Here is a 57671-nt window from a genome sequence, read left to right on the forward strand (position 1 = left end):
CGTAATAGCTCACTAGTCGAGTGACTCTGCGCCGAAAATGTACCGGGGCTAAATACACCACCGAAGCTGCGAATTGATACCAATGGTATCAGTGGTAGGGGAGCGTTCTAAGTGCAGTGAAGTCAGACCGGAAGGACTGGTGGAGCGCTTAGAAGTGAGAATGCCGGTATGAGTAGCGAAAGACGGGTGAGAATCCCGTCCACCGAATGCCTAAGGTTTCCTGAGGAAGGCTCGTCCGCTCAGGGTTAGTCAGGACCTAAGCCGAGGCCGACAGGCGTAGGCGATGGACAACAGGTTGATATTCCTGTACCACCTCTTTATCGTTTGAGCAATGGAGGGACGCAGAAGGATAGAAGAAGCGTGCGATTGGTTGTGCACGTCCAAGCAGTTAGGCTGATAAGTAGGCAAATCCGCTTATCGTGAAGGCTGAGCTGTGATGGGGAAGCTCCTTATGGAGCGAAGTCTTTGATTCCCCGCTGCCAAGAAAAGCTTCTAGCGAGATAAAAGGTGCCTGTACCGCAAACCGACACAGGTAGGCGAGGAGAGAATCCTAAGGTGTGCGAGAGAACTCTGGTTAAGGAACTCGGCAAAATGACCCCGTAACTTCGGGAGAAGGGGTGCTTTCTTAACGGAAAGCCGCAGTGAATAGGCCCAAGCGACTGTTTAGCAAAAACACAGGTCTCTGCGAAGCCGTAAGGCGAAGTATAGGGGCTGACACCTGCCCGGTGCTGGAAGGTTAAGGAGAGGGGTTAGCGTAAGCGAAGCTCTGAACTGAAGCCCCAGTAAACGGCGGCCGTAACTATAACGGTCCTAAGGTAGCGAAATTCCTTGTCGGGTAAGTTCCGACCCGCACGAAAGGTGTAACGATTTGGGCACTGTCTCAACCAGAGACTCGGTGAAATTATAGTACCTGTGAAGATGCAGGTTACCCGCGACAGGACGGAAAGACCCCGTGGAGCTTTACTGTAGCCTGATATTGAATTTTGGTACAGTTTGTACAGGATAGGCGGGAGCCATTGAAACCGGAGCGCTAGCTTCGGTGGAGGCGCTGGTGGGATACCGCCCTGACTGTATTGAAATTCTAACCTACGGGTCTTATCGACCCGGGAGACAGTGTCAGGTGGGCAGTTTGACTGGGGCGGTCGCCTCCTAAAGTGTAACGGAGGCGCCCAAAGGTTCCCTCAGAATGGTTGGAAATCATTCGTAGAGTGCAAAGGCATAAGGGAGCTTGACTGCGAGACCTACAAGTCGAGCAGGGACGAAAGTCGGGCTTAGTGATCCGGTGGTTCCGCATGGAAGGGCCATCGCTCAACGGATAAAAGCTACCCCGGGGATAACAGGCTTATCTCCCCCAAGAGTCCACATCGACGGGGAGGTTTGGCACCTCGATGTCGGCTCATCGCATCCTGGGGCTGTAGTCGGTCCCAAGGGTTGGGCTGTTCGCCCATTAAAGCGGTACGCGAGCTGGGTTCAGAACGTCGTGAGACAGTTCGGTCCCTATCCGTCGTGGGCGCAGGAAATTTGAGAGGAGCTGTCCTTAGTACGAGAGGACCGGGATGGACGCACCGCTGGTGTACCAGTTGTTCTGCCAAGGGCATAGCTGGGTAGCTATGTGCGGAAGGGATAAGTGCTGAAAGCATCTAAGCATGAAGCCCCCCTCAAGATGAGATTTCCCATAGCGTAAGCTAGTAAGATCCCTGAAAGATGATCAGGTTGATAGGTTCGAGGTGGAAGCATGGTGACATGTGGAGCTGACGAATACTAATAGATCGAGGACTTAACCATATAATATGAAGCAAATGTTATCTAGTTTTGAAGGAATATACCTTCAATAGTTTGGTGATGATGGCAGAGAGGTCACACCCGTTCCCATACCGAACACGGAAGTTAAGCTCTCTAGCGCCGATGGTAGTTGGGACCTTGTCCCTGTGAGAGTAGGACGTCGCCAAGCAAAAACCTAAGTCGTTTCGACTTAGGTTTTTTGTGTTTATTTTTATTTACCAAATGTTAAAATCCATAAATTTAATAACGCTAAAGAAGAAAAAAGAATGAAATAGAGGCTGTTTAAAATAATGGCAATGATTTTTTGTACTCCTGATTTTCCGAATGCTCCTAAAATAATCCCTAAGATAGGAAAGATTATTTCTATCATAAGTGTATATTTTAAATAATGAGAGTAGAAAAAATGGGATGATATAAATAAGTATTCAATAATTACAGCAATTACTGCGATGGAGAAAAATAAATAGGGTAATAACACAGTTATTTTTTTCACGGTTATTCCTCCTTAGAAATTAAATCGTTATAATATAAGTTCTATTGATGTATAGAATACAAGAGTGTATATATTTTAATTAAAACATACTGAAGTACCATATAAACAGTTATACGTAAAATAGATCTCTAGAAATATATATTCTAATTTCCCTTCCTTCTTGTATATAGTTGCAATTCTTCTTTTGAATATAACTAAAACACGAACGTTATCGATGACTAATAAAAAAACATTCGATTATTTATTGACATTGTTTATGAAATATTGTTAATATAGCCATAGAAACAATAATATATAAGACCTCATATAATCGCGGGGATATGGCCTGCAAGTCTCTACCTAACGACCGTTATTCGTTAGACTATGAGGGAAAGTCACTCGGTATTTTTCTATTCACAAGGGATACGTATGCCTGAGTAGAGCGCTTTCTCTCATAGTAAAAGAGAAACTGTTCTATTTCAGGCTTTTTTTATTTGAATCGGGGGGATTCTAATATGAAATCACTAGTTGGAGTCATAATGGGAAGCACGTCAGACTGGGAAACAATGAAATATGCTTGTGACATTTTAGATGAATTAAATATACCGTATGAGAAAAAAGTTGTATCCGCTCATCGGACTCCGGATTATATGTTTGAATATGCAGAAACAGCTCGTGAACGTGGATTAAAAGTTATTATTGCTGGAGCTGGTGGAGCAGCACATTTACCAGGAATGGTTGCAGCGAAGACAAATCTTCCTGTAATCGGTGTCCCAGTTCAATCAAAAGCGTTAAACGGCCTAGATTCGTTATTATCCATTGTCCAAATGCCAGGAGGGGTTCCAGTTGCAACTGTTGCAATTGGTAAGGCTGGTTCAACAAATGCTGGATTGCTTGCTGCACAAATACTTGGATCATTTCATGATGACATACATGATGCATTAGAGTTGAGACGAGAGGCTATTGAGAAAACTGTGCGTGAAGGTAGTGAGCTAGTATGACGAGAATCATCTTACCTGGAAAAACAATCGGCATTATTGGAGGCGGCCAGCTTGGAAGAATGATGGCGATGGCAGCTAAGGAGATGGGTTATAAAATTGCTGTTTTAGATCCTACAAAGCATTCACCATGTGCACAAGTTGCTGATATTGAGATTGTTGCATCTTATGACGATCTAAAAGCAATTCAGCATTTAGCAGAGATAAGCGACGTTGTCACATATGAATTTGAGAATATTGATTATAGATGTTTACAATGGCTTGAGAAACATGCGTATTTACCACAAGGTAGTCAATTATTAAATAAAACGCAAAATCGTTTTACTGAAAAGAATGCAATTGAAAAAGCGGGGTTACCGGTAGCATCGTATAGATTGGTTCAAAATCAAGATCAACTTACAGAAGCAATTAAAGAGTTATCTTTCCCTTCTGTCTTAAAAACAACGACAGGTGGATACGATGGTAAAGGGCAAGTGGTTTTAAAGAGTGAAGCTGATGTTGTGAGAGCAAAAGAGCTTACTAATAAAGCAGAATGCATTCTTGAAAAATGGGTACCTTTTGAAAAAGAAATATCAGTTATTGTAACTCGTAGTGTAAGTGGTGAAACGAAAGTATTTCCCGTAGCAGAAAATATTCATGTGAATAACATTTTACATGAATCTATCGTTCCAGCTCGCATTACAGAAGAACTTTCTCAAAAAGCAATTACTTATGCAAAAGTACTTGCGGATGAATTAAAACTTGTGGGAACACTAGCGGTAGAGATGTTTGCTACAGCTGACGGTGAGATTTACATTAATGAATTAGCACCAAGACCTCACAACTCAGGGCATTATACGCTTGATGCATGTGAAACGAGTCAATTTGGTCAACATATTCGAGCAATCTGTAATTTACCTCTTGGAGAAACAAATTTGTTAAAACCAGTTGTCATGATTAACATTTTAGGCGAACATATAGAAGGGGTCCTAGGACAAGTGAATAGATTAACCGGGTGCTATTTACACTTGTATGGAAAAGAAGAAGCAAAAGCGCAGCGAAAAATGGGGCATGTTAATATTTTAAATGATAATATTGAAGTCGCTCTAGAAAAAGCGAAGAGTTTGCATATTTGGGACCATCAAGAACAACTGTTGGAGGGAAAAAGATGATTAATCGTTATACACGCCCTGAAATGGGTGCGATTTGGACGGAAGAGAACAAATTTAAAGCGTGGTTAGAAGTTGAGATTTTAGCGTGTGAAGCATGGGCTGAGCTTGGCGATATTCCAAAAGAAGATGTGAAAAAAATTCGTGAACATGCATCATTTGATATTGATCGTATTTATGAAATTGAAAAAGAAACACGTCATGACGTAGTTGCTTTCACTCGTGCTGTATCAGAAACACCAACATTAGGTGAAGAACGTAAATGGGTTCATTACGGTTTAACATCTACAGACGTAGTAGATACAGCTTTATCTTATATCTTAAAACAAGCAAATGAAATCTTGTTAAAAGACTTAGAAAACTTTGTTAGCATTTTAGCTAATAAAGCGAAAGAGCATAAATACACGATTATGATGGGAAGAACACACGGTGTACATGCAGAGCCAACAACATTTGGTTTAAAACTTGGTCTTTGGTATGAAGAAATGAAACGTAACGTAGAGCGTTTCAAACAAGCTGCTGATACAGTTCGCGTTGGTAAATTATCTGGTGCGGTTGGTACATATGCAAATATTGATCCATTCGTAGAAAAGTATGTTTGTGAAAACTTAGGATTAGAAGCAGCACCAATTTCAACACAAACATTGCAACGTGATCGTCATGCACATTACATGTCAACACTTGCACTAATCGCAACATCTGTTGAAAAGATGGCAGTTGAGATTCGTGGTTTACAAAAGAGTGAAACACGTGAAGTTGAAGAGGCTTTCGCAAAAGGTCAAAAAGGTTCTTCTGCAATGCCGCATAAACGTAATCCAATTGGATCTGAAAATATGACTGGTTTAGCTCGTGTTATCCGCGGTTATATGATGACAGCTTACGAGAATGTTCCGTTATGGCATGAGCGTGATATCTCTCACTCTTCTGCAGAACGCGTAATTTTACCAGATGCTACAATCGCGTTAAATTACATGTTAAATCGCTTTGGTAATATCGTTAAAAACTTAACTGTATTCCCAGAGAATATGAAACGCAATATGACAAGAACATACGGCTTAATTTACTCTCAGCGCGTAATGCTTACACTAATTGACAAAGGTCTGGTACGTGAAGAAGCTTATGATATCGTACAGCCTAAAGCAATGGAAGCTTGGGAAACACAAGTACAATTTAAAGAGCTTGTAGAAGCTGACGAGCGTATTACAAGTAAGTTAACGCAAGAAGAAATTAACGAATGTTTCAATTATGAACATCATATGCAACACGTTGATACAATCTTTGAACGCCTTGGATTAAACGAAGCGTAAAATTTCATATGGCACAGAATAGAGTCATTCTGTGCCATTCTTTATAAAAATATTATTCACATTTTTCAAACTACAGGGGGCTTGCGAAATGCAAAAGCTAGAATTGCTGTATGAAGGTAAGGCAAAAAGAATTTATCGTACAGAAGCAGCAGATATGGTTTGGGTAGAGTACAAAGATAGTGCGACTGCTTTCAATGGGGAGAAAAAAGCGACAATTACAGGAAAAGGTCGTTTGAACAATGAGATTACAACTTTATTGTTCAGAAAGTTACAAGAAGTTGGAATTAAAACACATTTTGTAGAGAAGTTATCTGATACAGAACAACTTGTCAAAAAGGTGAGTATTATTCCATTAGAAGTTGTCACAAGAAACGTAATTGCAGGTAGTCTTTCAAAAAGACTAGGAATGGAAGAAGGAACTGCTCTTACAGCACCAATCGTAGAATTTTACTACAAAGATGATGATTTAGGAGATCCACTTGTAACGGAAGATCATATTCGTTTGTTAAATGTTGCAACACCAGAGCAAGTAAGCGTATTACGAGATGCAGCTCTACAAATCAATCAAGTGTTGATTGAGCATTTCGCAAGCTGTCGTGTAAGATTAGTAGATTTCAAATTAGAGTTTGGCGTAACAGAAGAAGGGGAAATCATATTAGCAGATGAAATTTCACCAGATACTTGCCGTTTATGGGATGAAACGAGCAATGAAAAATTTGATAAAGATGTATTCCGTCGTGATCTTGGGAATTTAACAGAAGCATATGAAGAAATTTTAAAACGTTTAGGGGGAGCTTCACATGTATAAAGTTAAGGTATATATAACGTTAAGAGAAAGTGTATTAGATCCACAAGGAACTGCGGTAAAGGGAGCACTTCATAGTCTTTCATTTACAGAAGTACAAGACGTTCGAATCGGAAAGTATATGGAATTAACAATTGATAAATCAGTATCTGATTTGGATAGCAAGGTAAAAGAAATGTGCGAAAAACTATTAGCAAACGTTGTAATGGAAGACTACCGTTATGAAGTTGAGGAGGTTGTCGCACAGTGAAATTTGCCGTAATAGTATTTCCAGGTTCGAACTGTGATGTTGATATGTTTCATGCAATTAAAGATGAGCTTGGCGAAGAAGTAGATTACGTTTGGCATGATACAGAGAACTTAGATGAGTATGATGCGATTCTCTTACCAGGTGGATTCTCTTACGGTGACTACTTACGCTGTGGTGCTATTTCTCGCTTTGCTAATGCAATGAAAGCAGTGCAAAAAGCTGCTGAGCAAGGAAAGCCGATTTTAGGTGTATGTAATGGATTCCAGATTCTTGTTGAATCAGGATTACTACCAGGAGCATTAATGAGAAACGAAAACTTAAAGTTTATGTGCCGTACTGTTCAGTTACGTGTTGAAAATAATGAAACGATGTTTACATCACAATATGAAAAAGATGAAGTAATTAACATTCCAATTGCACATGGCGAAGGAAATTACTATTGTGATGAAGCGACTCTTAAACAATTAGAAGAGAATAATCAAATCGCATTCCGTTACGTAGAAAATCCGAATGGAAGCGTTTCAGATATTGCAGGTATTGTAAATGAAAAAGGAAATGTTCTTGGTATGATGCCACACCCAGAGCGTGCTGTAGATGAATTACTTGGCGGTGCTGAAGGGTTAAAAGTCTTTCAATCTATCTTAAAACAGTGGAGGGAAACATATGTCGTTAATGCTTGAGCCAAATCCAACACAAATTAAAGAAGAGCGTATATATGCGGAAATGGGGCTAACAGACGAAGAGTTTGCCATGGTTGAAAAGATTTTAGGCCGTTTGCCGAATTATACAGAAACGGGACTATTCTCTGTTATGTGGTCTGAACATTGTAGTTATAAAAATTCAAAGCCAGTTCTTCGTAAGTTTCCAACGACAGGTGAGCGTGTCTTACAAGGACCTGGAGAAGGCGCTGGAATTGTAGATATCGGTGATAATCAAGCGGTTGTGTTTAAAATGGAAAGTCATAACCATCCTTCTGCAATTGAGCCATATCAAGGGGCGGCAACAGGTGTCGGCGGTATTATTCGCGATGTATTCTCTATGGGCGCACGTCCGGTAGCTCTATTAAACTCACTTCGTTTCGGTGAATTACAATCACCACGTGTGAAATATTTATTCGAAGAAGTAGTAGCAGGAATCGCAGGATACGGTAACTGCATCGGGATTCCTACTGTTGGTGGAGAAGTACAGTTTGATCCATGTTATGAAGGAAATCCACTTGTAAATGCAATGTGTGTAGGCTTAATTAATCATGAAGATATAAAAAAAGGGCAAGCGCATGGTGCTGGTAATACAGTAATGTACGTAGGAGCATCAACTGGTCGTGATGGTATTCACGGTGCAACATTCGCATCTGAAGAGCTATCTGAAAGCTCAGAAGCGAAGCGTCCGGCGGTTCAAGTAGGGGATCCATTTATGGAGAAACTTCTTATTGAAGCATGTTTAGAACTTATTCAGTCTGATGCACTTGTTGGAATTCAAGATATGGGAGCTGCTGGTTTAACATCATCTTCTGCAGAAATGGCAAGTAAAGCAGGTATGGGTATTGAAATGTACTTAGATGATGTACCGCAGCGTGAAACAGGAATGACTCCATATGAAATGATGTTATCTGAATCACAAGAGCGTATGTTAATCGTTGTGAAAAAAGGTAGAGAGCAAGAAATAGTAGATTTATTTGAGAAGTATGGTCTTGCAGCAGTTACGATGGGGAAAGTAACGGAAGATAAAATGCTTCGCTTATTCCATAAAGATGTAATGGTAGCTGAAGTACCGGCGGATGCTCTTGCAGAAGAAGCACCAATTTATTATAAACCGTCAAAAGAAGCAGCATACTTTGCTGAGTTCCAGCAGATGAAAATGGAAACACCGCAAGTAGAGGATTATAAAGAAACGTTATTATCTCTATTACAACAACCAACGATTGCAAGTAAAGAGTGGGTATATGATCAATATGATTATCAAGTGCGCACTAGCACAATCGTTACACCAGGTTCAGATGCAGCGGTTATACGTGTACGCGGTACAGAAAAAGGATTAGCAATGACGACAGATTGTAATTCTCGCTACATTTATCTAGATCCAGAAATGGGCGGGAAAATTGCAGTAGCAGAGGCGGCACGTAATATCGTATGTTCTGGCGGGGAGCCACTTGCAATTACAGATTGCTTAAACTTTGGTAATCCAGAAAAGCCAGAGATCTTCTGGCAAATTGAGAAATCAGTAGACGGTATGAGTGAAGCTTGTCGCAAGTTACAAACGCCAGTTATCGGTGGGAATGTATCAATGTATAACGAGCGTAGTGGTGAAGCTGTATATCCAACACCAACTGTTGGGATGGTTGGACTGGTACACGATTTAAAACACGTAACAACACAAGAATTTAAACAAGCTGGCGATTTAGTTTATGTAATTGGGGAGACGAAAGCTGAGTTTGGCGGAAGTGAATTACAGAAAATGATCTACGGAAAAATTTTCGGTCAATCACCAAGCATCGATCTAGATGTAGAATTAAAACGCCAAAAACAATTACTAGCAGCAATTCAAGCTGGACTTGTTCAATCTGCACATGATGTTGCAGAAGGTGGTTTAGCAGTTGCAATTACTGAAAGTGCAATTGGTGCTAACGGTTTAGGTGCTACTGTGAAATTAGATGGGGAAGCAACAGCAGTATTATTTGCAGAATCACAATCTCGCTTTGTTATAACTGTAAAACGTGAAAATAAAGAAGCATTTGAGAAAGCGGTTGAAGCAATTCAAGTTGGAGAAGTTACAAATACAAATGAAGTAACAATTCATAATGAAGAAAATGAAGTATTACTTACAGCAAATGTAGATGCAATGAGAAAGGCTTGGAAAGGGGCAATCCCATGCTTACTGAAATAAAGGGGTTAAATGAAGAATGTGGCGTTTTCGGAATTTGGGGGCATGAAAATGCAGCACAAGTTGCGTATTACGGGTTGCACAGTTTGCAGCACCGTGGACAAGAAGGCGCAGGCATTGTTGTAAATAATGGTGAGAAAATCGTTGGGCATAAGGGGCTTGGTTTAATATCAGAAGTGTTTTCAAGAGGTGAGCTAGAAGGATTAAATGGAAAATCGGCAATCGGACATGTACGATATGCGACAGCGGGTGGAAATGAAGTTGCTAACGTTCAACCATTATTATTCCGTTTTTCCGATCATAGCATGGCGTTAGCTCATAACGGAAATTTAATTAACGCAAAAATGCTTCGCCGTGAATTAGAGGCAGAGGGAAGTATTTTTCAAACAAGTTCAGATACAGAAGTACTTTTACACCTCATTAAACGTAGTACAAAAGATTCTTTAATTGATAGTGTAAAAGAGGCTCTAAATAAAGTGAAAGGTGCGTTTGCATATCTTTTACTAACTGGAAATGAAATGATCGTTGCGCTAGATCCAAATGGATTCCGTCCTCTTTCAATTGGAAAGATGGGGGATGCTTACGTTGTAGCATCGGAAACATGTGCTTTCGATGTGGTTGGTGCAACATACATTCGTGATGTAGAACCTGGTGAATTGCTTATTATCAATGATGAAGGAATTCACGTAGATCGTTTTACAAATGAAGTAGACCATGCGATTTGCAGTATGGAATACATTTACTTTGCACGTCCAGATTCTAATATCGCTGGTATTAATGTTCATGCAGCACGCAAAAACATGGGGAAACGTTTAGCGGCGGAAGCTCCTATTGAAGCTGATGTTGTTACTGGTGTACCAGACTCTAGTATTTCAGCAGCAATTGGTTATGCGGAGGCGACAGGAATTCCGTATGAGTTAGGATTAATTAAAAATCGTTACGTTGGACGTACGTTTATTCAACCTTCTCAAGAACTGCGTGAGCAAGGGGTTAAGATGAAGCTCTCAGCAGTAAGAGGTGTAGTTGAAGGAAAACGAGTTGTTATGATTGACGATTCTATCGTAAGAGGAACGACAAGTAAACGAATTGTTCGCATGCTTCGCGAGGCTGGAGCGACAGAAGTCCATGTAAGAATTGCTTCACCACCTCTTAAGTATCCATGCTTCTATGGCATTGATATTCAAACGAGAAAAGAATTAATCGCGGCAAATAATTCAATAGAAGAAATCCGTCAAATCATCGGAGCAGATTCTTTAACATTTTTAAGTGAAGATGGATTAGTAGATGCAATTGGACGCCCATATGAAGGGAAATACGGTGGTCTATGTATGGCTTACTTCAATGGAGACTATCCAACAGCTCTTTATGATTATGAGCAAGAGCTTTTAGAAAGTATGAAATAAGAAGAAAAAAGCTTCTACTTCTTTTGATGTAGAAGCTAGCTTCTTTCTTAAAACGGCCGCCCTGGATGGGGAGAAATTAAAAGACGAGGTGTAAAAAACGATGGCGAATGCATATAAGCAAGCAGGAGTAGATATTGAAGCTGGATATGAAGCGGTATCTCGCATGAAAAAACACGTACAAACAACAATGAGAAAAGAAGTGCTAGGCGGTTTAGGCGGTTTTGGAGGTATGTTTGATCTATCAAAATTTGCATTAGAAGAACCTGTATTAGTATCTGGAACAGATGGCGTGGGAACGAAATTGATGCTCGCTTTTATGGCAGATAAACATGACACAATTGGTATTGATGCAGTAGCAATGTGTGTAAATGATATTGTTGTCCAAGGAGCAGAGCCGCTTTTCTTCCTTGATTATATTGCTTGTGGTAAAGCTGAACCTAGTAAAATTGAAAACATCGTCAAAGGTATATCAGAGGGCTGTCGCCAAGCTGGTTGTGCATTAATTGGTGGAGAAACAGCTGAAATGCCAGGAATGTATTCTACGGAAGAATACGATTTAGCTGGTTTTACAGTTGGAATTGTTGATAAAAAGAAAATTGTAACAGGTGAAAAAATTGAAGCTGGTCACGTATTAATTGGCTTAGCATCTAGCGGCATTCATAGTAACGGTTATTCTTTAGTAAGAAAAGTACTACTAGAAGATGGAGAACTATCTTTAGATCGTATTTACGGACGCTTAGAACTACCTCTTGGTGAAGAATTATTAAAACCAACGAAAATTTATGTCAAACCTATTTTAGAACTATTGAAAAAACATGAAGTATACGGTATGGCACATATTACAGGTGGTGGATTCATTGAAAATATTCCACGTATGTTGCCAGAAGGAATCGGTGCGGAAATTGAATTAGGATCTTGGCAAGTTCAACCGATTTTTAGTTTACTTCAAGAGGTTGGAAAACTAGAAGAGAAAGAAATGTTCAATATTTTTAACATGGGTATTGGTATGGTAGTAGCAGTAAAGGAAGAAGAGGCAAAAGATATTGTTCGTCTTCTTGAGGAACAAGGCGAGAAAGCTCATATTATTGGACACACTGTACAAGGATCTGGTGTTACCTTTATTGAGGGAACAGAAGTATGAGTAGATTAGCAGTTTTTGCTTCTGGGAGCGGCTCTAACTTTCAATCTCTTATTAATGCGGTAGAAGAAAAAAGATTGGATGCAGATATTAGTTTATTAGTATGTGATAAACCAGAGGCACGCGCTATTGGACGGGCACATTATCACCATATTCCGTGTTTCACCTTTTTAGCGAAAGCATATGAGTCAAAAGAAGCATTTGAAAGAGAGATATTAAAGAAGCTAGAAGAGTATGAAATTGATTATGTTATTTTAGCTGGATATATGCGTTTAATTGGACCGACTTTACTAGCAGCATACGGCGGGAAAATTATTAATATTCATCCATCACTATTACCGAGCTTTCCAGGTAAAGATGCTGTTGGTCAAGCGTTAGAAGCAGGTGTGAAAGTAACTGGAGTAACGATTCATTATGTAGATGCAGGTATGGATACAGGTCCAATTATTGCGCAAGAAGCAGTAGTTGTTTCTGAAGGGGATACGAGAGAAAGCTTACAAAAGAAAATTCAACAAGTTGAACATAAATTATACGTAAATACAGTGAATCAAATTGTTCAGTCTGTGAAAAAACCAACTGTTAACTAACATACAACCAGGGGTGAAGGATAAATGAAAAAGCGTGCATTAGTAAGTGTTTCAGATAAAACAGGAGTAGTAGAATTTGTTAAAGGTTTACTTGAACAAGGGATTGAAGTTATTTCAACAGGTGGTACGAAAAAATTATTAGAAGAAAACGGCTTGCAAGTAATTGGTATTTCTGAAGTAACTGGTTTCCCAGAAATTATGGATGGCCGTGTAAAAACATTACATCCAAATATTCATGGTGGTCTATTAGCAGTTCGTGATAATGAAACGCATGTAGCGCAAATGAATGAATTAGGTATTCAACCAATTGACTTTGTTGTTGTTAACTTATACCCATTTAAAGAAACAATCGCTAAGCCTGATGTAACATTTGCTGATGCAATTGAAAATATTGATATCGGTGGCCCAACAATGATTCGCTCTGCTGCGAAAAATCATAAATTTGTATCTGTAATTGTAGATCCGGTCGATTATGATGTTGTATTAGCAGAACTGAAAGAGAACGGTGAAGTAACAGAGGAAACGAAACGTAAATTAGCAGCGAAAGTATTCCGTCATACAGCAGCATATGATGCGTTAATTTCTAACTATTTAACAGAGCAAATGGGCGAAGAAAGCCCTGAAACAGTAACGATGACATTTGAGAAAAAACAAGATTTACGCTATGGCGAAAATCCACATCAAAAAGCGACATTCTATAAAGCGCCATTCGCAGCAACTTCTTCTGTTGCATACGCAGAACAATTACACGGTAAAGAATTATCTTATAACAATATCAACGATGCGGATGCAGCACTTAGCATCGTGAAAGAATTTACAGAACCAGCAGTAGTAGCGGTAAAACATATGAATCCATGTGGTGTTGGGGTAGGAACTGATATTCATGAAGCATACACACGTGCTTATGAAGCGGATCCAGTATCAATCTTCGGCGGTATTATTGCAGCAAATCGTGAAATTGATAAAGCTACAGCAGAAAAGTTACACGAAATTTTCTTAGAAATTGTTATCGCTCCTTCGTTCTCGCAAGAAGCTTTAGAAGTGTTGCAAAGCAAGAAGAACTTACGCTTACTAACTGTAAATATTGAAAAAGCGACAAGTGCAAGTAAAAAACTAACTTCTGTACAAGGTGGTCTTCTTGTTCAAGAGGAAGATACGTTATCATTAGATGAGGACGCAATTTCAATTCCAACGAAACGTGAACCATCAGAGCAAGAATGGAAAGATTTAAAACTAGCTTGGAAAGTTGTAAAGCATGTGAAATCAAATGCAATTGTTTTAGCGAAAGATGATATGACAATTGGTGTTGGTGCTGGACAAATGAATCGTGTAGGTTCTGCGAAGATTGCAATCACACAAGCTGGCGAAAAAGCACAAGGTAGCGCACTTGCATCTGATGCTTTCTTCCCAATGCCAGATACAGTAGAAGAAGCAGCAAAAGCTGGAATTACAGCGATCATTCAACCAGGCGGATCGATTCGTGATGAAGATTCTATTAAAATGGCAGACGCGTATGGGATTACGATGGTGTTCACTGGCGTACGTCATTTTAAACATTAATAGAGTAATTTTAGAAATAACAAACTAGGAGCATAGCTTCTAGTTTGTACTTATTTAATTATTGGGGGATGAAATATGAATGTTTTAGTAATCGGCCGCGGTGGACGTGAGCATGCTTTAGCTTGGAAGTTTGCACAATCTGAAAAGGTAGAAAAAGTATATGTAGCGCCAGGTAATGAAGGTATGCGAGATGTTGCAACACCAGTTGATATTGATGAGAATGATTTTGATGCACTAGTCTTATTTGCAAAAGAGAATAATGTAGGCTTAACTTTCGTTGGACCAGAAATTCCACTTATGAATGGAATCGTTGATCGTTTTAAGGAAGAGGGACTTCGTGTATTTGGGCCTAATAAAGCGGCTGCTGTTATTGAAGGTAGTAAAGCTTTTACAAAAGAATTGATGAAAAAGTATGATATTCCAACTGCGGCATATGAAACTTTTACAGACTATGAAGAGGCAGTAAAGTACATTCAAAAAGTTGGTACACCGATCGTAATTAAGGCAGATGGGTTAGCTGCTGGTAAAGGTGTAACGGTAGCAATGACGCTTGAAGAGGCATTGCAAGCTGTGAAAGAAATGCTACAAGATGTGAAATTCGGCGCAGCAAGCAAGAAGGTCGTTATTGAAGAGTTTTTAGATGGACAAGAATTTTCATTAATGGCATTTGTAAATGGAACAATTGTACATCCGATGGTAATTGCTCAAGATCATAAACGAGCTTTTGACGGCGATAAAGGTCCTAATACAGGCGGAATGGGCGCATATTCTCCAGTACCACAAATTCCGGAGTCAGCGGTTCAAGAAGCGATTCAAACAGTATTACATCCAACTGTTAAAGCGATGATCGAAGAAAATCGTTCGTTTACAGGAATTTTATATGCGGGGCTTATTTTAACGAATGATGGTCCAAAGGTAATTGAGTTCAATGCACGCTTTGGTGATCCTGAAACGGAAGTTGTATTACCACGCTTAGAAAATGATTTAGTTGATGTATGTAACGCTGTATTAGATGAAAGTGAATTAACGTTACAATGGTCAAAGGAAGCAGTTATTGGTGTCGTACTTGCTTCGAAAGGATATCCAGAAGCATATAAAAAAGGTGAAATTATTAACGGATTAGATGCACTGCAAGATGTGATTGTTTTCCATGCGGGTACAGCGATGAAACATGGTGACTTTGTAACAAACGGTGGCCGTGTATTATTTGTTGCTTGTAAGGCGAATAGTTTACAAGAAGCGAAAGATAAGGTCTATAAAGAAATCGGTAAAATTGAGAGTGATGGTTTATTTTACCGAAGTGATATAGGATATCGTGCAATTGGTCATGAGATGACGAGAATCTAATGTATAAAAAATCCCGCTGATTTCTCAGCGGGATTTTTATGCATCTTTATCTTTTTTTAATTTCCCTTTTTGCTTTGCCATTTCTCGAAGTAAATACTCGATGTGTGCATTGACGCTACGAAACTCATCATTCGCCCATTTTTCGATGACTGCGTGTAATTCAGGATCAATACGTAATGGAAAGCTTTTCTTTTTGGCCATAATCACTTACAACCTTTAGTATAGGCTTCCGGTATTAATAACTGGTTGCGCACCTTTATCTGAAACGATGGCAACTAATAAATTGTTCACCATATTTGCTTTACGCTCGTCATCGAGTTCCAGTACGCCTTCTTCATCTAACATATGGATTGAATCTTTTGCCATCTTCACAGCACCTTCAACAATCTCTTTTCTAGCAGCTAAAACTGCTTTTGCTTGTTGACGTTGGAGCATTGCATGGGCAATTTCTGTTGCGTAAGCTAAATGTGTTAAACGAGTTTCTAATACTTCTACGCCAGCGATTTCAAGGCGTGCTTCTAACTCACGCTTTAATTCTTCAGAGATTTCTTCAGTATTTCCTCGTAACGTGATACAAGTTTCATCTTGGAAATTATCATAAGGATATTTTGTAGCAACGTGGCGAATTGCTGTTTCACTTTGAATTTCTACGAATCGATCGTAATGCTCAACACCAAACATTGCTTTTGCAGAATCAACAACTTTATATACGATAACAGCTGCAATTTCAATTGGATTGCCCTCAACATCGTTTACTTTTAATTTCTTACTGTTAAAGTTTTCAACACGTAAAGATACAGTTTGACGAAACGCGAATGGAATTGTTAAAAATAAACCATTTTGACGAATTGTTCCTAAATAACTACCGAAGAACGTAATAACTTTCGCTTGATTCGGTTGAACGATACCGATACCTGTAGCTAAAACAGATGCTAATATGAGAGCTAAAATAGCTATTACAAACATTTCTTGTACCAGGCAAAATACACCGATAGCGGCTAAAACTAAAATTCCAATAACGCCGAGAAATCCATTAACATAAAATACTTGTTTTTCTTTCATATGATCGCCTCCTGATATAAAAATGATATCACTTTTATATCATTACATGCAAGGTTTTTATACCTAATTTTCTGAATCTTATTGATTGATTTATGTACGTTTTAGGGATAAAACTCCAAAAAGATAAGAATATACGTTCTGTTTTGTGATAAAATAAAGAAGACTTAGCCGCCCACTGCAGCAGCTAAGTCTCTTTGAGAGCATCTTGCATCGTGACAAATGATTCAAAGCGGTTTTGCCAGGATTAATTCTTCAATCGCTGACTCAATCTCTTTGTCAGAAGTGTCATAACTTCCATTTGACTTTGGTTTGTCATGACTGGAAGCTTGCTTAACTTCCTCTTTATTATGGCCTTTTTCAGTAAAGTTCATGCTAGGCATTTTAAATGCGCTCATATTCATATATTTTCCAAACTTACAGGCTTCAACAATAGGGCAGAAACGAACGATTCCCTCCGCAATTTTCATGGCACCAATCCATAGCAAAACTTTAGACCAAGTGCACCAAGGTTTACGTACGAGTTTAGCTGTACTACAACCGAAGAGGATGAGTCCGAGTGTAATTCGAATTAGAGCACTAATTGTGCCGATGTTTTGCTTCATTAGAAAAACACTCCTTTTTGATGAACTTCGAAATAGAAATACTATTTCATTTGTTAGTATTCCGTATAAGCTTTTTGATATGTAATCCAACATTTGACGTTGAAAAAGATGTTGGATTGGGCGTGTGTGTAGGTAGCTTTTTTTGTTATAATGAAAGAATGCGTAAAAGGAAGTTCAAAAAGTCCGGTAAAGATAGCTGTCGCATTTCATCGTTGCATACGCCAGTCCGGTACTCATGTAGGAAAAACTACATTCCGTTCCTCTTGGCGAATGCGCCTCGACCTGCTCGGCTCTCTATATCCTCCTTTTTGAACAAATATAGTAAGGAAGTTCAAAAAAACTGGTAAAGATAGCTGTCGCATTTCATCGTTGCATACGCCAGTCCGGTACTCATGTAGGAAAAACTACATTCCGTTCCTCCTGGCGAATGCGCCTCGACCTGCTCGGCTCTCTATATCCTCCTTTTTGAACAAATATAGTAATGAATTTCAAAAAATCCGGTAAAGATAGCTGTCGCATTTTATCGTTGCATACGCCAGCCCGGTAAAGATATAGCAAGGAATTTAAAAACTCCTGATAAAAATTAACTGTTATTTTGAACTGAAATATAGATATAACTAGAGAAAAGAAAGGGTGTTTTCATGTACGATATTTCCAAATGGAAACATGTATTTAAGCTTGATCCAAATAAGGAGTTAAGTGACGAACATTTAGAAATGATTTGTGAATCTGGAACGGATGCTGTTATTGTAGGCGGAAGTGATGGAGTTACAATTGATAACGTATTACACATGCTAGTTAGCATTCGTAGATATGCAGTTCCTTGTGTGTTAGAGGTTTCTGATTTGGAAGCAATTACACCGGGATTTGATTTTTATTACATCCCAAGTGTTTTAAATAGCCGAAAAGTAGAATGGGTAACAGGTGTTCATCATGAGGCATTGAAAGAATTTGGGGATATTATGGACTGGGACGAAATTTTCATGGAAGGGTATTGTGTTTTAAATCCAGAAGCGAAAGTAGCCCAGCTTACAGATGCAAAATGTGATTTAACAGAAGATGATGTTATTGCATATGCACGTTTAGCAGACAAGCTATTACATTTACCGATATTCTATTTAGAATATAGCGGGACGTATGGAGATATTGAACTTGTTAAAAATGTAAAAGCAGAATTGAAGCAAGCTAAGCTATATTATGGCGGTGGTATTTCTAATGCAGAACAAGCGAAAGAAATGGCACAGTATGCTGATACAGTAGTTGTTGGAAATGTTATTTATGATGATATAAAAGCTGCATTAAAAACAGTTAAAGCAGTAAAAGGAGAGTAGGTGCAGGCGCATATGAGTACGACAGATAGGTTATTAAATGGTTTAAATCCGCAGCAACAAAAAGCAGTACAAACAACAAATGGAGCACTTCTATTAATGGCAGGCGCAGGTAGTGGGAAAACACGTGTGTTAACACATCGTATTGCGTATTTACTTGGTGAAAAAGGTGTGGCGCCATGGAATGTACTAGCAATTACCTTTACAAATAAAGCTGCTCGTGAAATGCGTGAGCGAATTGATAAACTTGTTGGACCAGAAGCAGAAGATATTTGGATTTCTACGTTCCACTCTATGTGCGTACGTATTTTACGACGTGATATTGACCGCATTGGGATTAATCGTAACTTTACGATTTTAGATGCAGGTGATCAGTTAACTGTAGTAAAGAAAATTATGAAGGAGCGCAATATTGACCCGAAGAAGTTTGAACCACGCTCTATTTTAGCGGGTATTAGTAATGCGAAAAATGAACTGTTATCTGCAGATAAATATGCAAAAAAAATTACAACCGCTGATCCATATGAAAAATTAACGAGCGATGTATATACAGAATATCAAAAACGCCTTCTAAAAAATAACTCATTAGACTTTGATGATTTAATTATGACGACGATTCAGCTATTTGAACGTGTTCCAGAAGTGCTAGAGTTCTATCAGCGTAAGTTCCAATATATTCACGTTGATGAGTATCAAGATACGAACAAAGCCCAGTACCTTCTTGTTAAACATTTGGCATCACGTTTTAAAAACCTTTGTGTTGTTGGTGATTCGGATCAGTCTATTTACCGCTGGCGCGGGGCTGACATTTCTAACATTTTGTCATTCGAAAAAGACTATGAGAATGCGCAAGTTATTCTGTTAGAACAAAACTATCGTTCATCACAAAATATTTTAAATGCAGCTAATGCTGTAATTGAAAAAAATTCAAACCGTAAACCGAAGAAATTATGGACAGACAATCAAATTGGGAGCAAAATCTCGTATTATCGTGCTGCAACCGAAAAGGACGAAGCGTATTTTATTGCGAAAAAAATTCGTGACGATATTCAAATGGGGAACCGAAAATATACTGATTTTGCAGTGTTATATCGTACGAATGCCCAGTCTCGTATGATTGAGGAGATTTTCCTGAAATCTAATATCCCTTACAAAATTGTCGGCGGTACGAAGTTCTACGACCGTAAAGAGATTAAAGATATTTTGGCGTACTTACGTTTAATTGGGAATCCAGATGATGAGATTAGTTTCGCGCGTATTATTAACATGCCAAAGCGCGGGATTGGTGCGACTTCTATCGATAAAATTATTAATTATGGTGTGCAAAACGGAATCTCATTAACTGCTGTATTTGATGAGATTGAGCATGTTGGTGTAAGTGCAAAAATAACAAAGGCAGTAAAAGAATTCGCAAGTTTATTACACAACTGGGTAAATATGCAAGAGTATTTATCTGTTACAGAATTAGTAGAAGAAGTTATTGAAAAGACAGGCTATCGCGATATGCTGAAAAATGAGCGTTCTTTAGAAGCAGAAGGTCGTTTAGAAAACTTAGACGAGTTTTTATCTGTTACACAAACATTTGAATCTCAAAGCGAAGATAAGAGCCTTGTTGCATTCTTAACAGACTTAGCTCTTGTTGCTGATATTGATCGTGTAGATGAAGATCCAACTGCTGGTGAAGAAGTTATTTTAATGACGATGCACTCAGCAAAAGGGTTAGAGTTCCCAGTTGTCTTTATTGTTGGCTTAGAGGAAGGGATATTCCCGCATACTCGTTCTCTTATGGAAGAGGATGAAATGCAAGAAGAGCGTCGTCTTGCCTATGTAGGTATTACTCGTGCAGAGGAAGAATTATATTTATCCAATGCGCAAATGCGTACTTTATTTGGTAGAACAAGTATGAATGCAGCATCCCGATTTATTACAGAAATCCCGGCAGAACTAGTAGAACCATTAAATGAAACAGCACCGAAGCGTGAAACTTCGTTTGGTGCAAAAGGAAGAACGACAAGCGCAACGACAACACGTTCTCGCTCAGCTTTCGTGCGTCCGGCTGTTAAGACGACAGGTGGCGAGCAAATTGGATGGGCAGTAGGCGATAAAGCTTCCCACCAAAAATGGGGAGTCGGTACAGTTGTAAGTGTGAAAGGTGAAGGTGATGCAAAGGAATTAGATATTGCGTTCCCAAGCCCAATTGGTGTTAAACGTTTATTAGCAAAATTTGCACCTGTGACGAAACAATAGGAAAGGACTGAGGATATGTCAAAAGAGATAACCAAAAAACGTATAGAAGAACTGCGTGATTTGTTAAATACATTTAACTATCAATATCACGTATTAGACAATCCTTCTGTTTCTGATGCGGAATATGACCGTGATATGCAGGAGCTTATGAAATTAGAAGCAGAGAACCCTGAATTTGTAACGGAAGACTCCCCCTCTATTCGAGTTGGGGGAGCTGTACTTGATATATTTGAAAAGGTAACGCATAAATCACCGATGTTAAGTTTAGGTAACGCATTTAATGAAGGAGATTTGCGTGATTTTGACCGAAGAGTACGTCAAGGAATTGATGATACGAATGTAAGATATATATGCGAATTAAAAATTGACGGACTTGCTGTTTCACTTCATTATGAAAAAGGACGCTTTATTCAAGGTGCAACACGTGGTGATGGTGTAACGGGTGAAGATATTACCCAGAACTTGAAAACGATTAAAGCAATTCCACTTCGATTAAATGAAGAAGTAACGTTAGAAGCGCGAGGCGAGGCTTATATGCCGAAGCGTTCATTCGTTAAATTAAATGAGGAAAAAGAGCAAAATGGTGAAGATGTATTTGCGAATCCGCGTAATGCGGCAGCAGGATCGATACGCCAACTTGATCCGAAAATTGCAGCGAAGCGTAACTTATCTATGTTTGTGTATGGTCTTGCTAATGTAGAAGAAAAAACAATTCCATCCCACAGTGAATCACTGGATTTCTTAGGTGAGCTTGGATTTAAGACGAATCCAAATCGTCGTACATGTGAAACAATTGAAGACGTAATAGCCTATGTAGAAGAGTGGCAGGAAAAACGCCCGCATCTTGATTATGAGATTGACGGAATCGTTATAAAAGTAGATGATGTTGCTATTCAAGAAAGCTTAGGAACTACAGCAAAGAGTCCAAGATGGGCAATAGCTTATAAATTCCCAGCTGAAGAAGTTGTGACGAGATTAACAGGGATTGAATTAAGTGTCGGCCGCACAGGGGTTGTAACACCAACTGCGGAGCTCGAGCCAGTTAGAGTGGCTGGTACTATCGTTCGTCGTGCTTCTTTACATAACGAAGATTTAATTCGTGAAAAGGATATTCGAATTGGTGACTACGTTGTTGTGAAAAAGGCTGGAGATATCATTCCTGAAGTTGTGAACGTTATTTTTGATAAGCGTACTGGTGAGGAAGAAGAATATCATATGCCAACGCATTGTCCAGCATGTGAGAGTGAACTTGTTCGTTTAGAAGAAGAAGTAGCACTTCGATGTATAAATCCGACTTGTCCAGCTCAAATTCGTGAAGGATTAATCCATTTCGTTTCAAGAAATGCAATGAATATTGATGGGCTTGGAGAACGTGTAATTACACAACTCTTTGATGCGGATTATATTCGTACGTTTGCTGATTTATATTCATTGACGAAAGAGCAATTATTACAACTAGAACGTTTCGGTGAAAAATCAGCGACAAATCTAGTACAAGCAATTGAGAATTCGAAGGAAAACTCATTAGAGCGATTATTATTCGGTCTTGGTATTCGCCACGTCGGTGCGAAAGCCGCACGTACATTTGCTGAGCATTTTGAAACGATGGATGGGCTTGTGAAAGCAACGGAAGAAGAGCTAAAAACAATTAACGAGATTGGTGAAAAAATGGCTCAATCCGTTGTAACGTATTTCGATAATGAAGACGTATTAGAGCTATTACAACAATTTAAAGAGTATGGCGTGAACATGGCATACAAAGGTATAAAAGTTGCTGATCTACAAAATGTTGAATCGTACTTTGCAGGAAAAACTGTCGTCTTAACAGGGAAATTAGAAGTTATGGGACGCAGTGAAGCAAAGAAGAAGATTGAGGCATTAGGTGGAAAAGTAACAGGAAGTGTTAGTAAAAGTACGGATTTAGTTGTTGCTGGTGAAGCTGCTGGTTCGAAATTAGCGCAAGCAGAGAAGCACAATGTTGAAGTTTGGAATGAAGAGAGGTTCTTACAAGAGCTGAATAAGTAAGAGGTGCAAACTTACGATGAAAAAAATAGCGTTAGCGGTATTAAGTCTTAGCCTACTTGTAAGTGGGTGTAGTATGGGTTCCAATAAAGATGAAAAAGCAGTTGAGAAATCAGGGAAAGCGAAAGAACAAGCAGTTGTCCCGAAATACTCCATTTCGGATGAATATTATAAGACAACGGTTCCATTTGATCCAGGTAAGGCACGTGGTTTAGTTGTACAAGGTTTAAATAGTCGTCTAGATATAGATGAATTTGAAACAGGACTAATGCGCATTGCCAAAGAATCATTTAGTACGAAAGATTATTTCTTTAGAGGCGGAAAGGTTCTAGATGCTCAAACTATACAAATGCTTGTAAAAAGAAAGCGTACAGATGCTGAACAAAAAGAGCTAGAGGATAAGTTGAAAAAAGATGCAGTTAAATTTCCGAATATCGGACTGAATCCAGCCTTAAGTGAAGGTTCGGAGTCACTAGAAGTGAAAAATAAAAAAAATCCAATGTATATCTCAAATATTTTAGAGCATGATTACTACGTACAAAAAGGTGCGAACGATGTTGAACCTGATGGCATTGTAATTGGATTAGCGATGAATTCTATTCAATATTATGAGGAAGAGCATGGGTATCCACGTGAAGCTGCAATCCCAGATGAAAAAATGTTAGCTGAAGGGAAAAGAATGGCACAAGAAATCTTGAAAGTCATGCATCAAAAAGACGCTGCGACAAAAAATGTTCCGATAACATTTGCAATTTATCGTCAAGGTCCAAAGTCTTCACTTGTGCCAGGGAATTTTGTTTCTTATGCTAAGGTAGAAAAAGGTAGTGAAACGGTTGAGGATTGGAAACCAATCAATGAGAAATATTATTTGTTCCCGTCTGAACAAGCAAAAGCGGATAATAAACGTGAAGACCTTGCAAGGGTGTCAAACTTTAAAGCGAAGTTAAGTGAGTATTTCCAAGGTGATTATACAGCTGTTATCGGTACTGGAATGTATAGAGATGATGAATTAAAAGAAATGAAGCTCGATATTCCTGTCCAATTCAATGGAAAAGCTGAAGTAATTGGATTTACACAATATGTAGCTGGACTTGTTATGGAATACTTCCCGAATTATATGAAAGTACAAGTAACGATTAAATCTGTAGAGCGGCCAGAAGCTATTATTATACGTGAAGCGAAGCAAGATGAACCGTTTGTGAAAATTTTAGATTAAAAGATGAGAGCTGTTCCGTAAAGGAACAGCTTTTTTTCTTGAAAAATTTTGTTATAATTTTAAAGGTTACAAATAAAGGGGTAAGGGGCAAAGTCATGGAAGAACTAAGCTTTCAAGTCATTATTTTATTAATTGCATTCGGGTTTTTAGCTGCTTTTATTGATTCGGTTGTTGGAGGGGGAGGGTTAATTTCGCTTCCTGCACTTATGTTTGTTGGTTTATCACCAGCTTCGGCAATCGCAACGAATAAATTGGCAGCAACGATGGGGACGCTTACGAGTACAATTTATTTTATTCGATCAGGCAAGGTTGATTTTCGGATTGTAGGAAAGTTAATCCCGTTAACTATTATTGGAGCAGTCGCAGGTGCTTTAGTAGTAAAGTTTATTCCGCCTGATATTTTGCGTCCACTAGTACTCGTAATGTTGGTTTTTATTGCTATTTTTATTATTGCAAAAAAAGATTGGGGAAGTGCATCTACCTATAAAAAGATGACAAAAGGAAAAACATTAATATTTTTCTTAGTTATTTTAATGATAGGGTTTTATGATGGTTTTTTTGGACCGGGGACAGGATCCTTTTTAATTTTTGCATTTTTATTAATTGGTTTGGATTTTATTCAAGCGGCAGCATCTGGAAAACTTTTGAACTTCGTTAGTAATATCGTATCTTTAATTACTTTTTTATTTTTAGATGTGATTCATTTTGAATACGGTATTATTATGGGGTTATCAATGATTTTAGGTGCTTATTTTGGATCGAAGTTTGCGGTTCAAAAAGGTGTTGGATATGTAAGGACTTTATTTTTATTAGTTACTATTTTATTAATCGGGAAAAATGTTTTGGAATATACTCATATTTTGTAGATTCATACGTATGTATGAATCTCTTTTTTTTTATTATATTTTAAAAATTTATTAATTTTTAAAATATAAGTCTAGGAATATTTGAATAAATCTAAATTATCGTGTAGAATAATGTTGTAAAATGTAAACGTTTTTCTAAGGGGAGGCTAAAAAGATGGTAGTAGCATACAAACATGAGCCATTTACAGATTTTTCAGTAGAGGCTAACAAATTAGCGTTTGAAGAGGGTTTAAAGAAAGTAGAATCTTATCTTGGACAAGACTATCCATTAATTATCGGGGGAGAAAAAATCACTACAGAAGACAAAATTGTTTCTGTAAACCCTGCAAATAAAGAGGAACTTGTTGGTCGCGTTTCAAAAGCAAGCCGTGAATTAGCTGAAAAAGCAATGCAAGTAGCGGATGCAACATTCCAAACTTGGAGAAAGTCAAAACCAGAAATGCGTGCAGACATTTTATTCCGTGCTGCAGCAATCGTTCGTCGTAGAAAACATGAGTTCTCTGCTATTCTTGTAAAAGAAGCAGGTAAACCATGGAATGAGGCAGATGCTGATACAGCAGAAGCAATCGACTTTATGGAATATTATGCTCGTCAAATGTTGAAATTAAAAGACGGTATGCCAGTAGAAAGCCGTCCAATTGAATATAATCGTTTCTCTTACATTCCATTAGGAGTAGGTGTTATCATTTCTCCTTGGAACTTCCCATTCGCAATTATGGCAGGTATGACAACAGCTGCTTTAGTTTCTGGTAACACAGTATTACTAAAACCAGCTAGTACAACTCCTGTAGTAGCAGCGAAATTTATGGAAGTATTAGAAGAAGCTGGTTTACCAGCTGGCGTAGTAAACTTCGTTCCAGGTAATGGTTCTGAAGTTGGTGACTACTTAGTAGATCACCCTCGTACACGTTTCGTTAGCTTCACTGGATCTCGCGATGTAGGTATTCGTATTTACGAACGTGCAGCAAAAGTAAATCCAGGACAAATTTGGTTAAAACGTGTTATCGCTGAAATGGGCGGTAAAGATACAATCGTTGTTGATAAAGAGGCAGATCTTGAATTAGCAGCTAAATCTATCGTTGCATCAGCATTCGGATTCTCAGGACAAAAATGTTCTGCATGTTCTCGTGCAGTAATCCATGAAGATGTATACGATCATGTATTAAATCGTGCTGTTGAATTAACAAAAGAATTAACAGTAGGTAACCCAGATGCAAAAGATATCAACATGGGACCTGTTAATGACCAAGCTGCATTCGATAAAGTAATGAGCTATGTTGCAATTGGTAAAGAAGAAGGTAAAATCGTATCAGGTGGCGAAGGAGACGATTCTAAAGGCTGGTTCATCCAACCAACAATCGTTGCTGACGTTGCAGAAGATGCTCGTTTAATGAAAGAAGAAATCTTCGGACCAGTAGTAGCATTCTGTAAAGCAAAAGACTTTGATCATGCACTTGCAATTGCAAACAATACAGAATACGGTTTAACAGGAGCAGTTGTTACTAACAACCGTGACCATATTGAAAAAGCACGCGAAGACTTCCACGTTGGTAACTTATACTTCAACCGTGGATGTACTGGTGCAATCGTAGGTTACCAACCATTCGGTGGCTTTAACATGTCTGGTACAGACTCTAAAGCTGGTGGCCCTGACTACTTAGCACTTCACATGCAAGCAAAAACTACTTCTGAAACTTTATAAGAAATAGTAGAAGAGATCTTCACATACTGTGAAGATCTCTTCTTTTTGAGAAAATCTTTATAATAGAAGCTAGTTAATTTGAATCGAGAAATAATTACTAAATATTACTATTTATTCTTTGGAACTAGCTAAACCCTATTAATATCGGGATAAACATGAAAATAGAAACAAAACAACGAGAAAAATTGACTTATTAGTCATATTTTTTAGTATTCATTTTGAGGATTTCCTGTATAATACAATTTGAAAGAAAATCTATGGTTTGACAAGAGAACACTCCTTTCGGTTTTGCTCACTGAAAGGAGTGTTTTTTTTTAGGTCGCTAAAAACTCTTCTGTACTCATTATATTAGCGTATACTCCATTTAAACTCGCCAAAATTGTATTATGAATATAAACAGCTGGTATAGTAGCATTCTTAAATGAAAGATCTTTTGTAGCACAAGCATCGTGTATTACGGTACAGTGAAGGCCAAAATCAAAAGCAGCCCTTACCGTAGCATCAATACACATATGGGTCATCATCCCGCAGATTACGACGTGCTCAATTCCTGAACGTTGTAATCGTTCTAGAAGATCAGTTTCTCGGAAGCTATTTGGATAATGTTTAAGGATAACGGATTCCTCTCTAAGTGGACGGACATTTTCGTGAATATGGACACCTTCTGTATTGGGTAGGAAAAAAGTAGCGCTATCTTTTATAGCTACATGTTGGATATGAAAAATAGGTTCGTTTCTAATTCTAAAATGTTGTAGTAGCTGATCAGCATATTCACTTGCTTCTACTGGATTACGTAATTCCATCTTGCCATTTGGAAAATAATCATTTTGAATATCGACGAGCAAAAGAGCTGTTTTCATATATTTATCTTCCTCCGAATTCATATTGAAATACTGTTATTCAATTAGTAGAGAAGATTCTCCTCTTTAAAAGTATGAGTGAGGAGGATTTTACATAACTATAAAAATTACTATTGTATTGTGATTTTTTATTTGAAAATTTTAATAGAGGAATAATTAATTTTTTTCTGAAAAATGTATTGACTCTTATTATTCTGAGTTCTATAATGAGAATTAATTAAATGACAATTAAATCGATACACTCTTATCCAGAGAGGTGGAGGGACTGGCCCTACGATACCTCAGCAACGGGTTTTTTAATACCGTGCTAATTCCAGCAAGCTTAAAGTAGGCTTGGAAGATGAGAAGATGTGAACGAGTACATAAAAGTGCTCTCCTTCTTATCTTTTACAAGTGATAAGAAGGAGAGCACTTTTTATTTTACCTCGCAAGCTCTACTTCAAGTTTTACAGCATATAGGAGGGAAGAAAATGATTTCTTTTAATAATGTAAGTAAAGTATATGAATCAGGTGGACAATCTGTTCATGCGGTTGAGGATGTAACGCTGTCATTTGAAAAGGGCGAAATTTTTGGCATTATCGGATTTAGTGGTGCTGGAAAGAGTACGTTATTACGCTTAGTAAATATGTTAGAAAGACCAACTGCAGGAACAATTTCAATAGATGATAAAGAAATTACATCATTATCGGCGAAAGAATTACGGAAACTAAGACAAAGGATTGGAATGATTTTCCAAAGTTTCAATCTATTTAATTCAAGAACAGTGTTTGGGAACATTGCTTATCCATTAAGGTTAGCGAAATTGCCGAAGAATGAGATAAAAGAAAGAGTGAATGAACTACTAAAATTTGTTGGTTTAGAAGATAAAGCGAACTATTATCCAGAACAGTTATCAGGTGGGCAAAAGCAACGTGTTGGGATTGCAAGAGCGCTTGCGACATCACCAGATATTCTCATATGTGATGAGGCAACATCGGCTTTAGATCCGGAAACAACAACAGAAATTTTAAATTTATTAAAGAAAGTAAATAGAGAGTACAATTTAACGATTCTACTTATTACACATGAAATGCACGTTGTGAAAGAAATTTGTCACCGTGTAGCTGTTATGGAAAAAGGAAAAGTAATTGAAGAAGGAAAACTGTTTGATGTTTTCACACAACCAAAAACAAAGACAACTCAAAATTTTGTACGCTCTGTTATTAATGATCACTTACCAGAAAGTGTTCTAGCGAAAATTCAAAACGGAGGTCAGATTTATCGCCTGACTTTTACTGGGGAAGAGACAGGGCAGCCTGTACTATCATATATTGCGAAAAACTATAACGTCGATGTAAATGTTCTTTACGGAAATATTATTGAACTCCAAAATGTGCTATTTGGAAATCTTCTTGTAGAGCTACAAGGTGAACAGAAGGAAATTCAAAAAGCATTACAACATCTAAGACTGCAAGTGCAGCTGAAGGAGGTAGAAGCTCATGCGAGTTGATTGGAGTATATTTTGGCCTCGCATATTAGATGCGACAGGGGATACCCTCTTAATGGTAATTGTAACCCTTATATTCGCTACAATTCTCGGTATACCTCTAGGTTTACTTTTATACGTAACGAGAAAAGGAAACTTTTTAGAAAATAAATGGGTCTTTTCTATTCTTAATATCGTAATTAATACAATTCGTCCAGTTCCATTCATTATCTTTTTAGTAGCTTTAAGTCCGATAACAAGAAGTGTTATCGGAACGACGATTGGAACGGCAGCAGCAATCTTCCCAATGACGTTAGTTGCATCAATTGGTATTGCTAGAATGGTTGAAACAAATCTTGTTTCTGTTCCGAAAGGGGTAATTGAAGCAGCACAAGCAATGGGCGCTTCGCCACTTAGAATTGTTTTTGAAATCCTCGTGCCAGAAGCTTTAGCACCATTAATCTTAGGTGTCACGTTTATGACAGTTGGTTTAATTGAATTTTCTGCAGTTGCTGGACTTGTCGGTGGTGGCGGTCTTGGTGACTTAGCAATGACATATGGTTATCAACGCTTTGATACGTCAGTTATGTTCGTAACGGTCGTTTTACTTATTATTCTTGTACAGGTAGCTCAAAATCTAGGAAACTACTTTGCGAAAGTCTTTTTACGCAGATCATAAAAAAGAAGAGGGGAAAAGAAAATGAAGAAAATTTTAGCATTTGCATTATCAGCGATTGTAGGAATTACAGCCTTAAGCGGCTGCTCAGGTGGAGACACAGGTGCAGGAGCGAAAGAGAAAGTAGTTCGCGTAGGTGTAACTGGAACAGATGGAGACGCTTGGGAAATCTTAAAGAAAAAAGCTGAAAAAGAAGGGATCAAAATTAAACTGGTTGAGTTCTCTGATTACACAACGCCCAACAAAGCGTTAGCTGATGGAGATATTGAACTAAACTCATTCCAGCACATTGCTTTCTTAGAGCAATTTAAAAAGGAGCATAAGTTAGATATTACAGCTGTTGGTACAACGCAAATTGCACCGATGGGCTTATACTCTGAAAAATATAAGAAAGCAAATGAAATCCCAGATGGTTCAGAAATTGCTATTCCAAATGATCCAACGAACCAAGCGCGTGCATTAAAACTTCTTGATGCAGCTGGATTATTAAAGCTTAAGAAAGATTTCGGTCTATTTGGAGATCCAAGCGGCATTGCTGAAAATCCGAAGAAGCTAAAGATTACACCGGTTATCGCACAGCAAACACCTCGTGTGTTAAAAGATGTAGCGGCTTCAGTTATTAATAACGGTGTTGCTGGTCAAGCTGGATTAGATCCAGCAAAGGATCCAATTTTCTTAGAAGATCCAAAGAATGAAAATGCAAAGGCCTATATTAATATTTTCGCAGCTCGTACGAAAGACAAAGATGATCCAACACTGAAAAAAGTAATTGAATTATACCATTCAAAAGAAGTAGCAGATGCAGTTAAGAAAGAAACAAATGGTGGTTCCATTTCAGTAGATCTTTCACTAGATGAGCTTGCAAAAATCGTAAAATAATTATTGGGTTTAACGACTAACAGTAGGAACCCCTCCGCTGTTAGCTCGTTCAACATATAATCTACTTAACAAACAAAACCCTAATTCTGTACCTTCCAATTTTGTATAACATAGAATCCAATGTTTGTTAAGTAGAGTGATGGACCAGGAGTTTTCCTGGTCTTTTTTTATGATTATTCAATCATGATACTTTTTAAATTATCTTCGTGATGCTCTTGTTCTTTCGGATAAGCAGCTAGCTCCTCTTGTAAAATATTTAGTGCTTGCTTAGCTGATTGCTGAATCGGATTCGGTAACTCTTCTAATATAAGCATACCGAATTTTATTTTTGTACGAATTACCTTTCTTAGTAGTTCATCATGCATGTACTACACCTCCAAACCGAATATTTAGTACATCATCTTCAAACTTAGCTCCTTGAATAGAAAGGTGCGTTAATGTTTTTGGCAAGGTGATATTTCGCTTCGCAGAACCGGCTCGAATAATAAGTTCATCACCTTTTTGATTTAATGAAAGTTCACTTTTGTTTGAGAAGGGAATAGACAGAACGAAAATATACTCATCGCCATCTTTTTTTACATATTGTGTGCGACCGTTAAATTTCACTTCCGTAGGAGAAGAGTCAGATTTAAATAAAGCGTCTCCTACACGTTCTAACATAGACAAACCAACAACTTCTTGTTCAAACATCGGAGCTTCGTAAATAGGAAGTGGCTGAAAACTATCTTGAATTAATGTTTTATATTTCTTTTGTGTATCTTTCCATGCCTGAAAATAAGGATCGGTGACAGTGTTAGGGATGATGCGGTTAATCATAATGGCATCAACGTTATAATCGTATAAGTTTAAATACGTAAAGCTGCGCTGAGCTTCTTTAATGACCATTTTTTCAGGATTTACAACAACGCGAATGCTGGTTACCTCTCGGTTTGATAAAATATCTCTCATTTCTCCAAGCTGTTCAAGTGTATTTGTTAATTCGTCCATAATATCATCGGTTGGAAGGGGGACACCAAGGAGTGGTTGAGCTACAGGACGAACGACTTTTAAAATTTTTCTTTTAATAGGAAAGAGTTTTTCCATCCACCAGCCGAGCATGTCTGGAAAGCTGAGCATTGCTAAAGTTTCTCCAGTCGGTGCGCAATCAATAATGATGACGTCGTAAGTGTTGTGTTTATAGTAATCGAGTACTCGAAGTAAGCTAATTAAATCTTCCATACCAGGGAACATCGTTAATTCTTCTGTTGTAATATCATCGGCTGCTTTGGAAGTGAAGAGTAGTGTAATATATTTCTGCAATTTCCCCCAGCCTTTTTCCATTTCATAAATCGTATTAATCTCTTGTGCCCATAAGTTTTCGCGAATTTCTAATGGTTCAGAAGATAGCTTTATACCAAATGAATCTCCTAAACTATGAGCAGGATCTGTGCTCATTACTAATGTTTTTAATCCTTGTTTTGCACTTTGAAGTGCTGTTGCTGCTGAAATGCTAGTTTTTCCTACGCCGCCTTTACCTGTATACAAAATAATTCTCATCATTTTATCCCCTTTGTTTCGAATGTCGAATATTACGAGTATCGAAGTAAATGGTTGAATAAAAACCCAGTTAGGGCTTTATTCAATCGGAATGTTTTTCATTTTAGGTGTAGAAACCTTTTCTTCTGTTTTTTGCTGTGACGTAGCAATGTGATTCATGATCTTTTGGAAGATTTGTAGTAAGAATGCTTTTTCTTCTTCTGACAATGCTTCCGTCACTAGGCTAAAGTAATGGGCCGCATTTTGTTTTACTTCTTGAACGAGCATTACGCCGTTTTCTGTTAAACGAATTAATACAATACGTCGATCGCTTTCATCACGGTAGCGTTCAATATAGCCCTTTTTTACAAGGCGATTTACAACGCCTGTCGTTGTACTCATCGGTATATCAAGAAGATCAGCGATTTTTGTCATTGTAATATCTGTATTTCGCTCCATCCAAAGTAAACAAAATACTTCTGTCTTGGAAAGTGTTAAATCAAGGCTTACCCATTCTTCAGGATAGAAAAGTTTCTTGGCGTTATCTAGCAGTAAGTCTAAAAAATGTTCATATTGCAACAATTATTTCCACTCCCGTATATTTCGAGGTTCGTAATATTTGTTTTTATTTTATGTGGAATTGAAATAAATGTCAATGTTTTTGATTGTTTTTTCAGATTAGAAAGAAAATTACCTTCAAAATAGCAATTTTTTGTGATAGATTAATAAATAGAAAAAAGAAAATTTACATAAAAAACCATTGTGATAAATATATTTATCTATAATGGGTGTACAGCTAACGAGGGGGAGAACGATGAGAAGACGAAATACGCAAGCGTTCACGTTTTTAGCATGGACTTCATTTGTTTGTGCGCTGTCAGGAATGCTAATTGGGATTTACACATTAGATGAAACGCTTAGTGTAAAAGGGTACTATTTAATAGGAACATTATTTTTAACGATGTCTTGTTTCGTATTACAAAAAACAATTCGTGATAATGAGGAAGATAATGAAAGATTTCCGGAAAATAAATCGTTAGATAAAGAGTAAATTGTAAAGAAAGGCACTTGCCTTTCTTTTTTTATGTAAAAATGCCGTAAGTGCCGTGTGTTGACTTGCTTGAAGTACTGGAAATTTGGTATCATCAATAGTATTGTAGATTGAACGATATATTATGGAGGTGGCCTAGCCGTGTCAAGAATTTCCGTTGAGAATGTAAAGCACGTAGCACATTTAGCACGTCTTGCAATTACTGATCAAGAAGCAGAAAAATTTCAAAAACAACTAGATGCAATTGTTACATTTGCAGAACAGTTAAATGAATTAGATACAACTGATGTAAAACCAACAACTCATGTATTAACTATGAAAAATGTTATGCGTGAAGATGTGCCAGAAAAAGGTTTACCAGTAGAAGAAGTATTAAAAAATGCACCGGATCACAAAGATAATCAAATCCGTGTTCCAGCAGTATTAGAATAGAGGAGGGAATTTCGATGTCATTATTTGATCATTCTGTATCAGAGTTACATAAGAAGTTAAACAACAAAGAAATTTCCGTTACGGATTTAGTAGAAGAATCTTACAAACGTATTTCGGATGTTGAAGATAACGTAAAAGCTTTTCTTACATTAGATGAAGAAAATGCACGCGCGAAAGCGAAAGAATTAGATGCAAAGATTGGTGCTGAGGATAATGGTTTATTATTCGGTATGCCAATCGGTGTAAAAGATAACATTGTAACTAACGGTCTTCGTACAACTTGTGCGAGCAAAATGTTAGCAAACTTCGATCCAATTTACGATGCGACAGTTGTACAAAAGCTAAAAGCTGCTGACACAGTTACAATCGGTAAATTAAATATGGACGAGTTCGCAATGGGTTCTTCAAATGAAAACTCAGGCTTCTACGCTACAAAAAATCCATGGAACTTAGATTACGTTCCAGGCGGATCTAGTGGTGGTTCTGCAGCAGCAGTAGCAGCAGGAGAAGTATTATTCTCTCTAGGTTCTGATACGGGTGGTTCTATCCGTCAGCCAGCTGCATATTGCGGCGTTGTAGGTTTAAAACCAACTTACGGACGCGTATCTCGTTACGGATTAGTAGCATTCGCATCTTCACTTGACCAAATCGGACCGATTACACGTACAGTAGAAGACAATGCATACTTATTACAAGCTATTTCAGGTATTGACCGTATGGATGCAACTTCTGCAAATGTTGAAGTAGGAAACTACTTAGCTGGTTTAACAGGCGATGTTAAAGGTTTACGTATTGCTGTACCGAAAGAATACTTAGGCGAAGGTGTTGGCGAAGAAGCTCGTGAGTCAGTACTAGCTGCTTTAAAAGTGTTAGAAGGTATGGGCGCAACTTGGGAGGAAGTATCTCTTCCGCACTCTAAATACGCTCTAGCAACGTATTACTTATTATCTTCTTCTGAAGCATCTGCTAACCTTTCACGCTTTGATGGCGTACGTTACGGTGTTCGTTCTGATAATGTAAATAATTTATTAGATCTTTACAAAAACACACGTAGCGAAGGTTTCGGTGATGAAGTAAAACGTCGTATTATGCTTGGTACATTTGCTCTTAGCTCTGGTTACTATGATGCATATTACAAAAAAGCACAACAAGTACGTACATTAATTAAAAATGACTTTGAAAATGTATTTGCTAACTACGATGTTATTATTGGACCAACAACGCCAACTCCAGCATTTAAAGTGGGCGAAAAAGTGGACGATCCAATGACAATGTATGCAAATGACATTTTAACAATTCCAGTAAACTTAGCGGGTGTTCCAGCGATTTCTGTTCCATGTGGATTCGGTGCTAACAACATGCCACTTGGTTTACAAATCATTGGTAAACACTTCGATGAAGCGACAATTTACCGCGTTGCACATGCGTTTGAGCAAGCAACAGACTATCATACAAAAAAAGCAAGTCTGTAAGGAGGCGAGCATAGATGAATTTAGAAACAATTATTGGTTTAGAGGTTCACGTTGAGTTAAAAACAAATTCGAAAATTTTCTCTGCGAGTCCAACAGAATTCGGAGCGGAGCCAAATACACAAACAAGTGTAATTGACTTAGGATACCCAGGGGTACTTCCTACTTTAAATAAGGAAGCAGTTAACTTTGCAATGAAAGCTGCAATGGCATTAAACTGTGAAATCGCAACGGAAACGAAGTTCGACCGTAAAAACTATTTCTACCCAGATAATCCGAAAGCTTACCAAATCTCTCAATTTGATAAGCCAATTGGTGAAAATGGTTGGATTGAAATCGAAGTAGACGGCAAAAAGAAACGTATCGGTATTACACGTCTTCATTTAGAAGAAGATGCTGGTAAATCAACGCATACAGCTGAAGGTTCATTAGTAGACTACAACCGTCAAGGTATGCCTTTAATCGAAATCGTATCTGAGCCAGATATGCGTACTCCAGAAGAAGCATATGCGTACTTAGAGAAGTTAAAATCAATCATTCAATATACAGGTGTATCTGATTGTAAGATGGAAGAAGGTTCTCTTCGTTGTGATGCGAATATTTCACTTCGTCCAGTTGGACAAGAGAAGTTCGGTACAAAAGCAGAACTGAAAAACTTAAACTCTTTCACTTACGTGCAAAAAGGTCTTGAGCATGAGCAAGTGCGCCAAGAGAAAGAATTATTATCTGGCGGTATCATCCAACAAGAAACACGTCGTTATGATGAAGCAACGAAGAAAACAATCTTAATGCGTATAAAAGAAGGATCTGACGATTATCGTTACTTCCCAGAGCCAGACTTAGTTGAGCTTTACATCGACGATGAGTGGAAAGAAGAAATTCGTGCTTCTATTCCAGAACTTCCAGATGTACGTAAAGCTCGCTATGTTGAAGAAATTGGCTTACCGGTTTATGATGCACACGTATTGACATTAACGAAAGAGATGTCTGATTTCTTTGAAGCAACAATTGTAGATGGTGCTGATGCGAAATTAACATCAAACTGGTTAATGGGTGAAGTACTTGCATACTTAAACAAACAACAAAAAGAATTAAAAGACGTTGCGTTAACGCCTGCTGGTTTATCTAAAATGGTTCAATTAATTGAAAAAGGTACAATTTCTTCTAAAATCGCGAAGAAAGTATTTAACGAATTAATTGAAAAAGGTGGAGACCCAGAAGAAATCGTTAAAGCGAAAGGGCTTGTTCAAATTTCTGACGAAGGAACACTTCGTAAGGTTGTAACAGAAATTCTTGATAATAATGAGCAATCTATTGAAGACTTTAAAAACGGTAAAGACCGTGCAATTGGCTTCTTAGTTGGTCAAATTATGAAAGCTACAAAAGGACAAGCAAATCCACCGCTTGTTAACAAAATCTTACTTGAAGAGATTAATAAGCGCTAAAATAGTATAGATTCTTAAAGATTAAACAGAAAAAACACCCGTATTTGGGTGTTTTTTCTGAGTTAATCAAACGTTTGTTTAAATGGTGAAAAATAATTTAAACAAACGTTTGATTAACTGTCAAAAGTGAAAAAATGTTTCTATAGCAACTATGGTATGATAGTTGCAAAAAGGTGGGAATAATGATAAATCTAGACATAGAGGTTTTTTTTCATCTCATGAAATAATAGATAATTATTATTCATTATATGTAAATTGATGTGAGAGAATGGATAGACATAAAGTGAAACTTTAATCAGTGGGGGTTTTGTTCATCCCCCACTGATTATTAGTTGAACCAATCGGGCATTTACGGGCAGTTGATCTCCAACCTAACTTCTTTGCCCCAGCCGAATTTTGAGGTGGGAGTTTTACTGCCCGTTAATGCGGGATAAATTTCTTGGTTAAATAAAACAAAACTATCAGGAGTGAACAGTTACTTTTGATGGGCTACACGAATCGGGTTCTTACTGCCTGTTTGAGCGGGATTAAAGAAGGATAGGAAGATGAGAGGAGGTAGGCATAGGGATACTGAATAAGGGTTCGGTGTATTCGTTTTTCAATGAATAAGGAATTTCCTGTGCTAATAAATATGAAGCGAGCAAGAATTATTTATAATCCTACTTCTGGGCGCGAGCTATTTAAGAAGAGCTTACCAGAAGTATTACAAAAATTAGAACAAGCTGGATATGAAGCGTCTTGTCATGCGACAACTGGTCCTGGAGATGCGACTGTGGCAGCGAGGCAAGCTGCTGATCGTAAGTTTGATGTTGTTATCGCAGCTGGTGGTGATGGTACATTAAATGAAGTAGTGAACGGTTTAGTAGGACATGAGCATCGTCCAAAGTTTGGTATTATTCCAGTTGGAACGACAAATGATTTTGCGCGTGCGATCGGTGTACCTCGTGTTATTGAAGAGGCTGCGGATATTATTTGTGAAGGAACAACGGTACCGTTAGATCTTGGTAGAGCGAATGATACATATTTCATTAATATCGCTGGTGGCGGCCGTATTACAGAATTAACATATGAAGTACCAAGCAAGCTAAAAACGGTATTAGGCCAACTTGCTTACTATTTAAAAGGAATCGAAATGTTACCATCATTACATCCAACATATGTTGAAATTGAGTATGATGGGAAACTGCTACAAGAAGAAATTACGATGTTTTTAATTACGAATACTCGTTCAGTTGGTGGATTCGAAAAAGTAGCACCATATGCATCTATTAACGATGGATTATTTGATTTATTAGTACTGAAAAAAGGTTCTATCGCTGATTTAATTAAAGCAGCAACACAAGCGCAGCGTGGGGAACATATTAACAATCCGAAAGTACTATATACACAAGCGAATCGTATTAAAGTTCATTCCCCTGATAAATTAATGATCAACTTAGATGGTGAATATGGCGGAGACGCACCAATGGAATTCGAAAATATATATCATTGTCTGGAACTATTTGTTCCTGAACATCAAGAGGATGCCCTGTAAAGGCATCCTTTTTTGCTTTTCCCCAGCTATTTGCGAGTAATAAGACTCCCACTTAAAATTCGGCCCAAGCAAAGAAGTTAGGCGGAAGTGGGCTAATGATCAGCGGGGATGGACACCCCCCGCTGATCAAATTTTCTCTTTATACAGCTGAATTGTAAATTGGAAGTTAGTTTGATTTTTATGGTATTTTTACAATTTGTTTATTTTATGTACATACTTTATTGATACACTGGAGGAGATAAGAAATGAGAGGTAGGGTGCTATGGAGAAGGTAAAAGCAATACTATTTGATAAAGATGGGACATTAATGGATTTTCATTCGATTTGGATAAAAGTAGCTGAAGAGCTCGTTGCAGAATGTATAAATTTATATCAATTACCAGAATCAATGCAGCAGGCTTTATTAAAAGAGATTGGCGTAGACGGAGCATTTGTTCATCCTCGTAGTGCGATCGCTGCTGGAACGAGTCTTGATGTGGCAAAGGGGCTTTGTAAGTATATTGCATCATCTAGAGAAGAAGAGATGCATCAATGGGTGAGTGAAAAGTTGTTTGCTCTTATGTACGAGCATCGTTCACATATGAGAATGACGGCAGATTTACCGAAAGTTTTACAAGCGTTAAAGGATAGAGGATTTATTCTAGGTGTCGTTACAGCTGATGATTTCGCGCCGACAGAATTATTTTTAAAGCAATATCAATTGGAAGATTTTTTTGATTGTGTTATAGCTTCAGATACATTTCCAGCACAGAAGCCAGATAAAAAAATTGTAGAATCGTTTTGTGAGAGATTTAATTTAGAGACATGTGAAGTAGCGGTCGTCGGGGATACACCGACGGATTTACATTTAGCGAAAAATGGTGGCGACTGCTATGCAATTGGCGTACTATCTGGTACGGGTGATCGTCAAACGTTAGAACCACTTGCAGATTTAGTATTACAATCTGTTGAAGATTTAATTTCTCATACAGGTGAGTTTATTTGGAAACAAGGAAAGTCTAATGTATGAATTGATAAGTCTATAAGGACTCTATATGAGTCTTTATAGACTTATTTTTTATGCCGAGATATTTAGAGAATGGGATGAATACTAGAAATGGGGAGTTGGCACACATCTTGCAATATAAAGAGAAAACATTGTATAAAAAAGGATGGGGTACACAATGAACACAAAAAAATTTGCTAAAGTAAATGAACAAATTCCAGGGCCGAAAGCAGCGTCTTTATTAGAACGCCGCCAAAATATAGTACCAAAAGGAGTAAGTAATGGTATTCCAACATTTGTACAGTCTGCAAATGGTGCACTCGTAACAGATGTGGATGGAAACCAGTATATTGATTTCGCAGGAGCAATCGGGACAATTAATGTAGGACATTGTCATCCTACTGTTAAAGAAGCGCTTCATAAACAAGTAGATCAATATATTCACACTGGTTTTAATGTGATGATGTATGAGCCATATATTGAATTGGCAGAAAAACTGGCAGCATTAGCGCCAGGTAATTTCGATAAACAAGTGCTGTTTTTAAACAGTGGGGCAGAAGCGGTTGAAAATGCAGTGAAGATTGCTCGTAAATATACGAAGAGACCTGGAATTATCGCATTTTCTAAAGGATTTCATGGGCGTACATTAATGACAATGACGATGACAAGTAAAGTAAAACCATATAAATTTGGATTTGGCCCATTTGCTCCAGAAGTATATAAAGCGCCATTCCCATATGAATACCGTCGCCCAGAAGGGTTAACAGAAGAGCAGTATGATGATTTTATCATTGAAGAGTTTAAGAACTTCTTCATATCAGAAGTAGCGCCAGAAACAATTGCAGCTGTTGTAATGGAGCCTGTTCAAGGGGAAGGCGGATTTATCGTTCCAAGTAAGAAATTTGTTCAAGAAGTACGCAGTATTTGTTCAGAGCACGGTATTTTATTTGTAGCTGATGAAATTCAAACAGGCTTTAGTCGTACCGGAAAATACTTTGCAATTGATCATTATGATGTCGTTCCAGATTTAATTACGGTATCTAAATCATTAGGTGCTGGTGTACCGATAAGCGGCGTGATTGGGCGTAAAGAAATTATGAATGAGTCTGCACCGGGGGAACTTGGCGGAACGTATGCAGGAAGCCCACTAGGATGTGCGGCTGCATTAGCTGTGCTTGATGTAATAGAAAAAGAGAAATTAAATGATAGAGCGATAGAATTAGGGAAAGTCGTAATGAACCGATTCCAAGAGATGGAAAATAAATATAATTGCATCGGTGATGTGCGCGGCTTAGGGGCAATGTGTGCATTCGAGCTCGTTCAAGATCGCAAGACGAAAGCGCCTGATAAAACATTAGCGTCTAATTTATGTGCAGAAGCAAATAAACGCGGATTACTTCTACTATCAGCAGGAACATATGGAAATGTTATTCGTGTGTTAATGCCATTAGTTATTACAGATGAGCAACTTGAGGAAGGTTTAACAATAATTGAAGAATCATTGCTAGCTTGTTATGAGCAAGCAAATATCGCTCGTGTATAAAGAATTGGGATAACTTAAAAAAGGGCATAAAGCTTTTCTTTTTAGGCGGAAGAGAGCATCTGGCCATGCATAGAATCGGTCAGGCCCTTTTCCTGCCCCATGCCAAGCTAAAACAAAGTGAGGGTGTGGTTGCGATGGTATTCTGTATTTTTCAAGGCAGCGAATTATGTGTTGAAAAATATAAATAGATTTGTATAAATAACAAATTGAAAACATTCTAGCTGACTCTATATAAAATGCAGAAAATTCATTTTATAATAAAGGTAGTAAAGTGAATCGATGGATTTGAAGTAGGGAGTGGCTAGAATGGTTGCAGAAAAGGAACGAATGTTGATGGATTTACAAGATGTATTTGAATATGCATTTGATGAAATTTTTGTTACGGATGATAAGGGAATCGTTGTACGTGTAAATAGTATGTGTGAAAGACATTACCAGCTCTCTGCTAAGGAATTAGTAGGAAAGCATGTACAAGAACTACAGAAAGAAGGAATTTTTTATCCGTCTGCAACGTTAGAAGTAATTGAAAAGAAAAGGCCAGTTGAACTTGTTCAAACAACGAAATCAGGAGAGTATTTGCATGTTCGTACAAGGCCTGTTTTTGATGATGAGGGAAATTTAAGAAGAGTGATTAGTTATTCTCGTGATCTTACTGAACTCTATCAATTACGTCAAAAGGTAGAGGAAATGGATAATCAGCTAAAGACATATAAGAAAGAATTAAGAGAAACATATGAGCATGAAGGGCTTATTTTTAAAAGCATCGCTATGCAAAAAATAATCGAAACAATAAAAAAAGTATCTGTGGTAGATAGCACAGTTCTCGTATTAGGTGAGACTGGAGTGGGGAAAAGCCGATTAGTACGCCATTTGCATGAAGTGAGTCACCGGAAGAATGAAAGTTTCTATGAAATTAATTGTGCGGCATTGCCGACGAATTTAATCGAATCTGAGCTTTTTGGATATTCAGGTGGGTCTTTTACAGGTGCAAATCGTGAAGGGAAAAAGGGGCTATTAGAATCAGCGCATAAAGGGACCCTTTTCTTAGATGAAATTGGTGAAATGCCGCTTGAAATTCAAGCGAAGCTTTTGCAAGTATTGCAAGAAAAAACGTTTCGCCCTATAGGCGGAAGAGAATTAAAAAAGGTGGACGTTAGAATTGTAGCGGCAACAAATAGAGATTTAAGTACGATGGTGAAACAAGGAACATTTCGGAAAGATTTATACTATCGTCTGAATGTCATTCCAATTTCAATTCCGCCACTTCGGGAGAGAACAGAAGACATTTTGCCGCTCATCTATCATTATTTACAGCATTTTAATAAAAAGTACGGACGTGATGTGAAGTTAGCTCCTAGTACGTTACAAATGTTTGTAGGGTACCCTTGGGAAGGAAATAATAGAGAGATTGAAAATGTAATTGAACGAGTTGTTATCACTGCTGATGATTTTGTAACGGTAGAAGATTTGCCACTATCTATGCAAGAGACAACGGTTGAACAATCCGGACAAAGTCTTTATAGAATGTTGGAAGAGGTAGAGAGAAATATTATTCTTAAAGCGTATAAAACGTATGGATCAAGTTATAAAGTGGCTGAGTTTTTGCAAATAAGTCAATCTGCTGCCACTAGGAAGATTAAGAAGTTCATAGAGGAGGAAGAAAACATTGGATAAAAAAGCGACGTTCGTAAACTTAGAGAAAAAGGCGATGTATATAAATGGTGAGTGGATTACACTGCAAGAACAAATCGAAGTGAATAATCCAGCGACAAAGGAAGTATTTGCAACTGTACCAAAGGGCGGGATTACAGAGGCAAAGCAAGCGGTTGATGCTGCACATGAAGCTTTTAAATCATGGTCAAAATTAACGGCAGCAGATCGTGCAGTAAAGTTAAAAAAGTGGTTCACACTCATTGATGAAAATAAAGAAGAAATTGCAGCAATCATGACGAGAGAACAAGGAAAGCCGTTTGCAGAGGCGCTTGGTGAAGTGAATTATGCAAATAGTTTTGTTGAATGGTACGCAGAAGAAGGAAAGAGAATATACGGTGAAATGATTCCTGCTTCTCACCCGAATAAGCGTATTTTAGTTATGAAGCAACCAGTTGGAGTTATGGCAGCTATTACACCGTGGAACTTCCCAGCTGCTATGATTACGAGAAAGGTAGCTCCAGCACTTGCAGCAGGCTGTACAGCAGTTGTGAAACCAGCGAGTCAAACGCCATTAACTGCATTGAAGTTAGTTGAATTAGCACATGAAGCAGACATTCCAAAAGGTGTAATAAATATTGTAACAGGTAGTGCAAAAGCAATTGCTGATACGTGGATGGAAGATGAGCGCGTTCGAAAAGTTTCCTTTACAGGATCAACTGAAATTGGAAAAGAATTAATGGCTAGCGCTGCGCAAACGATGAAAAAGGTTTCGCTTGAATTAGGTGGTCACGCTCCATTTATTGTTATGAATGATGCTGATTTAGATAAGGCGGTAGAAGCGGTAATTGGTTCGAAATTCCGTAACGCAGGACAAACGTGTATATGTACAAACCGCGTCTTTGTTCAAGAAGAAGTGTACGAAGAATTTGCAGGAAAGTTCACAAAAGCTGTAGAGCAGCTTAAAGTTGGAGATGGATTCGGCGAAGGAACAACTGTAGGTCCACTTATTGATGCGAATGCAGTTTCGAAAGTACAAGAACATATTGAAGATGCAATTCAAAAGGGCGGAGAAGTTTTATACGGTGGCCATAAATTTGCAGAGTTAGATGGTTATTTCATTCAGCCAACAGTAATTGGATTGGCAAATGACACGATGCTCTGTATGAATGAAGAAACATTTGGACCGGTTGCACCAGTTGCTAAATTTAAAACAGTTGAAGAAGTAATCGAGCGAGCAAATAATACACCATATGGCTTGGCTGCTTATATTTTCACAAAAGATATTAGCCAAGCATTCCAAATTAGTGAAGCGTTAGAGTACGGTATTATCGGTTTAAATGATGGCCTTCCATCAGTTGCACAAGCACCATTTGGTGGCTTTAAAGAAAGTGGTATCGGCCGTGAAGGAGGCCATTTCGGCATCGAGGAATATTTAGAAATTAAATATATTTCGTTAGGACTATAAGTAGTATACTAGAATCTCTATAAGGTAACAGAGAAGGAGATTCTAGTATGGTATATTGGCTATTATTACTCGTAACAATTATTTTTGAAGTAGCTGGAACGATAGCGATGAAACTATCGAACGGTTTAACAAAGCTCGTTCCAAGTGTACTTATTTTTGTCTTTTACGGTATTTGTTTCAGTATATTTGCTATCGTCGTAAAGAAGATTAACTTAAGTATTGCTTATGCGATTTGGTCGGGCTTAGGGACACTTCTTATTACGATTATTAGTGTGTACTTTTTTAAAGAGCATATTAATTTATTCCAAGCATTTTGCATTTTATTTATTGTTTTAGGAGTAATTGGACTGAAAGTGTCATCGGCATCATGAAAGCTATCTTTTGTAGAAGATAGCTTTTTTCTATTTGTGCAGTTAGCAATTACTACGACAAAATATGACAAGAAAACGTAAAGAGTTTTGCTATGATAAAGTGAAACTTTAATCAGTGGGGGTTTTGTTCATTCCCCACTGATTATTAGTTGAACCAATCGGGCGTTTACGGGCAGTTGATCTCCCACCTAACTTCTTTGCTCCAACTGAATTTTGAGGTGGGAGTTTTACTGCCCGTTAATGCGGGATAAATATAAAAATCTTGTCTCATATGGGGGGAAGAGTATGTTAAAGAAGGTGAGCCGAATTGTTTTAATTTGTGGCATGGCTTTTAGTTTAAGTGCTTGCACAGAAACTAAAAATAGCGATGAAAGTAAACAAGAGGACGTTCAAGATAAAGTTTATAAAATAGGAGAGACAGTGGACGTGGATGGTTTGCAAGTAACTCTCGATTCAGTTCAATTAGGGTATCCAGATTACACTACAGATAAAAAGAAAGATGATATTTTAGGGATTGTTTTCACGGTGAAAAATAATAGTAAAAAGGACATACTTTTTGCATTTTACGAATTTGAGATTACAGATAAGAAAGGTGCAAAGTTTAAAGAATATCAATATGATAGCTTTACGAGTAAAAAGGTAGCGCCGGATGGGAAAATTCAAGATGTAATGCTATTTGATGTAACGAAAGAAAATACATACATCGCTACATACAGGCCTGAGTTTACGCATGAGAATAGAACGATAAAATTTGAATTGAAGCCGAATAAATAAAAACACATTGGGTAATCCAATGTGTTTTTATAATGGTTAACTTAAAACGCCCAGTTACCTTTACGGAAAATCGGCTCATGTCTTCCATCAGCTGTAATACCGTCGATATCAAGCTCAGCTGATCCAATCATGAAGTCTTCGTGTGTAATACTAGCGTTTGCACCATTTTCAGCAAGTTCTTCTTTAGACATTGTTTTCCCGCCATCTAAGTTAAATGCATAAGCATTTCCAATTGCAAGGTGGCAAGATGCATTTTCGTCAAATAGCGTATTGTAGAATAAAATATTTGTGTTTGAAATTGGTGAATCATGAGGTACTAAAGCTACTTCGCCTAAGAAGTGAGAACCTTCATCTGTTTCTACTAAATGTTTTAAAGCTTCCTCACCAGATTCAGCTTTATAGTCTACGATACGTCCGTTTTCAAATGTTAACGTAAAGTTATCGATAATGTTACCTGCAAATGCTAACGGTTTTGTACTAGACACTTGACCGTTTACACCTGTTTTAAGTGGCATTGTAAATACTTCTTCAGTTGGAATGTTAGCCATAAATGGTACGTTCTTTTCATTTAAGCTACCAGCACCAGCCCATACATGCTTCTCTGGAAGTTCAATTGTTAAGTCTGTTCCAGGACCAGTATAATGAAGAGCTGTATAATGTTTTTCGTTTAAGTAATCAACTTTTGTATGTAGCGTTTCATCATGTTCTTTCCATGCTTCCACAGGATTTTCTAAATCAGCACGAGTAGCTTTGAAGATAGCATCCCATAGTTTTGCTTCTTGTTCTTCAGGCGCTACGTCAGGGAATACTTTTGCAGCCCATTCTTTCGTAGGAACAGAAATTACGCACCAGCTTACTTTATCTGCTTGTACATAATCACGGTATACTTTCATCGCTTCTCCAGCTACTTTATGAGCTGTTGCAATTTTCTTTGGTTCTACACCTTTTAATAGATCAGGATTCTCTGCATAGATGGACATAAATGCAGCGCCTTCTTTTGCTAATTCTTCACGAGCATGTGCTTTCCAAGAAGGGAATTCAGAGAAAGCTTCTTCAGGAGCTAGATCGAACTTTAAGCGTGTTAACGTCTCATCATTCCAATCAACATATACGTGTTTTGCACCAGATTGATATGCTTTCTCTGTAACGAGGCGTACAAACTGTACAGCCTCAAGAGGTGCACTAATTGATAAAGTTTGTCCAGGCTGAATATTAACACCAACATTGACTGCAAGGGCAGCATACTTCTCTAACGTTTGTTCAAATGACATATGTATAATCTCCTTTAGTTTGAAAGATTTCTTACTATATATAATACAAGAAAATTCTAAAAATATATATAAATATAACGTAAAAAGAGAGCTCAAAATGTATTGAGCTCTAATAGTTATTTAATCGAAGAAGCAAATTGTTCTACAGTCGTTGTATGGTGTATGCGAACACGCTTCATTTTTAACAACTCATCAGGTTCACCCTTCGTAATGAATTGTCCAGGCTTCGTTGTTGTTGCAAATTGATAGTATTTCTTTGTTTCTGCGACAACTTTATCGTCTACATGACCGAATGGATAAGCAATTGCGATAACAGGCTTACCTGTTATTTTCTCTAGCTTTTCTTTTGATCCTTTTAACTCTTCGTCATAGTTTGTAATTTTCGGCAAGTCTGCATGTGTCGCTGTATGAGATTGTACAGAAAAAATACCTGAATCAACCATTTCTTTTATTTCAGATGTAGAAAGGGCGCCTTCTACATCAACGTTATCAACAATCATATATTCTGTTGCTGCTGGTTTAAAAGTATCATCTTTTAGCTTTTGTAAAATGCGAAATGCATTCATATTATTTTTCATACCGTCATCAAATGTAACGAAAACCGGCTTGTTTACATTATTAATATCGCCCCAGCGTTCAAATGTTAATAATGTATAACCATTGTCTTTTAAATACTTCATTTGTGCTTCAAAGTTAGCGGGTGATACGAATAAATCTTTAATACCTTGTCCATGATAATCATCAATTGCGTGGTACATAAGAACAGGAACTTTTTGCTCGAAAGTAATAGTAGATTTCGTAAGTGGAATAGCTTTTCCGCCCTCTGTTGTTCCTGTTGCTTCAATTTGATATTCACCGCGTTTTCCTTCGAATTCTTTTATATCAAAGGGAAGTGTAAATTGTTGATCTTTCTCTTTAGAAGAAAAAGATTTAGCACTTTCCTTTCCATCAGCAGTGCGCCAAATTTTATATTGTACTTCGGTTAAAGAATCCTTTATGTCTGTAATATGAATATTTGCGTTTGTAGATTCGTGCATAATGGAATTATAAGAAATTTTACCTTGTTCCCGCACCGTCTCTTCTTGCTTTTTGACCTCTTGTACCTTTTTCTCTTTTTTAGGTTCTTGGCTTACATTGCTAGTATTACAGCCTACTAGAATAGCAGATGTACATAAAGCAATCGCTGCGTATTTTCTCATAAAATCACCTTCTATTGTGTATTATGTTGCATACTTACATTAAAATCCCCACCGCTATAAGAGAGGTGGGGATATACCCTTGTTCATCATATCATTTTTAGATATGGGATAGGTTAGTGACTTTGAATAGCGGTAGTCTTTCGTTTCTTATTTGATTTGATAATGATATAACCTACTACAAAAATAAGAGGGATAATGAATACATAGATTGGCATTCCCCATACATAATAGCTTTTCATGCTTAAAACTAGTAAGTGTAAGAAATCGAAAAGGGCGTGGGCTTTCATAATATCCTCCAATGTATTTTTTTACAAATTATAACATTGTTCATTTGTAATTTGTATATTTTGGTAAATGATTTAAGTTAATTTTAAAGTAAGAGAAAGGTTTATTAATATGCAATTTTGCATATGTAGAGTAGTTTCTATTAAAATATAAGGGTTTTGGACTATAATAAAACCGCTATAAATTTAAGTAAGAATGATGTATGGAGTGGAGAATAGAAATGAAATATAAAAAAATAGTATATATCCTTCTCATATCGCTATTCATAGTCGGTTGTCAAAGTGAAACGAGTAAAGCGAATAGTGTGGAAGAGTATATTCCGCCGCATCTTATGAATGCGGAAGTTACAGCGGATATTATGACATTAGAGATGGATCCAGATGCTCTTAAAAAGGTAGGGAATATTGGTCAAAGAATGAGAGAGCATCTAGTGAATAATATGGAATGGTATTTAAAATACGTAGAAGAGCATGCAGAGAAAAAAAGTTTCCCATATCATCCTAATTTCGGTGTTACAAAAGAAGAGTATGAGTTTGTACTAAATGCAATTGATCAAAGTAAATTGGTTAATAAAAAGGATGGAAAGCTGAAATTCAAGAAAAAAAGTGACCATGAAGTAGAGATTTTTTCAAGTGAAAGTATAAAACTTCTTAAATATATAGTTATTGATACGGAGAAGAATACAGTAAAAACATCTCTAGGCGAATGTGAATATTTTGGAGAAATACTGGCATCGCCAGAACAGAAGTTAACTGGTCCTTGGCACGGAAAACAATGGATGTTAAAAAAAGATGACTTAATATATATGTTTTCTTTAGGGAAAATGGAAACAGGAAATAAATCAATTATTGATATTTCGGTGAAAGGTGAATATAAGGGAGAAATTATTAATAAGGAAGAGGCATTAGAGTTTTCTTCAGTTTCTTAAATGATGATAATAAAAAAATCACCTTGCTGTCTAAGCGAAGGTGATTTTTTATTAAATAAACAATCCAGCGATTGTTGCAGATAAAATAGAAGCAAGTGTTGATGCAAATAGCATTTTCCAACCAAATTTAGATACGATGCTTCCTTGTTTTTCAGAAAGGGCACGGATTGTACCAACAATCGCACCAATTTGGCTAATACTTGCGAAGCTAATTAAAAATACTGTAACGATTCCAACTGTACGTGGAGATAATGTTGCAGCAGCGCCTTTTAAATCAAGGATTGCTACGAATTCATTTAAGACAATCTTCGTACCCATAATACCACCAGCTGGGATGATATCTTGAGTTGGAATACCCATTAAGAATGCGAATGGAGAAAGTATATAACCGAAGATTTGTTGTAAAGTAACAGCATATCCCATTGCACCTGAAGCGGCGCTAATTACGTAGTTTACAACTTCCATAACACCAATGAAGGCAATCATTAATGCGGCAACGATACCAGCTACTTTTAACCCATCAAGCGCACCGTTAATCATAGCGCCGATAAAGCTATCTCCGAATAAGCTTCTATCAAATTTTTGAATCACTTCGTCTTCTTTTTTCGTATCAACTGGTGTTAATAACGAACAAACGATTAAGCTTGAGAATAAGTTTAGCGGAAGAGCTGCTAATACATATTTCGCATCTAACATCATAACGTATGATGCTGTAACAGAAGCAGAAACGGAGCTCATTGCTGAACAACAAATGATAAACATACGGTTTTTATTAAAATGCTGTAAATCGTTTTTAATAACGATTAACGCTTCACTTGAACCGAAGAATACAGAATTTACTGCGTGGAATGATTCAACGCGTGGTAAACCAGTAATTTTTGAAAGTGCACCGCCGACAATACGAACGATGAATGGTAAAACACCTAAATAACTAAAGATAGAAAGTAGTGCTGAGAAAAATACGATAATTAGTAATACGTTTAAGAAAAAGACAAAATCTCTTTGAATTCCATTAAAGAGAAAATCGACACCTGTCGTACCAAGTTTAATTAGTTTGTTGAAAACTTTACTAATGAAGATGATAATTTGCTGTCCGATCTTTGTGCCAAACATAAACCAACCGATTAAAATTTGGAAACTAATCATAATAGCAATTGCACGGAAGTTGATTTTACTTCTATTGTTTGACAAAGCAAAGCATAAACCTAAAACGACAAGAATACCGATAATGCTCATTACATATTGCATGTAGTTGCCCCTTTCAGAAGTTCGTATAAAGTTTTTACATAAAACGCTCGTTATATTACTAAAAATAAAGTAATGGAAGTTTCATGTCATACGTAAGATGTCTGACCTTTTTGAAAAATAAAAAAAAGACCCCTGTGGATTCACTTTCATCTATGAGAGAAAGCTAATCAATAGGAGTCCTTTTTATACATAGGCTAATATTCATTAGTTTTCCCCATAGTCCAGCAATTTAAGGTTGCCGGGTAGAAACTCTCGATCCATATTATCGACTATATATGAGGTAACATCGTCCGTATTAAATTAGTAGTAGCGTAACATTACTAGAGAACTATCGTCAATAGCTTTTTTTCTTCCAATAGAAATAGACCATATAAGTATGATAAAATGTAACGCAGTGTTATGAAAAAGAGAGGTCGGAAAATGAGTACAAAAATGACGCCACCAGTTGAAAAAAACGAGTTTATAGATGTAGTGTTTGAAGATTTAACACATGATGGTGCCGGTGTTGCGAAAGTGAAGGGATATCCTATTTTCGTAAAAAACGGATTACCAGGTGAGGAAGCACAAATTAAAATTATTAAAGTGAAGAAAAACTTCGCGTTTGGTCGTTTAATGAAGCTTCATCAAGAAAGTCCATATCGTAAAGATGCAGAATGCCCCGTGTACAACGAGTGCGGCGGTTGTCAACTTCAGCACTTAACATATGAAGGACAATTAAGAGCGAAAGAAAAACAAGTACGTGACGTTATGCAGCGTATCGGCGGACTAAGCGATGTTCCTGTTCATCCTGTACTTGGCATGAAGAACCCGTGGGTATACCGTAATAAAGCACAAGTACCAATTGGAGAACGCGAAGGTGGACTTGTAGCTGGTTTCTATCGTCAAGGAACGCATGACATCATTAATATGGAATCATGTTTAATTCAGGCGGAAGAAAACGATACATTAATTCAAGAAGTAAAACGTATTTGTGAAAAGAACGGTATCTCGGCGTATAACGAAGAGCGTAACAAAGGAACACTTCGCCACGTAATGGCCCGCTACGGACAAGTAACAGGGGAAATTATGCTTGTCTTTATTACACGTACAGCTGAACTGCCAAATAAAGAAGCAATCATTGAAGAAATCGCAGCGAAATTCCCAGAAGTAAAATCAATCGTTCAAAACGTAAACACGAAACGTACAAACGTTATTTTTGGAGACAAAACGACAGTACTGTACGGATCAGAATATATTTATGACTTTATCGGTGACATTAAATTTGCGATTTCAGCACGTTCATTCTATCAAGTAAACCCAGAACAAACGAAAGTGCTATACGATAAAACGTTAGAATACGCAAAGTTAAATGGTAACGAAACAGTAATCGATGCATATTGCGGAATCGGATCAATCTCTTTATTCCTAGCGCAAAAAGCGAAAAAAGTATACGGTGTTGAAATCGTTCCAGAAGCAATCGAAGACGCAAACCGAAACGCAGCACTAAACAACATGACAAATGCTGAATTTGGTGTAGGAGAAGCAGAAGTAGTCATTCCAAAATGGTACAAAGAAGGCGTAATTGCCGACACAATGGTCGTAGACCCACCGCGTAAAGGCTGTGACGAAGCATTACTAAACACAATCATCGATATGAAGCCAAAACGCGTCGTATACGTATCATGTAACCCAGCAACATTAGCACGCGACTTAAAAGTACTAGAAGAAGGCGGATATAAAACGCAGGAAGTACAACCTGTTGATATGTTCCCGCATACGACTCATGTGGAGTGTGTGGCTTGGCTTAAGTTGGTATAATAAAAAAGCAGTTGATATAGAAAAAATCTATACCATCTGCTTTTTGGTTTATAAAAATACCATTCATAAGCGATTTTAGTTAAAATAAATATTGCTGATTTTCACAAATTATAAATTGAGAGTTTAAAGATGTATTCATAGTGAGAGGATTTGAATTTGAAATGATAGATAATTTTTGGCGTGATTTACCACGACCATTTTTTGTACTTGCACCAATGGAAGATGTGACAGACGTTGTTTTCCGTCACGTAGTAAGTGAAGCTGGTTGCCCAGATGTATTCTTCACAGAGTTTACAAACTCGGATAGCTATTGTCATCCAGAAGGTATGAAAAGTGTACGTGGCCGTTTAATTTTTACAGAAGATGAACAACCGATAGTGGCGCATATTTGGGGAGATAATCCTGAATATTTCCGTCAAATGAGTATTGGTATGGCAGAGCTAGGATTTAAAGGTATCGATATTAATATGGGCTGCCCTGTACCGAATGTGGCATCAAGAGGAAAAGGTAGTGGCCTTATTCTACGTCCAGACGTTGCGGCAGAACTTATTCAAGCAGCAAAAGCGGGCGGACTACCTGTCAGCGTAAAAACACGACTTGGCTTTAAAGAGTTAAGTGAGTGGGAGGATTGGTTAACGCACATTTTTAAACAAGATATTGCAAACCTTTCTATTCACTTACGTACAAGAGAAGAAATGAGCCAAGTAGATGCGCACTGGGAACTAATTCCGGAAATTAAAAAATTACGTGACCGCATTGCACCAAATACGCTAATAACAATCAATGGAGACATTCCTGACCGTCAAACTGGAATGGAACTTGCTGAAAAATATGGTATTGATGGCGTTATGATCGGACGAGGTATCTTTAAAAATCCGTTTGCCTTTGAAAAAGAACCAAGAGAGCATAGCAGTAAAGAACACCTTGATCTTCTAAGACTACAGCTTGATCTTCAAGATCAATATGCAGAAGTACTACCACGCTCAATCACAGGGCTTCATCGCTTCTTCAAAATTTATGTAAAAGGATTCCCTGGAGCTGCTGAACTAAGAAATCAATTGATGAACACGAAATCAACAGATGAAGTGCGTGCGTTGTTGGATAAGTTTGAGGCTAGTGTTGATAGGGATGGAGATAGTGAAACAGTGTAACTTTTGAAAGTTAGAGGGGATGGGCTGTAGCGATTTTATGAGTGTTTGTTTCATTTTAATTAAGGTGAACCGTATCATAAGTAAGTGAGGTATTCTATGTAAAACAAGGGTAAGAAAAGAATACAGGAGAAAATCGAAAATGGCAGGTTGGTCTTGATTTTCACTGATATTATCATGTTTATTTTATTATGCCTATAATTGGAGGCCATGTGAATGTTAAGTGATCAGGCGAGATATTCTAGGCTCGCGAATATAACAAAAATAATAAATACAAAATTAGAACTACGTGAAGTATTGCAGCGTGTAACAATGGCGATATCAGAGGAGATTGTTAGGTGCAACGCTGTTGGAATTTATTTACCCCAGGAAGATGGAACATTTAGAGGGTTTGCAGGAAAACCAGAGACCATAAATGGCGTAACGCTTGATACTCAGGTAATTGATCCTGAAATAGACTTACTGGCAAAAGAAGTTATTGAAACCCAAAAAACCATCTATATCCCTGATACCTCAAAGGATCATCGGCCGGATCCGAGACCAGTTGATGCGTTCAAAATTAAGTCCTTATTAGCTCTGCCTATCCCATTTGGGCAAGAGTTATTTGGTCTGGTTTTTTTATTTGATTATGGAGTTCCAATGAACTTAACAGATTCAGAAATTCAAAGTGTTGAAGCTTATGTAAATATGGCTGCGGTCGCAATTCAAAACGCAAATAATTTAAAACAAAAGGAAAACCTTATTGCCGAGAAGCAACTGTTACTAAATGTTACCCGTGATTTATCAATGTGTTCCTCGATACAGGAGAGTTTTGATAAATGTTTTTTTTACTTAGGACAGATTTTAGAGAGTAAAAACATGGCTGCCCACCTTTTAGACCCGCTAGACAAAACAACGATTAAAGCAACGAAGTTAAGCAAGGACTGTTATTGGACAGAAGCGGATTGGATGGAGAAAAGCTATGAAGTCAAGATCCAAGAGGTTATTCAAACAAAAAATATAGATAGTAAGGGTCTACTGATGATTCCATTGGTTTCAATGGGAGAAGTATTAGGGGTAATCGTCGTTGGCAAAGAGGGAAAAGCTCACAATTACGATAATTCCCAAATTCAACTGGCAAAATCTATCGTTGATGCCACAGCTCCTACGTTTTCAAACTTGTTATATATGGATCAACTTGAAAGCATGGTGGAAGAGCGGACGAGAGAACTAGCTGCTGCTAATGAAAAAGTTACAAGTGTGATTGAAAGTATTACGGATGGATTCTTTACTTTGAATAATAAATGGGAATTTACGTACGTAAATAAGCATCAATATTTTCCACAAAGAAAAACAGCAAAAGATGTATTAGGTAAGAATATATGGGAGGTTTTCCCGAGTAGCGTCGACGCAGTTATGTATAAGGAATTTCATCGTGCAATGTCAGAGCGAACTACAGTTCATTTTGAATTTTTTTCTATCTCTGATGAATATTGGCACGAAGTTATTGCATACCCGTATGATGATGGTATTTGTTGTATTTTTAAAAACATAACGGAAAAAAAGCAATATGAGCAGGAATTGAAAAGGTTATCCAACATAGATTTAATAGGGCAAATGGCAGCAGGTATCAGCCATGAGATTAGAAATCCAATGACAACAGTACGAGGATTTTTGCAGTTATTAAAAGAAGAGCCCACCTATGAGAAACATAATAAGTACTTTAATTTAATGATTGAAGAACTTGACCGTGCCAATTCTATTATTACTGAATTTCTCTCAATGGGTAATACAAAGAAATCGGATTTGCAGATGTTAGATTTAAATTTAATTATCCACGATATTATTCCTTTAATAAAGATTGATACGTATAATCAAAATAAATATATTCAAGTCGATACAAATGACATTCCGGAATTACTTTTAAATCGTAATGAGATACGACAATTATTAATAAACCTATACCGTAATGGCTTAGAAGCGATGAGCACAGGGAAAGTTCTAACCATTAGCACCTACAAGGAAGGTCAAAATTGTGTGGTGCTTGCAGTGCGGGATCAAGGAAAAGGTATCAGGCCTGAAGTATTTGAGAAACTGGGTACTCCATTTTACACGACCAAAGATAATGGAACTGGATTGGGGTTAGGCATATGTTATGCCATTGCTGCCCGTCATAATGCAAAAATAGAAATTCAAACAGGATCGGAAGGCACTACCTTTTTTGTTAAATTTAATTATGAAAATAATGAACAATAACCTCATTTAGATTAGTTACGGTGAACCGAACCACAAATAAAAAGTAAAACATAAGTAAACATAATCAATATATTTCACATGAATTTTGCGTAACATTCATGTTTGAGTTGCCCACTAAATTAGAGTTGCATAAAAAGAAATGGACTAACCTATATCAGGTTAGTCCATTTTCAAGTGTGTTAATTAATAGTAAATTCCCATCCGTAATTTCGCACGATTATCCCATCTTTTTTGTGCTTTTTGGAGCTTTTTGGTATTAAATCCTGACTCTCCATATGTATATTCTGTTAGCATTGGGTCCTCGTGTCCGAAGTTTCGTTCATCATCTTTATAACCAATTAGATAATTCAATATTGATTCCCTCCCATATTAACTCTAGTATTATTATAATTTAATTGGGTTAAAATGGATAATTAAAAGTACCTAAACAACATATGTTGCTGTTTTAAAATCATCCCCAAAAGCATTAATCCACCTAAGACTACAAAACCAACCTCTAAAATGTTAAAGTAGTAACTTAACGACATTCATTTACACATGCTAAAAGCATTACTATAATCAACATTTCAGGAGGACAAACAATGGCTATAAGCAATAATGATATTTTAATTAGAGTAAGATATGCTCTGGATATAAAAGATATAGATATGGTGGAGATATTTAAACTTGGTGGCGTTGAAGTAACAAAAGAAGAAGTGCGAAAGATGCTGACAAAATTAAAAAACAGTTACTATGATGAAGTTAACGATGATAGTGATGTGGTTGAATATGATTACGAAATAAAATGCAATAATGTTATGTTAGAGTCATTTTTGAATGGTTTTATTACTTTTAAAAGAGGAAAACAAGATCCAAAACCAGGGCAATCGGATAGACAAGCGATGTCTTTAAAGAGTAATGGAAGTGTTAATAATCTCGTTCTAAAAAAATTGAAGATAGCACTATCATTAACAAGTGAAGATATGCTTGATATATTAGAAGACGTAGGAGTCATCGTAACAAAAGGGGAATTAAGCGCTCTACTAAGAAAAGAAGGCCATAAGAATTACAAAGAGTGCGGTGATAGATACGCAAGGAATTTCTTAAAGGGATTAGCTGTAAGCTATAGAGGATAAGAAATAAGCATTGTAACATTTATGTTAAAACAGTAAATGATATAATAGGTAGAGTAGGACGTTTGTAGCCTACTCTTTTTTATTTGTAAAAATAATTATGAACGAATACGTTAGGTGATGAAATGGTACATACATATTTAGGTGAGACAATTAATTTTCATATAACTTATAAGAAGAAAAAGTCCGTGCGTCTTTATGTAGATTCTTACGGTAATGTTGAAGTGCAAGCTCCGAAAGGGACACCTGTTGAATACTTAGTCCAGTTGCTAGAGGAGAAATGGGATTGGATTCAGAAAACACGTAAGGAAATGCAGGAGCGGGCGCTTGGACCACAGGAAAAGGATTATGATCAAGGAGAGGGCTTTCTGTATTTAGGGAGTACGTATCCGATACAGATTTCTCAAGATGCAAGTATTACGCAAGACAATGCAGTTTTTGAAGGGGATAAGCTACACATTTATGTGAATGAGCTTAAGGATGAGAAAATACAACAAGCTTTAAAACGTTTTTACTATAAACAGTGCAAGGCATTAGTAGAAAAGAGTATTAAAGCACATCAAAGCAACTTTAAAACAAAGCCTCGTTCTATTCGTATTACAGATAGTAGTCGTACGTGGGGAACTTGTGATTCAAATCTACAACTAACATTCAATTGGAAGCTAGCGATGGCACCACAGCAGGTAATTGACTATGTAGTTGTTCATGAAATGTGTCATATGGTTCATTTAAATCATGATCGATCTTTTTGGCGTCTTGTTGGGAAGATAATGCCTGATTATAAGGAAATGGAAAACTGGTTAGCGTTATCGAGTTGGAAGATGACGGTTTAGTAATGCGCTTTATATAGGTTGCGATTATTGTAAATATTTGTCGGTAAGTCGATATATTTCAAAAATCGCTGATATATTTGGAGTTGCGGTCGATATATTTCAAAAATCGCTGATATATTTGGAGTTGCGGTCGATATATTTCAAAAATCGCTGATATATTTGGAGTTGCGGTCAATATATTCAAAAAATCGCTCATATAATCTCATTTACCAGGTAATTATTGAATGAGGAGAAAGTAAAAGGAGATGTCACAGTGGACATCTCCTTTTACGGGTGTAGGAATTATCGTCCAAACTTCACAACGAAATTCCCATCTATTTTCTCCATCTCATATCCACGATACCCCTCCGAAAGTAACGCTTGCTTTTCACTAACATCACTCATCGGAATATCTTTAACATCCGTCCAATCTCTTTCTATATCCCCACGCAATTCCTTCACAAAAACATACCTCATACTCCCACCATACTTCTCCTTCAATGCAGCAATTTCCATTCCTTGCGCGAACTTATCTTTTAAACTAGGAATGTTAAAAGGTGCAACGGTGCAGCAAACGTAATCGTATTTGCTGTCTTCTTTTTGTAATTCGTCCATAATGACTGTGGCTAATATTTTTTGCATACCATTTCCTCGGCAGCTTGGATGAACGTTTGAGATTTCTTGATAGATGACGCGGTGTAGCTCGCTTTCTGGTAGGCCAATATCAAGTCCTAAATGTTCATCGTCGATAGGAGGGACTAGTAGGGCACGAAATGCGATGAGTTCGTTTTGTATA

At 37.4% G+C, this 57671-nt stretch carries 51 protein-coding genes, 2 rRNA genes and 3 riboswitches (2 of these 56 cut by a window edge); of the genes, 40 read left to right on the forward strand and 13 right to left on the reverse strand.

Translation table 11 applies throughout. The features are described 5' to 3' along the window. Window positions 1-1785 (forward strand): 23S ribosomal RNA (locus MHI07_RS01630) (it extends 1137 nt beyond the left edge of the window). A gap of 50 nt (window positions 1786-1835) precedes the next feature. Beyond that, window positions 1836-1951: ribosomal RNA gene (gene rrf, locus MHI07_RS01635) — 5S ribosomal RNA — on the forward strand. 42 nt (window positions 1952-1993) lie between these two features. On the opposite strand, the gene MHI07_RS01640 is transcribed toward rrf, so the two are convergent. Next, on the reverse strand, window positions 1994-2275 hold the full coding sequence (locus MHI07_RS01640; RefSeq protein ID WP_078173562.1) for a hypothetical protein: 282 nt from the start codon (window positions 2273-2275) through the stop codon (window positions 1994-1996). 282 nt (window positions 2276-2557) lie between these two features. Next, a riboswitch (purine riboswitch) is annotated at window positions 2558-2659 on the forward strand. Window positions 2660-2769: 110 nt separating this feature from the next. Here MHI07_RS01640 and purE point away from each other — a divergent pair. The 12 genes from purE to purD all read left to right on the forward strand — a co-directional run bounded on the left by purE (window position 2770) and on the right by purD (window position 15677). Next, on the forward strand, window positions 2770-3255 hold the full coding sequence (gene purE, locus MHI07_RS01645; RefSeq protein WP_002010008.1) for a 5-(carboxyamino)imidazole ribonucleotide mutase: 486 nt from the start codon (window positions 2770-2772) through the stop codon (window positions 3253-3255). Further along, entirely contained in the window at window positions 3252-4403 is a 1152-nt protein-coding gene (purK, locus tag MHI07_RS01650) for a 5-(carboxyamino)imidazole ribonucleotide synthase (protein WP_078179985.1), read from the forward strand. The genes purE and purK overlap by 4 nt, the downstream gene beginning before the upstream one ends. Then, window positions 4400-5707, forward strand: coding sequence for an adenylosuccinate lyase (gene purB / locus MHI07_RS01655; RefSeq protein WP_002091361.1), 1308 nt, complete (start codon window positions 4400-4402; stop codon window positions 5705-5707). The genes purK and purB overlap by 4 nt, the downstream gene beginning before the upstream one ends. A gap of 88 nt (window positions 5708-5795) precedes the next feature. After that, the gene (purC, locus tag MHI07_RS01660; RefSeq protein WP_002159505.1) at window positions 5796-6515 is read left to right on the forward strand and encodes a phosphoribosylaminoimidazolesuccinocarboxamide synthase; all 720 of its coding nucleotides are present in this window, start codon (window positions 5796-5798) and stop codon (window positions 6513-6515) included. Continuing rightward, window positions 6508-6762 (forward strand): phosphoribosylformylglycinamidine synthase subunit PurS, encoded by a 255-nt coding sequence (gene purS / locus MHI07_RS01665; RefSeq protein WP_002159504.1) that lies wholly within the window; start codon window positions 6508-6510, stop codon window positions 6760-6762. The genes purC and purS overlap by 8 nt, the downstream gene beginning before the upstream one ends. Next, on the forward strand, window positions 6759-7442 hold the full coding sequence (gene purQ, locus MHI07_RS01670) for a phosphoribosylformylglycinamidine synthase subunit PurQ (RefSeq protein WP_002159503.1): 684 nt from the start codon (window positions 6759-6761) through the stop codon (window positions 7440-7442). Before purS ends, purQ begins: the two co-directional genes overlap by 4 nt. Next, complete coding sequence (gene purL / locus MHI07_RS01675; RefSeq protein WP_215572285.1) at window positions 7426-9645, forward strand: phosphoribosylformylglycinamidine synthase subunit PurL; 2220 nt, start codon at window positions 7426-7428, stop codon at window positions 9643-9645. Before purQ ends, purL begins: the two co-directional genes overlap by 17 nt. Further along, a complete protein-coding gene (gene purF, locus MHI07_RS01680; protein WP_002159501.1) occupies window positions 9630-11045 on the forward strand; it encodes an amidophosphoribosyltransferase in 1416 nt (471 codons plus the stop codon). Before purL ends, purF begins: the two co-directional genes overlap by 16 nt. 100 nt (window positions 11046-11145) lie before the next feature. Continuing rightward, window positions 11146-12186 (forward strand): phosphoribosylformylglycinamidine cyclo-ligase, encoded by a 1041-nt coding sequence (gene purM / locus MHI07_RS01685; RefSeq protein ID WP_002010019.1) that lies wholly within the window; start codon window positions 11146-11148, stop codon window positions 12184-12186. After that, the gene (gene purN / locus MHI07_RS01690) at window positions 12183-12770 is read left to right on the forward strand and encodes a phosphoribosylglycinamide formyltransferase (protein ID WP_016103383.1); all 588 of its coding nucleotides are present in this window, start codon (window positions 12183-12185) and stop codon (window positions 12768-12770) included. Before purM ends, purN begins: the two co-directional genes overlap by 4 nt. A 24-nt stretch (window positions 12771-12794) precedes the next feature. Continuing rightward, entirely contained in the window at window positions 12795-14330 is a 1536-nt protein-coding gene (gene purH / locus MHI07_RS01695) for a bifunctional phosphoribosylaminoimidazolecarboxamide formyltransferase/IMP cyclohydrolase (RefSeq protein ID WP_340821583.1), read from the forward strand. A gap of 75 nt (window positions 14331-14405) precedes the next feature. After that, window positions 14406-15677: a phosphoribosylamine--glycine ligase gene (gene purD / locus MHI07_RS01700; protein WP_340821585.1), complete on the forward strand. Its 1272-nt coding sequence runs from the start codon at window positions 14406-14408 to the stop codon at window positions 15675-15677. 36 nt (window positions 15678-15713) lie between these two features. Here the strand turns inward: purD and MHI07_RS01705 are convergent, their stop codons facing one another. The 3 genes from MHI07_RS01705 to MHI07_RS01715 form a co-directional block, all read right to left on the reverse strand. Then, entirely contained in the window at window positions 15714-15878 is a 165-nt protein-coding gene (locus MHI07_RS01705; protein ID WP_001085171.1) for a toxin-antitoxin system HicB family antitoxin, read from the reverse strand. Between the two features lie 15 nt (window positions 15879-15893). Then, window positions 15894-16739 (reverse strand): SPFH domain-containing protein, encoded by an 846-nt coding sequence (locus MHI07_RS01710; RefSeq protein WP_002063557.1) that lies wholly within the window; start codon window positions 16737-16739, stop codon window positions 15894-15896. 224 nt (window positions 16740-16963) lie between these two features. After that, the gene (locus tag MHI07_RS01715; protein ID WP_002159494.1) at window positions 16964-17341 is read right to left on the reverse strand and encodes a YgaP family membrane protein; all 378 of its coding nucleotides are present in this window, start codon (window positions 17339-17341) and stop codon (window positions 16964-16966) included. Window positions 17342-17982: 641 nt separating this feature from the next. Here MHI07_RS01715 and MHI07_RS01720 point away from each other — a divergent pair. From MHI07_RS01720 to pruA, 6 genes are all read left to right on the forward strand, one after another. Further along, window positions 17983-18672 carry a heptaprenylglyceryl phosphate synthase gene (locus tag MHI07_RS01720; RefSeq protein ID WP_002113485.1) on the forward strand — a complete coding sequence of 230 codons (690 nt, stop codon included), beginning with the start codon at window positions 17983-17985 and terminating at the stop codon, window positions 18670-18672. Between the two features lie 12 nt (window positions 18673-18684). Continuing rightward, window positions 18685-20916, forward strand: coding sequence for a DNA helicase PcrA (pcrA, locus tag MHI07_RS01725; protein ID WP_340821589.1), 2232 nt, complete (start codon window positions 18685-18687; stop codon window positions 20914-20916). Window positions 20917-20931: 15 nt separating this feature from the next. Then, window positions 20932-22941, forward strand: a complete 2010-nt coding sequence (gene ligA / locus MHI07_RS01730) for an NAD-dependent DNA ligase LigA (protein WP_002159492.1) — start codon at window positions 20932-20934, stop codon at window positions 22939-22941. Window positions 22942-22957: 16 nt separating this feature from the next. Further along, complete coding sequence (locus MHI07_RS01735; protein WP_340821592.1) at window positions 22958-24154, forward strand: CamS family sex pheromone protein; 1197 nt, start codon at window positions 22958-22960, stop codon at window positions 24152-24154. A 95-nt stretch (window positions 24155-24249) separates the two neighbouring features. Beyond that, the gene (locus tag MHI07_RS01740) at window positions 24250-25020 is read left to right on the forward strand and encodes a TSUP family transporter (RefSeq protein ID WP_002159490.1); all 771 of its coding nucleotides are present in this window, start codon (window positions 24250-24252) and stop codon (window positions 25018-25020) included. A gap of 154 nt (window positions 25021-25174) precedes the next feature. Then, entirely contained in the window at window positions 25175-26722 is a 1548-nt protein-coding gene (pruA, locus tag MHI07_RS01745; RefSeq protein ID WP_002159489.1) for an L-glutamate gamma-semialdehyde dehydrogenase, read from the forward strand. Between the two features lie 314 nt (window positions 26723-27036). Here pruA and MHI07_RS01750 read toward each other — a convergent pair whose 3' ends face one another. Beyond that, window positions 27037-27582 (reverse strand): cysteine hydrolase family protein, encoded by a 546-nt coding sequence (locus MHI07_RS01750; protein ID WP_002159488.1) that lies wholly within the window; start codon window positions 27580-27582, stop codon window positions 27037-27039. Window positions 27583-27823: 241 nt separating this feature from the next. Then, window positions 27824-27929: riboswitch (SAM riboswitch) on the forward strand. Window positions 27930-28052: 123 nt separating this feature from the next. Here MHI07_RS01750 and MHI07_RS01755 point away from each other — a divergent pair. Genes MHI07_RS01755 through MHI07_RS01765 form a run of 3 tightly spaced genes read left to right on the forward strand, consistent with a single transcriptional unit; the run spans window position 28053 to window position 30603 of the window. Further along, window positions 28053-29072: a methionine ABC transporter ATP-binding protein gene (locus MHI07_RS01755; RefSeq protein ID WP_340821597.1), complete on the forward strand. Its 1020-nt coding sequence runs from the start codon at window positions 28053-28055 to the stop codon at window positions 29070-29072. After that, window positions 29062-29727 carry a methionine ABC transporter permease gene (locus MHI07_RS01760; RefSeq protein WP_002159487.1) on the forward strand — a complete coding sequence of 222 codons (666 nt, stop codon included), beginning with the start codon at window positions 29062-29064 and terminating at the stop codon, window positions 29725-29727. Before MHI07_RS01755 ends, MHI07_RS01760 begins: the two co-directional genes overlap by 11 nt. Before the next feature lie 21 nt (window positions 29728-29748). After that, on the forward strand, window positions 29749-30603 hold the full coding sequence (locus tag MHI07_RS01765) for a MetQ/NlpA family ABC transporter substrate-binding protein (RefSeq protein WP_340821600.1): 855 nt from the start codon (window positions 29749-29751) through the stop codon (window positions 30601-30603). A gap of 173 nt (window positions 30604-30776) precedes the next feature. On the opposite strand, the gene MHI07_RS01770 is transcribed toward MHI07_RS01765, so the two are convergent. The 3 genes from MHI07_RS01770 to MHI07_RS01780 all read right to left on the reverse strand — a co-directional run bounded on the left by MHI07_RS01770 (window position 30777) and on the right by MHI07_RS01780 (window position 32700). Continuing rightward, a complete protein-coding gene (locus tag MHI07_RS01770) occupies window positions 30777-30968 on the reverse strand; it encodes a DUF3926 domain-containing protein (RefSeq protein ID WP_078179980.1) in 192 nt (63 codons plus the stop codon). Then, window positions 30961-32142, reverse strand: a complete 1182-nt coding sequence (locus tag MHI07_RS01775; RefSeq protein ID WP_016103394.1) for an ArsA family ATPase — start codon at window positions 32140-32142, stop codon at window positions 30961-30963. Before MHI07_RS01775 ends, MHI07_RS01770 begins: the two co-directional genes overlap by 8 nt. A gap of 75 nt (window positions 32143-32217) precedes the next feature. Beyond that, complete coding sequence (locus MHI07_RS01780) at window positions 32218-32700, reverse strand: MarR family winged helix-turn-helix transcriptional regulator (RefSeq protein ID WP_002113502.1); 483 nt, start codon at window positions 32698-32700, stop codon at window positions 32218-32220. A 232-nt stretch (window positions 32701-32932) separates the two neighbouring features. On the opposite strand from MHI07_RS01780, the gene MHI07_RS01785 reads away from it, so the two are divergent. From MHI07_RS01785 to MHI07_RS01835, 11 genes are all read left to right on the forward strand, one after another. Further along, the gene (locus MHI07_RS01785) at window positions 32933-33169 is read left to right on the forward strand and encodes a YiaA/YiaB family inner membrane protein (protein WP_002201958.1); all 237 of its coding nucleotides are present in this window, start codon (window positions 32933-32935) and stop codon (window positions 33167-33169) included. A gap of 141 nt (window positions 33170-33310) precedes the next feature. After that, a complete protein-coding gene (gatC, locus tag MHI07_RS01790; protein WP_000086999.1) occupies window positions 33311-33601 on the forward strand; it encodes an Asp-tRNA(Asn)/Glu-tRNA(Gln) amidotransferase subunit GatC in 291 nt (96 codons plus the stop codon). 14 nt (window positions 33602-33615) lie between these two features. Beyond that, a complete protein-coding gene (gatA, locus tag MHI07_RS01795; protein ID WP_002113505.1) occupies window positions 33616-35073 on the forward strand; it encodes an Asp-tRNA(Asn)/Glu-tRNA(Gln) amidotransferase subunit GatA in 1458 nt (485 codons plus the stop codon). 14 nt (window positions 35074-35087) lie between these two features. Next, entirely contained in the window at window positions 35088-36515 is a 1428-nt protein-coding gene (gatB, locus tag MHI07_RS01800) for an Asp-tRNA(Asn)/Glu-tRNA(Gln) amidotransferase subunit GatB (protein ID WP_002113506.1), read from the forward strand. Window positions 36516-37146: 631 nt separating this feature from the next. Continuing rightward, a complete protein-coding gene (locus tag MHI07_RS01805; protein ID WP_033714579.1) occupies window positions 37147-38049 on the forward strand; it encodes a diacylglycerol kinase in 903 nt (300 codons plus the stop codon). 262 nt (window positions 38050-38311) lie between these two features. Then, window positions 38312-39058, forward strand: a complete 747-nt coding sequence (locus tag MHI07_RS01810) for an HAD family hydrolase (RefSeq protein ID WP_002159482.1) — start codon at window positions 38312-38314, stop codon at window positions 39056-39058. 154 nt (window positions 39059-39212) lie between these two features. Beyond that, window positions 39213-40577 (forward strand): 4-aminobutyrate--2-oxoglutarate transaminase, encoded by a 1365-nt coding sequence (gene gabT / locus MHI07_RS01815; RefSeq protein WP_002159481.1) that lies wholly within the window; start codon window positions 39213-39215, stop codon window positions 40575-40577. Window positions 40578-40883: 306 nt separating this feature from the next. Then, on the forward strand, window positions 40884-42251 hold the full coding sequence (locus MHI07_RS01820) for a sigma-54 interaction domain-containing protein (RefSeq protein ID WP_340821609.1): 1368 nt from the start codon (window positions 40884-40886) through the stop codon (window positions 42249-42251). Further along, entirely contained in the window at window positions 42244-43695 is a 1452-nt protein-coding gene (gabD, locus tag MHI07_RS01825; protein WP_002159479.1) for an NADP-dependent succinate-semialdehyde dehydrogenase, read from the forward strand. The genes MHI07_RS01820 and gabD overlap by 8 nt, the downstream gene beginning before the upstream one ends. 47 nt (window positions 43696-43742) lie before the next feature. Next, complete coding sequence (locus MHI07_RS01830; RefSeq protein ID WP_002113527.1) at window positions 43743-44066, forward strand: DMT family transporter; 324 nt, start codon at window positions 43743-43745, stop codon at window positions 44064-44066. A 285-nt stretch (window positions 44067-44351) separates the two neighbouring features. Beyond that, a complete protein-coding gene (locus MHI07_RS01835) occupies window positions 44352-44840 on the forward strand; it encodes a DUF4352 domain-containing protein (RefSeq protein WP_002159478.1) in 489 nt (162 codons plus the stop codon). Window positions 44841-44881: 41 nt separating this feature from the next. Here the strand turns inward: MHI07_RS01835 and MHI07_RS01840 are convergent, their stop codons facing one another. Together MHI07_RS01840 and MHI07_RS01845 are read right to left on the reverse strand one after the other, a co-directional pair. Continuing rightward, window positions 44882-46111, reverse strand: coding sequence for an aminopeptidase (locus MHI07_RS01840; RefSeq protein WP_002113532.1), 1230 nt, complete (start codon window positions 46109-46111; stop codon window positions 44882-44884). Window positions 46112-46227: 116 nt separating this feature from the next. Next, the gene (locus tag MHI07_RS01845; protein ID WP_340821614.1) at window positions 46228-47310 is read right to left on the reverse strand and encodes a polysaccharide deacetylase family protein; all 1083 of its coding nucleotides are present in this window, start codon (window positions 47308-47310) and stop codon (window positions 46228-46230) included. 505 nt (window positions 47311-47815) lie between these two features. Between MHI07_RS01845 and MHI07_RS01850 the strand changes: the two genes are divergently transcribed. Further along, a complete protein-coding gene (locus MHI07_RS01850; protein WP_340821617.1) occupies window positions 47816-48523 on the forward strand; it encodes a hypothetical protein in 708 nt (235 codons plus the stop codon). Window positions 48524-48574: 51 nt separating this feature from the next. Here MHI07_RS01850 and MHI07_RS01855 read toward each other — a convergent pair whose 3' ends face one another. Then, a complete protein-coding gene (locus tag MHI07_RS01855; protein ID WP_002201948.1) occupies window positions 48575-49771 on the reverse strand; it encodes a NupC/NupG family nucleoside CNT transporter in 1197 nt (398 codons plus the stop codon). A gap of 197 nt (window positions 49772-49968) precedes the next feature. Next, a riboswitch (purine riboswitch) is annotated at window positions 49969-50070 on the reverse strand. A 121-nt stretch (window positions 50071-50191) separates the two neighbouring features. On the opposite strand from MHI07_RS01855, the gene rlmD reads away from it, so the two are divergent. The 3 genes from rlmD to MHI07_RS01870 all read left to right on the forward strand — a co-directional run bounded on the left by rlmD (window position 50192) and on the right by MHI07_RS01870 (window position 54951). Next, a complete protein-coding gene (rlmD, locus tag MHI07_RS01860; RefSeq protein WP_340821620.1) occupies window positions 50192-51568 on the forward strand; it encodes a 23S rRNA (uracil(1939)-C(5))-methyltransferase RlmD in 1377 nt (458 codons plus the stop codon). Between the two features lie 161 nt (window positions 51569-51729). Continuing rightward, window positions 51730-52719, forward strand: a complete 990-nt coding sequence (locus MHI07_RS01865; RefSeq protein WP_340821623.1) for a tRNA dihydrouridine synthase — start codon at window positions 51730-51732, stop codon at window positions 52717-52719. 213 nt (window positions 52720-52932) lie between these two features. Then, window positions 52933-54951, forward strand: coding sequence for a GAF domain-containing sensor histidine kinase (locus tag MHI07_RS01870; protein WP_340821625.1), 2019 nt, complete (start codon window positions 52933-52935; stop codon window positions 54949-54951). 183 nt (window positions 54952-55134) lie between these two features. On the opposite strand, the gene MHI07_RS01875 is transcribed toward MHI07_RS01870, so the two are convergent. Continuing rightward, window positions 55135-55302 (reverse strand): hypothetical protein, encoded by a 168-nt coding sequence (locus MHI07_RS01875; RefSeq protein ID WP_340821628.1) that lies wholly within the window; start codon window positions 55300-55302, stop codon window positions 55135-55137. A gap of 230 nt (window positions 55303-55532) precedes the next feature. On the opposite strand from MHI07_RS01875, the gene MHI07_RS01880 reads away from it, so the two are divergent. Together MHI07_RS01880 and MHI07_RS01885 are read left to right on the forward strand one after the other, a co-directional pair. After that, window positions 55533-56066 carry a YehS family protein gene (locus MHI07_RS01880; RefSeq protein ID WP_002159471.1) on the forward strand — a complete coding sequence of 178 codons (534 nt, stop codon included), beginning with the start codon at window positions 55533-55535 and terminating at the stop codon, window positions 56064-56066. Window positions 56067-56188: 122 nt separating this feature from the next. Then, window positions 56189-56896, forward strand: coding sequence for a M48 family metallopeptidase (locus tag MHI07_RS01885; RefSeq protein ID WP_002159470.1), 708 nt, complete (start codon window positions 56189-56191; stop codon window positions 56894-56896). A 282-nt stretch (window positions 56897-57178) separates the two neighbouring features. On the opposite strand, the gene MHI07_RS01890 is transcribed toward MHI07_RS01885, so the two are convergent. Further along, window positions 57179-57671, reverse strand: the 3' portion of a protein-coding gene (locus MHI07_RS01890; RefSeq protein WP_340821632.1) for a GNAT family N-acetyltransferase. It continues 203 nt past the right edge of the window; 493 of the gene's 696 nt are visible here — the last part of the coding sequence; its start codon lies beyond the right edge, outside the window — the gene reads right to left on this strand; the stop codon is at window positions 57179-57181.

This window comes from Bacillus sp. FSL H8-0545 (genome assembly GCF_038006105.1).
GTDB classification, from domain to species: domain Bacteria; phylum Bacillota; class Bacilli; order Bacillales; family Bacillaceae_G; genus Bacillus_A; species Bacillus_A cereus_U.

Bases quoted from the DNA above. Each gene is read 5' to 3' on its own strand.
- purE (WP_002010008.1), top strand. From the start codon at position 2,770: ATGAAATCACTAGTTGGAGTCATAATGGGAAGCACGTCAGACTGGGAA.
- purK (WP_078179985.1), top strand. From the start codon at position 3,252: ATGACGAGAATCATCTTACCTGGAAAAACAATCGGCATTATTGGAGGC.
- purB (WP_002091361.1), top strand. From the start codon at position 4,400: ATGATTAATCGTTATACACGCCCTGAAATGGGTGCGATTTGGACGGAA.
- purC (WP_002159505.1), top strand. From the start codon at position 5,796: ATGCAAAAGCTAGAATTGCTGTATGAAGGTAAGGCAAAAAGAATTTAT.
- purS (WP_002159504.1), top strand. From the start codon at position 6,508: ATGTATAAAGTTAAGGTATATATAACGTTAAGAGAAAGTGTATTAGAT.
- purL (WP_215572285.1), top strand. From the start codon at position 7,426: ATGTCGTTAATGCTTGAGCCAAATCCAACACAAATTAAAGAAGAGCGT.
- purF (WP_002159501.1), top strand. From the start codon at position 9,630: ATGCTTACTGAAATAAAGGGGTTAAATGAAGAATGTGGCGTTTTCGGA.
- purM (WP_002010019.1), top strand. From the start codon at position 11,146: ATGGCGAATGCATATAAGCAAGCAGGAGTAGATATTGAAGCTGGATAT.
- purN (WP_016103383.1), top strand. From the start codon at position 12,183: ATGAGTAGATTAGCAGTTTTTGCTTCTGGGAGCGGCTCTAACTTTCAA.
- purH (WP_340821583.1), top strand. From the start codon at position 12,795: ATGAAAAAGCGTGCATTAGTAAGTGTTTCAGATAAAACAGGAGTAGTA.
- purD (WP_340821585.1), top strand. From the start codon at position 14,406: ATGAATGTTTTAGTAATCGGCCGCGGTGGACGTGAGCATGCTTTAGCT.
- MHI07_RS01705 (WP_001085171.1), bottom strand. From the start codon at position 15,878: ATGGCCAAAAAGAAAAGCTTTCCATTACGTATTGATCCTGAATTACAC.
- MHI07_RS01710 (WP_002063557.1), bottom strand. From the start codon at position 16,739: ATGAAAGAAAAACAAGTATTTTATGTTAATGGATTTCTCGGCGTTATT.
- MHI07_RS01715 (WP_002159494.1), bottom strand. From the start codon at position 17,341: ATGAAGCAAAACATCGGCACAATTAGTGCTCTAATTCGAATTACACTC.
- MHI07_RS01720 (WP_002113485.1), top strand. From the start codon at position 17,983: ATGTACGATATTTCCAAATGGAAACATGTATTTAAGCTTGATCCAAAT.
- pcrA (WP_340821589.1), top strand. From the start codon at position 18,685: ATGAGTACGACAGATAGGTTATTAAATGGTTTAAATCCGCAGCAACAA.
- ligA (WP_002159492.1), top strand. From the start codon at position 20,932: ATGTCAAAAGAGATAACCAAAAAACGTATAGAAGAACTGCGTGATTTG.
- MHI07_RS01735 (WP_340821592.1), top strand. From the start codon at position 22,958: ATGAAAAAAATAGCGTTAGCGGTATTAAGTCTTAGCCTACTTGTAAGT.
- MHI07_RS01740 (WP_002159490.1), top strand. From the start codon at position 24,250: ATGGAAGAACTAAGCTTTCAAGTCATTATTTTATTAATTGCATTCGGG.
- pruA (WP_002159489.1), top strand. From the start codon at position 25,175: ATGGTAGTAGCATACAAACATGAGCCATTTACAGATTTTTCAGTAGAG.
- MHI07_RS01750 (WP_002159488.1), bottom strand. From the start codon at position 27,582: ATGAAAACAGCTCTTTTGCTCGTCGATATTCAAAATGATTATTTTCCA.
- MHI07_RS01755 (WP_340821597.1), top strand. From the start codon at position 28,053: ATGATTTCTTTTAATAATGTAAGTAAAGTATATGAATCAGGTGGACAA.
- MHI07_RS01760 (WP_002159487.1), top strand. From the start codon at position 29,062: ATGCGAGTTGATTGGAGTATATTTTGGCCTCGCATATTAGATGCGACA.
- MHI07_RS01765 (WP_340821600.1), top strand. From the start codon at position 29,749: ATGAAGAAAATTTTAGCATTTGCATTATCAGCGATTGTAGGAATTACA.
- MHI07_RS01770 (WP_078179980.1), bottom strand. From the start codon at position 30,968: ATGCATGATGAACTACTAAGAAAGGTAATTCGTACAAAAATAAAATTC.
- MHI07_RS01775 (WP_016103394.1), bottom strand. From the start codon at position 32,142: ATGATGAGAATTATTTTGTATACAGGTAAAGGCGGCGTAGGAAAAACT.
- MHI07_RS01785 (WP_002201958.1), top strand. From the start codon at position 32,933: ATGAGAAGACGAAATACGCAAGCGTTCACGTTTTTAGCATGGACTTCA.
- gatA (WP_002113505.1), top strand. From the start codon at position 33,616: ATGTCATTATTTGATCATTCTGTATCAGAGTTACATAAGAAGTTAAAC.
- gatB (WP_002113506.1), top strand. From the start codon at position 35,088: ATGAATTTAGAAACAATTATTGGTTTAGAGGTTCACGTTGAGTTAAAA.
- MHI07_RS01805 (WP_033714579.1), top strand. From the start codon at position 37,147: ATGAAGCGAGCAAGAATTATTTATAATCCTACTTCTGGGCGCGAGCTA.
- MHI07_RS01810 (WP_002159482.1), top strand. From the start codon at position 38,312: ATGGAGAAGGTAAAAGCAATACTATTTGATAAAGATGGGACATTAATG.
- gabT (WP_002159481.1), top strand. From the start codon at position 39,213: ATGAACACAAAAAAATTTGCTAAAGTAAATGAACAAATTCCAGGGCCG.
- MHI07_RS01820 (WP_340821609.1), top strand. From the start codon at position 40,884: ATGGTTGCAGAAAAGGAACGAATGTTGATGGATTTACAAGATGTATTT.
- MHI07_RS01830 (WP_002113527.1), top strand. From the start codon at position 43,743: ATGGTATATTGGCTATTATTACTCGTAACAATTATTTTTGAAGTAGCT.
- MHI07_RS01835 (WP_002159478.1), top strand. From the start codon at position 44,352: ATGTTAAAGAAGGTGAGCCGAATTGTTTTAATTTGTGGCATGGCTTTT.
- MHI07_RS01840 (WP_002113532.1), bottom strand. From the start codon at position 46,111: ATGTCATTTGAACAAACGTTAGAGAAGTATGCTGCCCTTGCAGTCAAT.
- MHI07_RS01845 (WP_340821614.1), bottom strand. From the start codon at position 47,310: ATGAGAAAATACGCAGCGATTGCTTTATGTACATCTGCTATTCTAGTA.
- MHI07_RS01850 (WP_340821617.1), top strand. From the start codon at position 47,816: ATGAAATATAAAAAAATAGTATATATCCTTCTCATATCGCTATTCATA.
- MHI07_RS01855 (WP_002201948.1), bottom strand. From the start codon at position 49,771: ATGCAATATGTAATGAGCATTATCGGTATTCTTGTCGTTTTAGGTTTA.
- rlmD (WP_340821620.1), top strand. From the start codon at position 50,192: ATGAGTACAAAAATGACGCCACCAGTTGAAAAAAACGAGTTTATAGAT.
- MHI07_RS01865 (WP_340821623.1), top strand. From the start codon at position 51,730: ATGATAGATAATTTTTGGCGTGATTTACCACGACCATTTTTTGTACTT.
- MHI07_RS01870 (WP_340821625.1), top strand. From the start codon at position 52,933: ATGTTAAGTGATCAGGCGAGATATTCTAGGCTCGCGAATATAACAAAA.
- MHI07_RS01880 (WP_002159471.1), top strand. From the start codon at position 55,533: ATGGCTATAAGCAATAATGATATTTTAATTAGAGTAAGATATGCTCTG.
- MHI07_RS01885 (WP_002159470.1), top strand. From the start codon at position 56,189: ATGGTACATACATATTTAGGTGAGACAATTAATTTTCATATAACTTAT.